Consider the following 47,936-nt stretch of genomic DNA (forward strand, 5'->3'; position numbering starts at 1 on the left):
CGGCAGCGTCCGTGGACGCGCGCGCTATCGCGCACGCTGAGCAGAACCTCGGCGGTTCTGGGTCCCGGGCCCGCTTCGCGACCCGGGATGACGGCTGCCCTCGGTCACCCCTCCCCGTTCGTCGCCTTCGGGCCGCCCTTCGAGACGCCGACCATCGCGGGGCGCAGGCAGCGCTCGCCGATGACGTAGCCGGTCTGGACGACCTGGACGACGGTGCCGGAGGGGACGCTCTCGTCGGGGATCTCGAACATGGCCTGGTGCAGGTTCGGGTCGAACTTGTCGCCCACGGGATCGAGCTTCTTCACGCCGTGGCGCTCGAGCGTGTGGAGCAGGTCGCGCTCGGTGAGCTCGATGCCCTCGACCAGCGTCTTCGCCGGGCCCTCCAGGCCCTCGCGGGCGTCGCCCAGGCTCTCGAGAGCGCGCCGCACGTTGTCGGCGACGCTGAGCATGTCGCGGGCGAAATTCGTCTTGGCGTAGATGCGCGCGTCCGCCACCTCGCGCTCGGCCCGGCGCCGGATGTTCTCGACGTCGGCGAGCGCGCGCAGGAGCTTGTCCTTGAGCGCGTCGCGCTCGGCCTCGAGCTCGGCGACCCGGCTCTCGGGACCGCCGTCGACGGCGTTCACCGCCGCCGCCGCGTCGAGCGGATGCGCTGCGGCGGCGGTGGCGTCGACGCGGGCATGCTCGTCTGAGGCGGTCTCGGCCGCGGCGGTCTCGGGAGTGTCGGGACGGGAGGTCTGCTTGGTCATGGCGTTCCGCTTCGTATCGTCAACCGGTGAGCGCAGTCGCCCCTCATATCAGGCCGGAGGGGGCGTGAATCAAGCGCGGGCGAGGGCGGCGTCCTTGGAGCGGGCGGCGCGATCGCGCGCCAGCACGTCCATCACCGCCTTGCGGATGGCGCTCTGGCGGGCCGCCTGCACGACTTTCCCGCCGGTGAGGTCGGTCACGTAGAACACGTCCACCACCTTCTCGCCGAACGTGGCGATGTGGGCCGAGGCGATGTTGAGGTTGAGCTTCCCCAGCGCCGTCGTGAGGTCGTAGAGCAGCCCGGGCCGATCGAGGCCGGTCACCTCCAGCACGGTGTGGCGCGAGGAGAGCGCGTTGTCGATGATCACCTCCGGCACGACGTCGAAAACGCGCACCCGTTCGCGCGGCTGGCGGCGCCCGTCGACGAGGTCGGCGATCCGCACCTCGCCCTTGAGCGCCCGCTCGATCGAGCGGGCCACGCGCTCGGCCCGGCGCAGCTCGTCCTCGTCGTGCTCGAAGGCGCGCGAGACGAAGATCGTGTCGAGCGCCATGCCGTCGGCGGTGGTGAAGATCGCCGCGTCGACGATGTTGCCCCCCGCCGCCGCGCAGGCGCCGGTGAGGATGGCGAGGAGCCTCGGGTGGTCCGGGGAGAGCACGGTGAACTCGGTCACGCCGCGGAAGGCGTCCGTCTCGTAGACGACGGCGACCGTCTCGCCGCGCGCTTCCGCGTCGCGGATGAAGTTCGCGTGCTTGACGCGGTAGCGCAGGTCGACCTTGAGCCAGTAGGACGGATAGTGGCGCGCCGCATAGGCCTCGAAGTCGGGCTCCGGCCAGCCCGCGAGCTCGGCGCGCAGGCGCTCGACCGCCATGCGGATGCGCTGCGGTCGCTCCATCTCCGCCGCCCCGCCGCCGAGCACCATCTCGGTCTCGTAGTAGAGCGTGCGCAGGAGCTCGCCCTTCCAGCCGGTCCAGACCCCGGGCCCCACCGCGCCGATGTCGCAGACGGTGAGGAGCAGGAGGAGCTTGAGCCGCTCCATCGTCTGCACGATTCCGGCGAAGTCCTGGATCGTGCGGGGATCCGAGAGGTCGCGGCTCTGCGCCACGGTGGACATCAGCAGGTGGTGCTCGACGAGCCAGGCGACCGTCTCCACCTCCGCCGGCGTCAGCCCGAGCCGCGGGCCGAGCTTGCGGGCGATGCGTGCGCCGGCGATCGAGTGGTCCTCCTCGCGCCCCTTGGCGACGTCGTGCAGGAAGAGCGCGACGTAGAGCGCGCGGCGATGCTGGATCGTGTGGATGATCTTGTGGGAGAGCGGGTGATCGGCGTCGAGCCGGCCGGACTCGAGGTCCGCCAGCCGCCCGATCGAGCGGATCAGGTGCTCGTCCACCGTGTAGTGGTGATACATGTTGAACTGCATCATCGCCACGATCCGCCCGAAATCCGGGACGAAGCGGCCGAGCACGCCCGCCTCGTTCATGCGCCGCAGCACGCTCTCGGGCGCGTTCTTCGACGTCAGGATCTCCAGGAAGAGCTTGTTCGCCCGCGGGTCCCGCCGCACCTCGGCGCCGATCAGCTTCAGCGAGCGGGTGGCGAGGCGGCTCGCGTCGGGATGGATCGCGACGTCGTTGCGGTCCGCGTGCCAGAACAGCGCGACGAGGTTGACCGGATCGCGGCTGAAGACGCTCGCGTCCTTGACCGTGATGCGCTCGTTCTCGATGACGAAGTCGCCCGACTGCAGGCGCTTGGCCTTCGACCGGCGGAAGGAGCCGATCACCCGGTCGAGCATGGGCTTGGGCTTGGCGTGGCGCGCCTCCAGCGCGGCGCAGACGATCGCGGTGAGGTCGCCGACGTCCTTGGCGCGCAGGAAGTAGGCCTTCATGAAGCGCTCGACCTGCGAGAGGGCAACGCGGTCGGAATAGTCGATCCGTGCGGCGACCTTGGGCTGGAGATCGAAGGTCAGCCGCTCCTCGGCCCGGCCGGTGACGAAGTGCATGTGGCAGCGCACGCGCCACAGGAACTCCTCGCAGCGTGCGAACAGCCGGAACTCGTCCGGCGTGAACAGCCCGGCGGCGACGAGCTCCTTGGGATCGCGCACGCGATAGACGTACTTGCCGATCCAGAACAGCGTGTTGAGGTCGCGAAGCCCGCCCTTGCCGTCCTTCACGTTCGGCTCGACGAGGTAGCGCGAGGCGCCGGCACGGCCGGTGCGGCGGTCGCGCTCCTTGAGCTTGGCCTCGACGAACTCGGCGGCCGTGCCGTCCACGACCTCGGCGTCGAAGCGGCGGGTCAGCTCCGCATAGAGCGGCTCCTCGCCGAGCAGGAAACGCGTCTCGAGCAGCGCCGTGCGGATCGTCATGTCCGCGCGCGCCTCGCGCACGCACTCGTCGACGGAGCGGGTGGCGTGGCCGACCTTCAGCTTGAGGTCCCACAGCACGTAGAGCATCGCCTCGACGATGCTCTCGCCCCAGGCGGTCTGCTTGTAGGGCAGGAGGAAGAGGAGATCGACGTCCGAGCCCGGCGCGAGCGTGCCGCGGCCGTAGCCCCCGGTCGCCACGATGGCGAGCCGCTCGGCCCGCGAGGGGTTCTCGAGCGGGTAGAGATGGCGCGTCACCGCCTCGAAGACGACGCGCACCACCGCGTCCATCAGCGCGCAGATGCGCGTCGCACAGGCGAGGCCGTTGCGCTCGGCGACGAGCCGCTCGTCCTCGCGCGCGAGCCCCGCGTCGATCGCCGCGCGCAGGGCTGGCACGAGCCGTGCCCTGAGGCTGCCGGAGCCGTCCGGCGGCTCGGCGGCGAGATCCGCGAGGATGGCGGCGAGGGGCTCTGGCAGGGCGGGCTGCGGCATGGCCTCGTGTTAGCACGGGCGCGGCGGGCGGGAAACGGGGCGCGGCGGACCGCGGCCCGACGCGCGTTCAGCCGTCCTCGGAGCCCGGCGCGCGGGCGATCGGGACGCCGGCGATGCCGTCGCGCTCGTAGATGTCGTCGCGGAACTGGACCGTGCCGTCCGGCGTCGCCCAGGCGGTGATGTAGGTCCAGTAGTTGTTCACCGGCCGGGCCAGGCGCACGTCGACCCGCTCGCCGGAGCGGAAGGTGTCGTCGATGCGCCCGCGGTCCCAGCCCTGCTCCTGCGCGAGCAGCCAGACCACCAGCTCGCGCACGCTCTGGATGCGCACGCAGCCCGAGGACACGAACCGGAAGTCGTCGCCGAAGATGCCGCGGGCCGGCGTGTCGTGCATGTAGACCTGCTCGGTGTTCGGCATGTTGATGCGCACGAAGCCGAGGGAGTTGAACTCGCCGCCGGGGTCCTGGCGGAAGACGTAGCGCGTGCCCTCGTCGGAGAACCAGTCCACCGCCTCCGGCGCGACCTCCTGGCCCTGGTGGGTGAAGATGCGGATGCGGTTGTCCGTCAGGTAGGAGGGATTCTCCTGCATCAGGGGGATCAAGTCGCGCCGGATGATCGAGGCCGGGACCGTCCAGAACGGGTTGAAGTTGATCTCGGTGATGCGCGAGTTGAAGATCGGCGACTGCCGGTCGATCTTGCCGACGCCGGCGGCGTGCCGGCTGGCGACGACGCCGTTCTCCACCGCCTCGACCGTGGCGGAGGGCATGTTCACGATCACGTAGCGATCGCCGAGGCCGCCCGAATAGGCGCGCAGGCGCACGACGTTCAGCTCGAGCTGCTGGAGGCGCACGTCCGCCGGAACGTTGAGCGACACGATCGTCGCGCCGTTCAGCGCGCCCGTCGGCGTCAGGCCGTGGCGCGTCTGCACCCGGCGCACGGCCGCCTCGACGAAGCTGTCGTAGGCGTCGGCGGAGCCCGCCGCGGGATCGAGGTCGCCGGACTGGATCAGGCGCCGGCGCAGGGCGACCACGCCGGGCGAGCGCGAGCCGAGGCCGAGCCGCTCGTCGGCGATACGGCCCCAGCCGCCGCGGGCGACGATGTCGGCGTAGCGCGCGATCATCTCCTCCGTCGACGTCAGCGTGTTCGGCGAGAGGATCGGCGTATCGATCCGCTCCACCCGGGTGCGGGTGGCGGCATCGTAGTTCTGGGCCCATTCGGCCTGGAACTGGGCGTATTGCAGCCCCTGGGCGGACGCCCCGCGGGCGGCGAGGAGGGACGCGAGGGCGAGCGAGCCGTTGGCGAGGAGAGCGCGGCGGGTGATCATCGGGCGGTGTCGTCTCTCGTGCGGGGCGGGGCGCATGCCGGCACGAAGCAGCCGACGCGGCCCCGCGAGGGTGCTCCGTCTTCGGTTTACGAACGATGATCAACGGGCCGAAATAAGGCAAGTCACGGGTTGGCGAGCGCGGCGGCGGCTCCGGGCCGCCGGTGTTGCCCCGGCGCCACGGTCCCGGAACGCGGAGCGGCAGCGCCTCGCACGCGGCGTCGCGCGCCGGGCGCGCGGTCGCGCACTCGGGGTGGTGGGCACGCGGACGCCGTCGATCAGGTGCACGACACCGTTCGACGCGGCGACGTCCGCCTGCGTCACGCGACCGTGCTCCCCGACCGGACGGTGAATCGTCTTTTCCGTGCAACACCTTGGGAGCACCTCGGCGCGCGTGCGCACGGTACCGCCGGTCGGCCGCCGCAGGTCGCCGTGCGCACGGCGGCTTGCGTCCGTATCGCATTTGTTCTAGTGGAGGAACGACCCGCGCGCAGCTGCGGCGTCGCGTACGCGAATCGCATGGCACCGCACCGGCGCGGGCGATGGCATGCGCGCGTCGGCACACTATATCGACGCGGTCCGGGGGCGCACGCCCCCCGCCCGCTCCCACTCGACGAGCCTCATCCGCATGTCCGATCTCGACGATCTGTTCGACCGCGCCCGCGCCGGCGATCCCACGGCCCGCGTCATCTCCGTCCGCGGGGCGCGCGAGCACAATCTCAAGAACGTCGACCTGATGATCCCGCGCGACAAGCTCGTCGTGCTCACGGGGCTCTCGGGATCGGGCAAGTCGTCGCTCGCCTTCGACACGATCTACGCGGAGGGCCAGCGCCGCTACGTCGAGAGCCTCTCGGCCTACGCCCGCCAGTTCCTGGAGATGATGCAGAAGCCCGACGTCGACCAGATCGACGGGCTCTCGCCGGCCATCTCCATCGAGCAGAAGACCACCTCGAAGAACCCGCGCTCGACGGTGGGCACCGTCACCGAGATCTACGACTACATGCGCCTGCTCTGGGCGCGGGTCGGCGTGCCCTACTCGCCGGCCACGGGGCTGCCGATCGAGAGCCAGACGATCTCGCAGATGGTCGACCGGGTGCTGGCGCTGCCGGAGAAGTCGCGCCTCTACCTGCTCGCGCCGGTGATCCGCGGCCGCAAGGGCGAGTACCGCAAGGAGCTCGCCGAGTGGCAGAAGAAGGGCTTCCAGCGCGTCAAGATCGACGGCTCGTACTACGAGATCGCCGACGCGCCGGCGCTCGACAAGAAGTTCAAGCACGACATCGATGTCGTGGTGGACCGGCTCGTGGTGCGCGCGGACATCGGCGCGCGCCTCTCCGAGAGCTTCGAGACCGCGCTCGAGCTCGCCGACGGCATCGCCGTGATCGAATGGGCCGACGAGAAGGACGAGACCGGCGAGCCCCGGCGCCTCGTCTTCTCGCAGAAGTTCGCCTGCCCCGCCTCGGGCTTCACCATCCCCGAGATCGAGCCGCGCCTGTTCTCCTTCAACAATCCCTTCGGCGCCTGCCCGACCTGCGACGGCATCGGCCACGAGATGCGCATCGACCCGGACCTGATCGTGCCGGACGAGAGCGCGAGCCTGAAGCGCGGCGCCATCGCGCCCTGGGCGAAGTCGACCTCGCCCTACTACGGCCAGACGCTTGACGCGCTCGCCAAGCACTACGGCTTCAAGACCAACGTGGCCTGGCGGGATCTCCCCGAGACGGCACGCGCCGTCATCCTGTACGGCTCGGGCGGCGAGCCCGTGAAGATGGCGTACGACGACGGCCTGCGCGCCTACGAGGTGAGGAAGCCCTTCGAGGGCGTCATCCCCAACCTGGAGCGGCGCTACAAGGAGACCGAGAGCGACTGGGCGCGCGAGGAGATCTCGCGCTACATGTCCGAGACGCCCTGCGCCGCCTGCGGCGGCAAGCGGCTCAAGCCCGAGGCGCTCGCCGTGAAGATCGCCGAGCGCGACATCGGCGACGTGACGCGGCTGTCCGTGCGCGACGCCGGCGCCTGGTTCGAGGCGCTGCCGCCGCGCCTGAACGAGAAGCAGACGGAGATCGCCGGGCGCATCCTCAAGGAGATCCGCGAGCGGCTGACCTTCCTGCTCGACGTCGGGCTCGAGTACCTCACGCTCTCGCGCGCCTCGGGCACGCTCTCGGGCGGCGAGAGCCAGCGCATCCGGCTGGCTTCGCAGATCGGCTCGGGCCTCACGGGCGTGCTCTACGTGCTCGACGAGCCCTCGATCGGCCTGCACCAGCGCGACAACGAGCGGCTGCTCGGCACGCTCAAGCGCCTGCGCGACCTCGGCAACACCGTGATCGTGGTGGAGCACGACGAGGACGCCATCCTGCAGGCGGACTACGTCGTCGACGTCGGCCCGGGCGCCGGCATCCACGGCGGCGAGATCATCGCCAAGGGCACGCCCGCGCAGGTGATGGCGAGCCCCGCCTCGCTCACCGGCAAGTACCTCACCGGCGAGATGGCGGTGGCGACGCCGAAGATGCGCCGCAAGGGGCAGAAGGGCCGCACGCTCTCGGTCGTCGGCGCCCGGGGCAACAACCTGAAGAACGTCGACGTCGCCATCCCGCTCGGCACCTTCACCTGCGTCACCGGCGTCTCCGGCGGCGGCAAGTCGACGCTCGTGATCGACACGCTCTACAAGTCCGTGGCGCGCAAGCTCAACGGGGCGATGGAGCATCCCGCGCCGCACGACCGGCTGGAGGGGCTCGAGCACCTCGACAAGGTGATCGACATCGACCAGTCGCCCATCGGCCGCACGCCGCGCTCGAACCCGGCGACCTACACGGGCGCCTTCACGCCGATCCGCGAGTGGTTCGCGCAGCTGCCGGACGCGAAGGCGCGCGGCTACCAGCCGGGGCGCTTCTCTTTCAACGTCAAGGGCGGACGCTGCGAGGCCTGCCAGGGCGACGGCGTCATCAAGATCGAGATGCACTTCCTGCCGGACGTCTACGTCACCTGCGACGTCTGCAAGGGCAAGCGCTACGACCGCGAGACGCTGGAGGTGAAGTACCGCGGCCGGTCGATCGCCGACGTGCTCGACATGACGGTGGAGGAGGCGCGCGAGCTGTTCAAGGCGGTGCCCTCGATCCGCGAGAAGATGGAGACGCTCGCGCGCGTCGGGCTCGGCTACGTCAAGGTGGGCCAGCAGGCGACCACCCTCTCGGGCGGCGAGGCGCAGCGCGTGAAGCTGTCGAAGGAGCTCTCCAAGCGCGCCACGGGCCGCACGCTCTACATCCTCGACGAGCCGACCACGGGCCTGCATTTCCACGACGTCGCGAAGCTGCTCGAGGTGCTGCACGAGCTCGCCGACCAGGGCAACACGGTCGTCGTCATCGAGCACAATCTCGAAGTGATCAAGACCGCCGACTGGGTGATCGACCTCGGCCCCGAGGGCGGCGACGGCGGCGGCCGCATCGTCGCGGAGGGCACGCCGGAGGAGATCGCCCGTGCAGAGGGCAGCCACACCGGCCGGTTCCTGGCGGAGGTGCTGGCGCGCCGGCCGATGAAGACGGTCGGCGTCACGGAGGACGCTGCCGGGACGGCGGGGAAGACGGCGACGAAGGCTCTCGCGAAGAAGGCGGCGGGCAAGGCACCCGCGACCGCGGCGGCGCGTGAGAAGCCCGCGCGCAAGCGCGCGACGCGGCAGGCTGCGGAGTAACCTGCCGCGGCACCTCGATTCCCATCCCGAGGAATCTTCCCGCCGCGCTCCGAACTCCCGCGAAGCTCAGGCGTTGTCTGCCCAGCATGCAAGGAGGCACGACCATGTTGGAGCAGACGCGGTTCTCGCTGGGGGACAAGGTGAAGCTCGTCGCGGACGAGCGGCAGATGATCCGCATCCATCCCAACCAGATGGCCCTCACCTACGAGATCATCCGCATCGTCCCGGGCGAGCGCGACGGCGAGGCCGTCTACCACATCAAGAGCGAGCGCGAGCCGCACATGCGCGCGGTGGACGAGAGCCATCTCGCCCAGGCGTGAGGGAATGCGGCCGAGATCGGCTGGACGAATGAACAGGGACCTCCCAACCGGGGGGCCCTTTTTCTTTCTTCACGGGCCGAGATCGGCGAGGCGGTCGCGAACCTTGACTAACGATCCCTAACGGTGCACGTTCACGCTAGCTGATGGGTGACAGTGAGGATCGGGCATGGCGGGGACCGCAGAGCAAGAGGCCTCCGGCGGTCTCGCCACCCTGCGCAGGACGCTGGCGCGCCACCATGTCGACGAGGCGCGGCTCGCCCGCAGCGTCGAGGCGTATCTCGATGCCCATGCGCGGCACCTCCTGCCGCCGTCCCGCCCGGAACCGCTGACCAGGGGCGAGCGCGCCGCGCTGGAGGCCGTCGGCATCTCAACCGCCGATCACGCGCCCGACCCGCAGCCCTTCCTCGACGGCGTAGCCCGGCACGCGGTGATCGTCGCCACGGCACTGCCGCTCGCCGAGGCCGCACGGCGCTTCGGCGTGGCTCCGAGCCGGCTGCGGCAGCGCCTCCAGGAGCGCACGCTGCTAGGCGTGCGCTCCGAGGACGGCCGCGCCTGGCGCATTCCCCTGTTCCAGATCACGGAGGCGGGCGAGCTTCCGGGCTTGCGGCTGGTCCTGAAGGCGATCCGCAGCGATCTTCGGCCGGTCACGATCGTCGGTTTCTTCACCACGCCGCAGCCTGATCTCGAAGACGAGACCGGCGCGGCGATGACCCCGATCGCATGGCTTTCGTCGGGCCGCGACCCGGACGCGGTGCGCCGCCTCGCGGCGGAGCTGTGACGCGGCCAGATGGCCAAGTTCCCCGAGCCGCCGACGGTCGCGGAGCTGATCGCGATCGGCCCCGACGTCGTCCCTCTCGCGCCCGGGACAGCCTTGGCGCGCCTGTTCTTCCGCGGCGGCGCACATCCTGGGGCATGGGACACCTTCCGGTTCTGGGGACCAGGGCCCTCGCGCTTCGATCACCACCTTCCCGGGCCGAACGGCGCCGCCACGCTCCAGGACCGGGGGATCCTCTATGCCGCCGGCGCCGGCGAACCGGGCGCCCTCGCCGTTTGCGCTGCGGAAGTGTTCCAAGCCGCGCGGAGCATCGATCTCCACGACCGTGAGCCCTGGTTCGCGACGTTCCGCACCGCGCGGGAACTGGCGCTCCTCGACCTGCGCGGCCTGTGGCCGACACGCGCGGGCGCCTCCTCGGCCATAGCGAGCGGGCCGAAGGCGCGGGCGCGTCGCTGGAGCCGCCGGATCTACGAGGCCTACCCGAAGATCGACGGCCTGCTCTATTCGTCCTCGATGGGCGGGAACGCCGACGCGATCGCGCTCTATGAACGCGCCCGGGATGCGCTCCCGAAGGCGCCCGAATTCCACCGAGCGCTGGCAGACCCGGCCCTGCGCGCGCCGCTTTTCGCAGCCGCCAAGGCCATCGGCTACGCCATTGTCTGACCCCTCACGCGAACCGCGCGTCGTATTCCAGCAGCGCGTTGAGCAGCACCTGCGCCCCCGCGGCGCACTCGTCCATCGACGTCGACTCCGCCTCGTTGTGCGACAGCCCCCCCTCGCAGGGCACGAACACCATCGTCGTGGGCGCGACGCGGGCGGTGTAGGCGGCGTCGTGGCCGGCCCCGGAGATGATGTCGCGGTGGGAGAGGCCGGCCTTCTCGGCGCCGCTGCGCACGGCGGCGATGAGGTCGGGGTCGAACGCGACGGGGGGTGAGTCCCACACCTTCTTGTGGTCGACCTCCAGCCCGATCTCGGCCGCGACCGCCTCGACGGCGGCCTGGAGCTTCGTCTCCATCTGCGCGAGCACGGCATCCTCGGGATGGCGGAAGTCGACCGTGAAGAACACCTGGCCGGGGATGACGTTGCGCGAGTTCGGCGTCACCTCGAGCAGGCCCACCGTGCCGACCGCGTGCGGCGCGTGCTCGTGCGCGATGGCGTCGATCCGGTCGACGAGGCGGGCGGCGCCCACCAGCGCGTTCTTCCGCAGGCGCATCGGCGTCGAGCCGGTATGCGCCTCGCGGCCCGTCAGCGTCACCTCGTACCAGCGCATGCCCTGTACGCCCTGCACGACGCCGATGGTCTTGCCCTCGGCCTCCAGGATCGGCCCCTGCTCGATGTGCAGCTCGAGCATGGCGGAGAACTCGACGGCGCCGGGCTTCTTGTCCCCGCGATAGCCGATCTCCTCGATCGCCTGCGCGAAGGTGACGCCCTGGCGGTCCTCGCGCGAGTCTGCGAAGGCGGTATCGAAGACGCCGGCATAGACGCCGGAGCCGAGCATGGCCGGGGCGAAGCGCGAGCCCTCCTCGTTCGTCCAGTTGACCAGCATCAGGGGCGCGTTGGTCTCGTAGTTCAGCGCGTGCAGCGTGCGCATCACCTCGAGGCCGCCGAGCACGCCGAGCACGCCGTCGAACTTGCCGCCGGTGGGCTGGGTGTCGAGGTGCGAGCCGATGGCGATCGGGGCGACGTCGGAACGCTTCCCCGGGCGCGTCGCGAACATGTTGCCGACCTCGTCCACCTCGACGGTGCAGCCGAGCTTCTCGCACTCGGCCTTGAACCAGTCGCGGATCTCGCGGTCGAGGTCGGTCAGCGTGAGCCGCTTGATGCCGCCCTTGGCGGTACCGCCTACCTTGGCGGTCTCCATGAGGCTATCCCAGAGCCGCTGGGCATCGATGGTGAGGTTCTGCATGGGACGATTCTCTCGTTCTGTTTGGCCTTCGGCAACGGACCCCACCCCTGGTTCGCTTCGCGAACCGTCCCCTCCCCTACAGGGAGGGAGAGGCGCACCGCGCCGCTCGTCTGTCCTTCCCTGTAGGGGAAGGTGGATCGGCGCGCAGCGCCGAGACGGATGGGGCGCGCCGCCAGGCGCGTTCGGCGAAGCCGAAGCCGGCGCGGTCCCCACCCCTGATCCGCTGCGCGGATCGTCCCCTCCCCTGCGGTGAGGGACGCCTACGGCACCACGGTCCCGTGCTCGCGCTGGATCGGCCTCGGAGCCGTCAGCGCCTTGAATGTGGCGAGCGCGCGGGCGGGCGCGGGGAAGGGCTTTCGCGCCACGAACGTGCCCCAGCCGCGCTCGGCCAGCACACGGCCGTTCTCGGCGGCGAGGCGCCCGCGCAGGAACACCTTCGCCGGCAGCCCCTTCAGCTCCACGCCCTCGAACACGTTGTAGTCGATGCGCGAGACCTGGTTGGCGGCGGAGATGGTCTTCGTCGCCTCCGGGTCCCAGATCACGATGTCGGCGTCCGCGCCCTTGCGGATCGCGCCCTTGCGCGGATAGCAGTTGAGGATCTTCGCGGAGTTGGTGGAGGTCGCCGCCACGAACTCGTTGGGCGTGAGGATGCCGGTGTTGACGCCGCGCGTCCACAGCACCGGCATGCGGTCCTCGAGCCCGCCGGTGCCGTTGGGTATCTTGCGGAAATCGTCCAGCCCCATGCGCTTCTGCTCGCTCGTGAACGAGCAATGGTCGGTGGCCACCACCTGCAGCGAGCCCGCCTGCAGCCCGGTCCAGAGGCTCTCCTGGTGTTTCTTGGGCCGGAACGGCGGGGACATGACGCGGCGCGCAGCGTAGTCCCAGTCGACGTTGTGGTAGTCGGTCTCGTCGAGCGTGAGGTGCTGGATCAGCGGCTCGCCGTAGACGCGCTTGCCGGCGGCGCGGGCACGCGCGATGGCCTCGTGCGCCTCCCTGCACGACACGTGCACGATGTAGAGCTGGCAGCCGGCCATGTCGGCGATCATGATGGCGCGGTTGGCGGCCTCGCCCTCCACCTCGGGCGGGCGCGAGTAGGCGTGGAACTCCGGGCCGGACATGCCGCGGCCCATGTAGTCCTCCTGCAGCTGCGCGACGACCTCGCCGTTCTCGGCGTGGACCATGGCCATGGCGCCGAGATCGGCGCAGCGCTTGAAGGAGTGGAAGAGCACGTCGTCCTCCACCATCAACGCGCCCTTGTAGGCCATGAAGTGCTTGAAGGTGTTCACCCCGTGCTCGTTGACGATGGCGGCCATGTCGTCGAACACCTGCTCGTCCCAGTGCGTGACGGCGAGGTGGTAGGAATAGTCGCCCGCCGCCTTCTCGGACTTGGCGCGCCAGTCGCGATAGGCCTCGACCATGCTCTGGCCCGGGCCGGGAATGCAGAAGTCGACGATCATCGTCGTGCCGCCCGAGAGCGCGGCCTTGGTGCCCCACTCGAAGTCGTCGGCCGACACCGTGCCCATGAAGCTGAACTCCATGTGCGTGTGCGGATCGAGCCCGCCGGGCATGACGTAGGCGCCCGTGGCGTCGATCACCTCGGCGCCCGCCGGGACCTCGAGGTCCGGGCCCACGGCGACGATGGTCTCCCCCTCCACGAGCACGTCGGCGCGCTCGGATATGTCGGCGTTGACGACGGTTCCGCCCTTGATGACGAAGGCCATGGCGTCCTCCCCTGCAAACTCGCTTCGTTGACGGCGTGGGGACCGGCCGCGCCGCGGCCGGTCCCGGGATCATGACCTCACAGGCCGGCCGCGTCGACGACCGCGTGCGTCCAGGCGCCCTCGGGGGCCTTCGAGATCACCGGGCTGTCGCCGCCCGAGGAGAGCAGCGTCTCCACGGTCTGCTCGTAGGCGGCCGGGTCGAGACGGCCCGCGCCCTCGCCGGTGGCGAGCAGCTTGGCGATCTCGCCCATCATGCGCACCTGGTGCTCCTCGGTCTGGGCGCCGCTGGCGTCGTTCTCGAGGACGATCATCGCCGCCTCCTCGGGGTTCTCGCGGGCGTATTCCCAGCCCTTCATCGAGGCGCGCACGAACTTCGCCATGGCCTCGACGAACTCGGGATCCTCGAGCCGGTTCTCGTCGACGTAGAGCCCGTCCTCCAGCGTGGCCACGCCCTGGTCCGCGTAGGGGAACACGACGAGCTGCTCGGGGGTGAAGCCCGCGTCGATGACCTGCCAGTATTCGTTGTAGGTCATGGTCGAGACGCAGTCCGCCTGGCCCTGGATCAGCGGGTCGACGTTGAAGCCCTGGCGCAGCACGGTGACGCCGCCGTCGGAGCCGTCCGTGGCGAGGCCGAGGCGCGACATCCAGGCGAGGAACGGGTACTCGTTGCCCGCGAACCAGACGCCGAGCGTCTTGCCGGGGAAGTCGTCCGGGCTCTCGATGCCGGTGTCCTCGCGGCAAGTCAGCATCATGCCCGAACGCTCGAAGGGCTGGGCGATGTTGACGAGCGGCACGCCGCGCTCGCGGGCGGCGAGCGCCGCGGGCATCCACTCGACGATGACGTCGGCGCCGCCGCCGGCGATCAGCTGCGGGGGCGCGATGTCCGGGCCGCCCGGGTTGATCGTGACGTCGAGCCCCTCCTCCTCGTAGAATCCCTTCTCCTGCGCCACGTAGTAGCCCGCGAACTGGGACTGCGTGACCCACTTCAGCTGGAGCGTGATGTCGGTCGTCTGCGCCTGCGCGCCGGCCGCCAGGCCGACGAGCAGCCCGAGACCGGCGGCCCCGGTGAGCACCGTCTTCTTCAGCATCGTCCTCTCTCCTCCACTGCCGTCGCCGCGCCCCTGTTATCTGCGGATCGACGGATGCCAGAACGTCGCGGCGCGCTCGGCGAGCGCGACGAGACCGTAGAAGGTGGAGCCGGCGACCGCGGCGAGCGCGATCACGGCCCAGACCATGTCGAGGCCCAGGCGCGCCGCCTCGGCCGAGATGCGAAAGCCCATGCCCACGATCGGCGTGCCGAAGAACTCGGCCACGATGGCGCCGATGAGCGCGAGGGTGGAATTGATCTTGAGCGCATTGAAGACGAAGGGCAGCGCCGCCGGCAGGCGCAGCTTCACCAGCGTCTCCCAGTAGCCCGCCGCGTAGGAGCGCATCAGGTCGCGCTCCATGCGCGAGGCCTCCTCAAGGCCGGCCACTGTGTTCACGAGCATGGGGAAGAAGGTCATCACCACGACGACGGCTGCCTTCGACTGCCAGTCGAAGCCGAACCACATCACCATGATCGGCGCGATGCCGATGATCGGCAGCGCCGCCACGAAGTTGCCGACCGGCAGCAGGCCCCGGCGCAGGAAGGGCACGCGGTCGGCGAGGATCGCGACCGCGAAGCCGGACAGGCAGCCGATGGCGTAGCCGGCGAGCACGCCCTTGAGGAAGGTCTGCCGGAAATCGGCCCAGAGCAGGTCGCCGGAGACGAGGATGCGCTCCCAGATCGCCGACGGCGGCGGCATCAGCGCGCCCGGCACGCCGAAGCCGACGACGACGACCTCCCACAGGAAGAACAGAAAGGCGCCGAACAGGAGCGGCGTGAAGAGGTCGATCGCCGCCTGCGCCGTCTTCGAGCGGGTCTTCAGCCCGGCGAGGCCGGCGACCGAGAGCGTCGCCGTGATCCACAGTGCCAGCACGAGCGCCCAGAACCCGCCGCCGGCGTTCCCCGCGACATCCGGCTGGTGCACGAGGCCGAGCGCGTAGACGCAGCCCACCCAGGTGAGCGCGACGAGCCAGGCGACCTTGGCCGGACTGGCGAGACGGCGTTGGAGGAACGCGCTCACGGCCGCCCTCCCATCGCCTTCGTCACGACCTTCTCGACGAGCCCGACCGCGACGACGAGCAGCGCCGCGCAGGCCGCCGCAACGACCAGCGCCGACCAGATCTGGATCGTCTGGCCGTAGTAGGAGCCCGCCAGCAGCCGCGCGCCGAGCCCGGCCTGCGCGCCCGTCGGCAGCTCGGCGACGATGGCGCCGACGAGCGAGATCGCGATCGCGACCTTGAGCGAGGCGAACAGGTAGGGCAGCGAGGCCGGCAGCCGCAGCTTCCAGAAGATCTCCCAGGAGGAGGCGGAATAGGTGCGCATCAGGTCGCGCTGCAGGCGGTCCGGCGCCTCGAGCCCCTTCACCATGCCGATCGTGACCGGGAAGAAGCACAGGTAGGCCGAGATGATCGCCTTGGGGATCAGCCCGCGCAGGCCGATCGAGCCCAGCACCACGACGATGATCGGCGCAATGGCGAGGATCGGCACGGTCTGGGAGGAGATCACCCAGGGCATCAGGCTCTTCTGCAGCGTGCGCAGGTGGACGATGCCCACGGCGAGCAGCACGCCGAGCGCCGAGCCCATCAGGAAGCCGACCAGCGTCGCCGAGATCGTCTCCACGGCGTGGTGGACGAGGCTGCGCCGCGAGGTCGGCGCCACGTCGAGGATCGTCTTGTCGAGCTCGACCAGGATCTGGTGCGGCGCGGGCAGCATCGGCCGGTCCTCGGCCATGGTCTGCCAGAAGATGGTGCCGGCCGTCGCCTCCTGGCCCATGCGGCCGAAGCGCTCGGACACGCCGGTCCAGTTCATCAGCACGGCGGCGACGTACCAGATCACCAAGATCGCCGCGACGACGGCGAGGACGGGCCCGAGATTGCCGCGCCAGAGCTTGCCGAGCAGGCCCGGCCGGGCGGCGCCGACGAGGGGGACGGAGGTGGTGGGGCTGGTGCCGGAGGTCATGTCCGCCCTCCCCTGTCATCCCGGATCGCGAAGCAAGTCCGGGACCCGGAACCAGAGGCGCTCGATGATGCGAGGCGCCGCCGGCACCTCCCCGCAGGGGAGGACGACGGCCGAAGGCCGGAGGGTGGGGAGGGCGGCGAGCCGGCGCGATCGAGCAATGGAACGGCCCCACCGTCCGCGCCTCGGCGCGGACTCCTCCCCTGCGGGGAGGATGCGGCGCGGCCCTCTGGGACGGAGGCCTCAATCATCGTACGAATGCCCCGCACGAAGCCCCTCGCGCACCCGGTGCGCGATCCTCAGGAATTCCGGCGTCTCGCGGATGTCCAGCGGGCGGTCCGGGCCGAGATCGCAGTCGATCACGTCGATGATCCGGCCCGGGCGCGGCGACATCACCACGATCCGCGTCGACAGGAACACCGCTTCGGGAATCGAGTGGGTGACGAAGACCACGGTCTTCTTCGTCTTGGCCCAGAGCTGGAGCAGCTGCTCGTTCAGGTGGTCGCGCACGATCTCGTCGAGGGCGCCGAAGGGCTCGTCCATCAGCAGCAGCTGCGGGTCGAAGGAGAGCGCGCGGGCGATCGAGGCGCGCTGCTGCATGCCGCCGGACAGCTGCCAGGGGTACTTCTTCTCGAAGCCGCCGAGATTGACGAGCTCGAGCATCTGCGCCACCCGCGCCCGCCGCTCCTGCTTCGACAGGCCGAAGATCTCCAGCGGAAGCTCGACGTTGCGGCCGACCGTCCGCCAGGGATAGAGCGCCGGCGCCTGGAAGACGAAGCCGTAGGCGCGCTTCAGGCGGGCCTCCTCCGGCGTCATGTCGTTGACCGTGATGTGCCCGCCGGTGGCCCGCTCGAGATCGGCGATGACGCGCAGGAGCGTGGTCTTGCCGCAGCCGGACGGCCCGATGAAGGAGACGAACTCGCCCTCGGCCACCTGCAGGTCGACGTCCGAGAGCGCGTAGACCGGCCCGTCCGCCGTCTGGAAGGTCAGCGACAGCCCGCGGACGTCGATCACCGGCGCGTCGGCGGCGGCGTCTCGCGTCGGCTCGGCCTGGGCTGCGTCGATCCTTGCGGCGGACCCTGCCATGTACTCCTCCAGACGCATGTCGTTCGCTCGACCCCGTCAGCTTCGTCCGCCCGCGGCGGCGGCGCAAGAGCCCGATCCGATCCGCACGCGCCGCCTCACCGGCAAGACCCGTGCCGGGCGAAGCGCCGCACGCCGCGGACGAACCGCCCTGTGCCCCTGCCCATCCGATCGGCATCCCGCCGCGCGCCTCGGCACCGAGACGGCACCGTGAACGCGGCCCTCGGCGCTTGCCTCCCGCCGCATCCGCGCCATACCGTCGGGCCGAGCCGGGAGGACGGGATGGACGAGGCGGTACGCGTGGACGGAAACGAGACGGCGGCGGGGCGCAACGGCCTGCGCACCCGGGCGGGCGAGGCGAACGAGGAGCGCATCCTCGACGCGGCGCTCGACGCCTTCGCCGGCCGCGGCTACCACGGCGCCCGCATCGACGCGATCGCCGCCGCGGCGGGCCTCTCCAAGCCGAACCTGCTCTACTACTTCAAGACCAAGGACGCGCTCTATCTCGCCGTCCTGCGGCGCACGCTCGACATGTGGCTCGAGCCGCTGCGCGAGCTCGACGAGGCGCGCGACCCGCGCGCGGCGCTCGCGGCCTACGTCGCCCGCAAGCTCGCCTATTCCCGCGACATGCCCGCCGCCTCCAAGCTGTTCGCGCTCGAGATCCTGCAGGGGGCGCCGCTGCTCGGCCGCGTCCTCGACGGGCCGTTGAAGGTGCTCGTCGACGAGAAGGTCGCGATTCTCGAGCGCTGGATCGCCGCCGGGCGGCTCGCCCCGGTCGATCCGCACACGCTCATCTTCGCGATCTGGGCGACGACGCAGCATTACGCCGACTTCTCCTCGCAGGTGGCGGCCGTCACCGGCCGCACGCTGGCGGACGAGGGGTTCTTCGAGGAGACGCGCGCGGGGCTGGTGCGCCTGCTCCTCGACGGGGCGATGCCGCGGCGCGAGCCCTGAGCCCGCGCCGCGGCCGGCGGCATTACTCGGCCGGCTCGAGGGCGGCGTCGGTGTCGTAGGCCACCGGTTGCTTCGCCATCGGGTTGTTCGGGTGCTGCGTCCAGTTCCGGTAGGAGCCGTCGACCATGCGCCCGGTGCGCTTGTCGACCTCGTTCTCCAGCGGCACCATGGTGATGCAGTTCTCGACCGGGCAGACGACGGCGCACAGGTTGCAGCCGACGCATTCCTCCTCGATCACCTCGAACTTGCGCACCCCGTCGACCATGTTGGTGATCGCCTGGTGGGACGTGTCCTCGCAGGCGATGTGGCAGCGCCCGCACTCGATGCAGGCGTCCTGGTCGATCTGGGCCTTCACCGCGTAGTCGAGGTTCAGGTACTGCCAGTCGGTGACGTTGGGCACCGCGCGGCCGACGAAGTCGGAGACACGGGAATAGCCCTTCTGGTCCATCCAGTCGGACAGCCCCGACTTCATCTCCTCGACGATCTTGAATCCGTAGACCATCGCCGCGGTGCAGACCTGCACGGTGCTGGCGCCCAGCGCCATGAACTCGGCCGCGTCCTTCCAGGTCTCGATGCCGCCGATGCCGGAGATCGGCATCCCGCGGGTGGCCTCGGAGCGGGCGATCTCGGCGGTCATGTTGAGCGCCATCGGCTTCACCGCCGGGCCGCACATGCCGCCGTGCGTTCCCTTGCCGTCGGTGTGCGGCCAGGGCGACATGGCGTCGAGGTCGACGTGCATGATGGAGTTGACGGTGTTGATCAGCGACACCGCGTCCGCCCCACCGCGCTTGGCGGCTTCCGCCGGCTTGCGGATGTCGCCGACGTTGGGCGTGAGCTTCACGATCACCGGCATGCGGGTGTGCTGCTTGCACCAGCGCGCGACCATCTCGACGTATTCGGGCACCTGGCCCACCGCCGAGCCCATGCCGCGCTCGGACATGCCGTGCGGGCAGCCGAAGTTGAGCTCGACGCCGTCCGCCTCGGTCTCCTCGACGCGCGCGAGGATCGCCTTCCAGCTCTCCTCGGTGCAGGGCACCATCAGCGAGACGACCATCGCCCGGTCGGGCCACCGGCGCTTGACCTCCTTGATCTCGCGCAGGTTCACCTCGAGCGGACGATCGGTGATCAGCTCGATGTTGTTGAAGCCGATCACGCGCCGGTCTGGGCCGTGGATCGCGCCGTAGCGCGGGCCGGACACGTTGACGATCGGCGGGTCCTCGCCGAGCGTCTTCCAGACGACGCCGCCCCAGCCGGCGCGGAAGGCGCGCTCGACGTTGTAGGCCTTGTCGGTGGGCGGGGCGGAGGCGAGCCAGAAGGGGTTGGGCGCTTTGATGCCCACGAAGTCGACGGACAGGTCGGCCATGGTCTCGTCCTCCCTTATTCTGCCGCTACGGCCAGGCGGGCGGCGAGCGCCCGGTCGATGGAGAGCGCGGCCTGCTTGCCGTCCTCCACCGCGACGACGGTGAGGTCACGCCCGCGCGTGCAGTCGCCCCCGGCCCAGACCTTGGGCAGCGAGGTGCGGCACTCGACGTCGACCTTGATCTTCACGCCGTCCATCTCGAGGACGGCGCTCTCGTCGGCGACGTCGGTCGGCAGGAAGAGCTGGCCGATCGCCTTGAACAGCTGGTCGGCGGGCAGCGCGAAGGTCTCGCCGGTGTCGACGAGCTTGCCGCCCTCGAGCGCGGTGCGCATGAACAGCACCGAGGCGAGCGCGCCGCCCTCCCCCTGCACCGCGTAGGGCCGGGCGAAATGGCGGATGACGACGCCGTTCGTCAGCGCCACCTCCTGCTCGTAGCGCGAAGCGGGCATGGCATCGGCGCCGCGGCGGTAGACCAGCGTGACCTCCTCCGCGCCGAGCTTCTTCGCCTGCACGGCGGCGTCGATCGCCGTCATGCCGCCGCCGACCACGACCACCTTGCGGCCGATGGGCAGCGTCGAGAGGTCGTCCGTCTGGCGCAGGCGCTCGATGAAGGCGACCGCGTCCTCGATGTTGGCGAGCCCGCCCTCGTCGACGCCGAGCGCGTTCACCGCCTGCAGGCCGAGCCCGAGGAAGACCGCGTCGTACTCGGCGGCGAGGGAGGCGAGCGTGATGTCGCGGCCCAGGCGCTTGCCGTGGTGGACCGTGATGCCGCCCACCTCGAGGATGTACGCCACCTCCTTCTGGGCGAAGCCGCCGGTGGTCTTGTAGGCGGCGATGCCGTGCTCGTTGAGGCCGCCGCCCTTCTCCCGCGCCTCGAACACGTCGACCGCGTGGCCGAGCGTCGCGAGCTTGTGGGCGCAGGACAGCCCCGCCGGCCCGGCGCCGACGACCGCGACCCGCGCGCCGGTGGCGGCGCCCTGGCGGTAGAGCTGGCGGCCCGCCGAGAACAGCGCGTCGGTGGCGTAGCGCTGGAGCCGCCCGATCTCGACGGGCTTGCCCTCGGCCATGCGCACGCAGGCCTCCTCGCAGAGCGTCTCCGTCGGGCAGACCCGGGCGCACATGCCGCCGAAGATGTTGGCGTCGAGGATGGTCTTCGCCGCCCCCTGCGGGTTCTCCGTCATGATCTGGCGGATGAACAGCGGGATGTCGATCCCCGTCGGGCAGGCCTGGATGCAGGGCGCGTCGTAGCAGAACAGGCAGCGCTCGGAGGCGACGCGCGCCTCGTTCCTGTCGAGCGCGGGATGCAGGTCCCCGAACCCGGCCTCGATCGCCTCCGCCGGGATGCGCCCGGCGCCGATGTCAGGATGCGTGCTCACGGCATGAGCCTCCCTCGAGGCCGCGCGGATACGCACGCGGGGCCTCGCTCGCGAAGTGGTCGGACACGTTCACCCTCGGCAGGTCTCTTTTGGACCGGCTCTAGTTTTGACCATGTGATCAAATGCCGAGGGCGCTGTCAATTTCGCGGCAGGCCGAAAAGGGAGGCAGGCTGGCGACGGGATGGGCAGGTCGCGGGACGAAGAGGCGCCTACTCGGCCGCCGCCTTCTCCCGCACGTCCGCCGGCTCGTACAAGCCGCCCTCGCCCATCACCATGTCGATGCGCCGCTGGTGGAAGGCGTTGAGCGTCGAGCGGTGGCCGATCGAGACCACCGTGGTGTCGGGCAGGCGCTCCGTCAGCACGCGGTAGATCGCCTCCTCGGTCGGCTCGTCCATGGCGGCGGTGGCCTCGTCCAGCAGCAGCCAGTCCGGCTTCGCCAGCAGGGCACGCGCGACCGCGAGGCGCTGCTGCTCGCCGAGCGAGAGGGTCTGCGCCCAGATCCGGTCCTCGGCGAGGAGCGGCGCGAGGTGGCCGAGCCTCACCGCCTCGAGCGCCGCGATCATCGCCGCGTCGTCGTAGACGTCCTCCGGCGCGGGATAGGCCACCGCGCCGCGGAGCGTCCCGCCGGGCAGGTACGGGCGCTGCGGCAAGAGCATGATGGCGGCTCCGCGCGGGCGCTTCACCGCGCCCTCGCCGAAGGGCCAGATGCCCGAGATCGCGCGAAACAGCGTCGACTTGCCGGTGCCCGACGGACCGGCGAGCAGCACCGACCCGCCAGGCGCGAAAGAAAGCCCGTTCGCGCGCACGATGGCGGACCCGTCGGGCAGGCGCACCACGACGCCGTCGAGACGCAGGTCCGCGCCGTCGTGGTCGAGGAGCGCGATCTCGCCGGTCTTCTTGGCCGCCGTCCGCGCACGGTCGATCGAACCCTCGAAGGAGGTGAGCCGGTCGACGACGGCCTTGTACTCGGCGAGTGTCTGGTAGGCGTTGATGAAGAAGGACAGCGCGCCCTCGACGCGGGCGAAGGCGCCCGCGGTCTGCGTCATCACGCCGAGCTGGATCGTGCCGGCAAAATAGAAGGGCGCCGCGATCACGTAGGGCACGACGGAGTTCGAGTAGTCGTAGAACGACGTGAAGGCGATGAGCCGCTTCGAGACCGAGACCTGCCGGAAGAAGTTCTGCATGATCAGCCCGAACTGCCGCCCGAGCGACGCCCGCTCGGCGGGCTCGCCGCGCAGGAGCGAGACCTGCTCGGCGTACTCGCGCATCCGCGCGAGCGAGAAGCGGAAGTCGGCCTCGTACCGCTCCTGGAGGAAGTTGAGCGAGATCAGCGGCCGGCCGATCAGGTGCGTCACCCAGGTGGCGACGATGGCGTAGACGAGGGCGATCCAGAACAGGAGCCCCGGCACCTCGACGGACGTACCCGGGAAGGTGAAGTCCGCCGAGATCGTCCACAGGATCACGGAGAAGGAGACCAGCGTCGACACCTGGGAGAGGATGCCGAGCGTCAGCGAGAGCGTGAGCGAGGTGAACTTGCGCACGTCCTCCTGGATGCGCTGGTCGGGGTTGTCGGTCTGGTTCCCGAAGACCTGCATCCGGTACTGCGTCGCCTCGGAGAGCCAGCGCGCGGTGTAGTGCTCGGTGAGCCAGGCGCGCCATCGCATGTCGAGCGTCATGCGGATGGCGTACTGGTAGATCGCCATCGTCACCGCGATGACCACCCACATCACCCACACGGTGAGCAGCAGGCGCCAGAACGTCTCCGCGTCACGCTCCTGGATGGCGTTGAACCAGTCGCGGTTCCAGTAGGACAGCCGCACCGAGATCGCGACGAGCGCGAACTGCATGATCACGACGATGGCGAGGATCGTCGTGCCGATGTAGCGCTCCTGCGCCCGCACCGACGGAAACGGCCAGATCCGCACCTCGCCGATCTGGTGCGAGGTGAAGTAGGGGTCCGTCAGGATCGTGATCTGCCGGATGACCGGGAGCCGCCCGACGCCCGCCACCACCGCCGCGAAGATGCCCGCGGCCGCGGGCATCGAGACCGGGGGCGTGAAATCCGCCATGAAGGCCGGCATCGCGCCGAGCGCATCCACCAGGTAGAGCGCCGCGAGGAGCGCGTGGGCGCCGGCGATGAGCGCGATCAGGATGCGGATGAAGGCCGAGACCTCGCGGGCGAGGTAGAGCACCGCCGCGAGCGTGAGCGTGGCGATCGGCACCAGCGGCGAGACCGGCACGTCGGTGAGGAGCGACAGCCCCATCAGGACGATGCCGGCGAGGGCGAAGAGAGCGCTGTACTTGACCATATGTTCCAGATCCGCGGCCGTCGTCGGCGGGAGACGCAAACGCGCGGCAGATACGTGTGGAACAAAGGTTAATCCATGACTGCCCTTCCCGGAAGCGCGGATCGCCCCCCGCGCGAATCGCCGCAGGGGGCCGGGTTCGGCGCCGTGGCGGTCAATGCCCGCGGACGCGGCGCACGTAGTCGGAGTTGGCGCAGAACGACGGCGGCTCGAGGAGGGGCTCGGAGCCGTCGAGGACGGCGGCGCAGGCGACCTGCTCCGCGCAGGCCGCGCAGGCTCCCTCGGCCTCGCCGTGCGCGGCACGCGCCGCCTCGTCCTGAGCCGCCGCGGGCGGCACGCCCAGGCGACGCATCATCTCCATGAGGAGGATGGTCTGCGCCTCCACCCTGGCCTCGAGGGCACGCGCGCCCTCTCCCTCGCTCTTCGTCATGTCTGCGCTCCTCGTCCAGGCCCCGCAAAGTCCTGATACGCGCCGGCGGCACCGTCCCGCCTTGATCCAGGGCAAGCCCCCCGACCCGATTTGGGCACGGCACCGACGGCGTGCTGTGGAGAACGGGGATTGCGCGGGGCCGCGGGCGGCATGCGGGCACCGCCGTTTCGCGGCCGCATTCGCTGCTCTAGGGTGGCCCCGGACAGGAAAACGATTCGGGAACACGTAAGCACCATGGCTCAAGGCGCCCTCCTCGGCCCCGCACTCGTCGCCCGGCTCGACGAGCCCGACCGCGAGTACCGGCTCGCGCCGTCGAATGTCGAGGCCGAGCAGGCGCTCATCGGCGCGGTCCTCGTCAACAACGAGGCCTATTACCGCGTCTCCGACTTCCTCCTGCCGGAGCACTTCCACGAGGAGCTGCACCGGCGCATCTACGAGGTGACGGCGAGCCTGATCAAGGCGGGCAAGGTCGCGACGCCGATCACGCTCAAGACCTATCTCGGCGACGCCGATCTCGGCGGCCTCACCGTCTCGCAGTACCTCGCGCGCCTCGCCGCGGAGGCGACGACGATCATCAATGCGCTCGACTACGGGCGCACGATCTACGACCTCGCCACCCGCCGGCAGCTGATCGGCATCGGCGAGGACATGGTCAACACGGCCTTCGACGCGCCGGTGGAATCCTCCCCGCGCGAGCAGATCGAGGAGGCCGAGCGCAAGCTCTTCGCGCTGGCCGAGACGGGTCGCTACGACGGCGGCTTCCAGCGCTTCACCGACGCGCTGACAGCGGCCATCGACATGGCGGCCAAGGCCTACCAGCGCGAGGGCAAGCTCTCGGGCATCTCGACGGGCCTCGTCGACCTCGACCGGATGATGGGCGGGCTCCAGCCCTCCGACCTCGTCATCCTCGCGGGGCGCCCCGCGATGGGCAAGACCTCGCTCGTGACCAACATCGGCTTCAACATCGCCAAGGCCTATCGCAGCGACAAGCGCCAGGACGGGACGCTCGAGACCGTCAACGGCGGCATCGTCGGCTTCTTCTCGCTCGAGATGTCGGCCGAGCAGCTCGCCACCCGCATCATCGCCGAGCAGTCGGGCGTGCCCTCCTACAAGATCCGCCGCGGCGACATTCGCGAGGACGAGTTCTACAAGATCACGGACGCCGCCCGCGAGATGCAGCAGATGCCGTTCTACATCGACCAGACCGGCGGCATCTCGATCGCGCAGCTCACGGCGCGGGCGCGCCGGCTCAAGCGCCAGCGCGGGCTCGACATCCTCATCGTCGACTATCTCCAGCTGCTCTCGGGCTCGGGCAAGAAGGGCGAGAACCGCGTCCAGGAGCTCACCGAGATCACGACGGGGCTCAAGGCGCTCGCCAAGGAGCTGGCGGTGCCGATCGTGGCGCTCTCCCAGCTCTCGCGCCAGGTCGAGTCGCGCGACGACAAGCGCCCGCAGCTCTCGGACCTGCGTGAATCGGGCTCGATCGAGCAGGACGCCGACGTGGTCATGTTCGTCTACCGCGACGAGTACTATCTCAAGAACAAGGAGCCCAAGCCCGGCACGGAGGAGCACTTCAAGTGGCAGGCCGAGATGGACGCCGCGCACGGCAAGGCCGAGGTGATCATCGGCAAGCAGCGCCACGGCCCCACCGGCACGGTCCAGCTCGCCTTCCAGGCGGACATCACCAAGTTCACCAACCTCGCCGACGAGGACAAGCTGCCCGAGCGGATGGGGGATTGAGGCGCGCATGACCTTTCCCGAAGAGCCCGGCACGCGCGCGCCCGGCGCCGACGCCGCCGTCCTGACGATCGACCTCGACGCGCTCGGCGCGAACTGGCGGCTCCTGCGCGACCGCTCGCGGGACGGCGCCTGCGCGGCCGTGGTCAAGGCGAACGCCTACGGCACCGGCATCGAGCGCGCGGTGCCCGCGCTCGCGGCGGCGGGATGCCGGACCTTCTTCGTGGCGCAGGTGTCGGAGGGCCGGCGCGTGCGGCGGGTCGATCCCGCGGCCGAGATCTATCTCCTCGACGGCCTGCTGCCGGGCGGCGCGGGGGAGCTCGTCGCCGCGAACCTGCGTCCGGTGCTCGGCTCGGCGGACGAGGTGCGCGAGTGGGTCGAGGCCTGCGGCGGCACCGCGCTGCCGGCGGCGCTCCACGTCGACACCGGCATGAACCGGCTGGGCGTTCCCGTGGAGGAGGCGCTCGCGCTCCGGGCAGAGGGCGCCTTCGCCGCACTGGGCGACATGCTCCTGATGACGCACCTCGTCGTGGCCGAGGACGCCGGCCATCCGATCAACGCCCGGCAGGCGGCGGCCTTCCGGGCGCTGATGCGGGCCTTCCCCGGCGCGCGGACCTCGTTCTCGAACTCGTCGGGCGGGTTCCTTCCCGACGCCCCGGCCTGCGATCTCGCCCGTCCCGGCTACAGCCTCTACGGCGGCAACCCGACGCCCGGCCGCGAGAACCCGATGCGGCCGGTGGTGCGGCTCGAGGCGACGATCCTGCAGGTCCGCGACGTCCCGGCCGGCGCGGGCGCCGGATACGGCACGCACTGGAGCGCGCCCGGCCCGCGCCGCCTCGCCACGCTCGCGCTGGGCTACGCCGACGGCTACCCCCGCGCGGCGGGCGGCACCGACGCGAAGATCCGCGCAGGCACCCCTTTCGGCCAGGCGCTCGTGGGCGGCGTGCGCTGCGCCTTCGCCGGCGTGCTCTCGATGGACCTCACGATCCTCGACGTCACCGAGGCGCCGGCCGACGCCGCCCGGCGCGGCGGGACGGCGGTCATGATCGGGGACGGGCTCGAGATCGACGAGGTGGGGATGCGCGCCGGCACGATCGGGTATGAGATCCTCACTGGGCTCGGCGACCGCTACCGCCGCGTCTACGTGGGAGACGGCACGGGGACGGCCACGGGAACGGCCACGGGAACGGGTGGCTGACATGGCCAAGCGCAGCGCCGTCTTCATCTGCCAGAACTGCGGAGCGGTCTACAATCGCTGGAAGGGCAAGTGCGAGGCCTGCGGCGAGTGGAACTCCGTCGTCGAGGAGACGGCGGAGGCCGCGCCGATGGCGGGCCCGGCCGCGACCCGCCTCTCCCGCAAGGGCCGCGTCTTCCCGCTCGAGGGCCTCGCCGGCTCGTCGAAGGAGCCCCCGCGCACGCCCTCTGGCATGTCCGAGCTCGACCGCGTCACCGGCGGCGGCTTCGTGCGCGGCTCGGTGATCCTCATCGGCGGCGATCCCGGCATCGGCAAGTCGACCGTGCTGATGCAGGCCTCCGCCGCGCTGGCCCGGGCCGGCGAGCGCGTCGCCTACATCTCCGGCGAGGAGGCGGTCGGCCAGGTGCGGCTGCGCGCCGAGCGCCTCGGCCTCGCCGACGCGCCCGTCGAGCTCGCGGCGCAGACCAACGTCGAGGACATCGTCGCGACCCTCAGCCAGGGCCGCACGCCCGCCCTCGCCGTGATCGACTCGATCCAGACGATGTGGACGGAGACGGTCGACTCGGCGCCGGGCACGGTGACGCAGGTGCGCGCCTCCGCCCAGGCGCTGATCCGCTTCGCCAAGACCACCGGCGCGGCGGTGATCCTCGTCGGCCACGTCACCAAGGACGGCCAGATCGCCGGCCCTCGGGTGGTCGAGCACATGGTCGATGCGGTGGTCTCCTTCGAGGGCGATTCGGCGCATCACTTCCGCATCCTGCGCGCGGTGAAGAACCGCTTCGGGCCCACCGACGAGATCGGCGTCTTCGAAATGACCGGCAAGGGGCTCGCCGAGGTGGGCAACCCGTCCGCCCTGTTCCTGGAGGGGCGCGACGTCGCGGCGCCCGGCACCGCCGTGTTCGCCGGCATGGAGGGCACGCGCCCGCTCCTCGTGGAGGTGCAGGCGCTGGTCGCGCCCTCCTCGCTCGGCACGCCCCGGCGCGCCGTGGTCGGCTGGGACCCGGCGCGGCTGTCGATGGTCGTTGCGGTGCTCGAGGCCCATGCCGGCCTCAAGCTCGGCATGCACGACATTTACCTCAACATCGCCGGCGGGCTGAAGATCACCGAGCCGGCGGCGGACCTCGCCGCCGCCGCGGCGCTCGTCTCCTCGCTGTCGGGGGCGCCGCTGCCGGCCGATGCCGTCTATTTCGGCGAGATCGGCCTCTCCGGCGCGGTGCGCCCGGTGTCGCAGGCGGCGACGCGGATGAAGGAGGCGGCGAAGCTCGGCTTCTCGTCCGCCGTCACGCCCGTCGCCCGCGGCGAGCGCGGCGAGTCCGGCGGCCTCGACGCGCGCGAGATGGCGCACATCGGCGACCTCGTCGGCAGCGTCGCCGCGGGCGGCGCGCGTTCGCGCGGGCGGGCGGTCGAGCGAGGATGACGGCCGTGGAATCGTCGGCTATACGCTTTGCCGAGACGCGAGACGGCGGCGCCGTCGAAACGACTCATTTCGCCCTCAGGCCCTCGAGATCATGTCCGTACCCATCCTCGACCTGGTCGTCATCGGCGTCGTCCTGATATCGGCCCTCCTCGCCATGGTGCGCGGCTTCACCCGCGAGGTGCTCGCCATCGTCGCCTGGGTGACGGCGGCCGCAGCGGCGTGGTTCCTGCACCCGCTCGCCCTCCCTCTCGCGCAGGACTACATCGCCAACGGCACGATCGCCCTCGTCGCGGCCATCGCGGGCATCTTCATCGTCACCCTGATCATCGTCTCGCTGATCACGGTGAAGCTCTCCGATTTCATCCTCGATTCGCGGATCGGTGCGATCGACCGCACGCTCGGCTTCGTCTTCGGCGCCGCGCGCGGCTTCCTGATCTGCGTGATCGGCTGGGTGTTCTTCGCCTGGCTGGTTCAGGGCCAGATGCCCGGCTGGGCGGAGACCGCCCGCACCCGCGCGCTGCTCCAGTCCACCGGCGACTCGCTCATCGCGATGATGCCCGAGGACCCCGAGGGCGTGCTCCAGCAGTTCCGCACGCCCCGGGTCGAGGGCGACCCGAGCGAGCCGGCCGACACGGCCCTGCCCGACCGCAGCTGAGGCCGGGCCTACTCGAAACGCTCCCGCGCTCCCATCCGGGACGGCGCGGGCGCCCCCGTTTACGCTCCGGTCCACGCACCGCGACACCCGCCGTATCGCCATCGCCCGAGGATCCGCCATGCTCAGCGAAGCTCCCACGAACGCCCGCGACGACGACCTCGACGGCGACACGCTGCGCGAGGAATGCGGCGTCTTCGGCATCTTCGGCCATCCGGACGCCGCCGCGATCACGGCGCTCGGCCTGCACGCGCTCCAGCATCGCGGCCAGGAGGCGGCGGGGATCGTCACCTTCGACGGCGCGCGCTTCCACGCCGAGCGCAAGCTCGGCCTCGTCGGCGACTCGTTCTCGCAGCGCGACGTCATCGAGCGGCTGACGGGCCGCAACGCCATCGGCCACGTGCGCTACTCGACCACCGGCGAGACGGTGATGCGCAACGTCCAGCCGCTGTTCGCCGAGCTCGACGCCGGCGGCTTCGCGGTCGCCCACAACGGCAACCTGACGAACGGCCTGACCCTGCGCCGCGCGCTCATCCGCGAGGGCGCGATCTGCCAGTCGACCACCGACACCGAGGTGATCCTCCAGCTCCTGGCCCGCTCGCGCAAGCCGCGCATCGTCGAGCGCTTCCTCGACGCGCTGCGGGCGCTCGAGGGCGCCTATGCGCTCGTCTGCCTGTCGAACAAGAAGCTGATCGGCGCGCGCGACCCGTTCGGCATCCGCCCGCTCGTGATCGGCGAGCTCGACGGGCGCTACATCCTCGCCTCCGAGACCTGCGCCCTCGACATCATCGGCGCGCGCTTCGTGCGCGATGTCGAGGCCGGCGAGGTCGTGGTCGTCACCGCCGACGGCATCGAGAGCCTGCGGCCCTTCCCGCAGGTGCCCGAGCGCCCCTGCGTGTTCGAGTACATCTACTTCGCCCGGCCCGATTCGATCGTGAACGGCAAGAGCGTCTACGAGGCGCGCAAGAACCTCGGCGCGCAGCTCGCCGCCGAGGCGCCCGCCGAGGTCGACGTCGTCGTGCCGGTGCCGGATTCCGGCGTGCCGGCGGCGATCGGCTACGCCCAGGCCTCGGGCGTGCCCTTCGAGATGGGCATCATCCGCAACCACTACGTCGGGCGCACCTTCATCCAGCCGACGCAGTCGGTGCGCGAGCTCGGCGTGCGGATGAAGCACTCGGCCAATCGCGGCGTCATCGCCGGCAAGCGCATCATCCTCGTCGACGATTCGCTCGTGCGCGGCACGACCTCGGTGAAGATCGTGCGCATGATGCGCGAGGCCGGCGCCAAGGAGGTGCACTTCCGCATCGCGAGCCCCCCGATCAAGCACCCGGACTTCTACGGAATCGACACGCCCGAGCGCGACAAGCTGCTCGCGGCCACGCACGACCTCGAGGCGATGCGCGAGTACATCGGCGCCGACAGCCTCGCCTTCCTGTCGATCGACGGGCTCTACCGCGCGCTCGGCTTCGCGGGCCGCAACCCGGATCGGCCGCAATTCACCGACCATTGCTTCACCGGCGAGTACCCGACGGGGCTGACCGATCTCGGCATCGAGTCGCCCAAGCGCCTCGCGCTGCTCGCCGAAGCCGACTGAGACCGACCGAGACCCTGGGAGACGTCCATGGACAAGCCGCTCGAGGGCCGTATCGCCGTCGTCACCGGCGCGTCGCGCGGCATCGGCCGCGCGGCGGCGCTGGAATTCGCCCGCGCCGGCGCGCATGTCGTCGCGATGGCCCGCACGCAGGGCGCGCTCGAGGAGCTCGACGACGAGATCCGCGCGGCGGGCGCGAGCGCGACGCTCGTCCCGCTCGACCTCAAGGACCTCGACGCGCTCGACCGGCTCGGCGCGGCGCTCTACGAGCGCCACGGCAAGGTCGACGTGCTGTTCGGCAATGCCGGGCTGCTCGGCCAGCTCGCGCCGATCAACCAGGTCGACCAGGGCACATGGGACGCGGTGATGACGGTGAACCTCACCGCCAACTGGCGGCTGATCCGCTCGCTCGACCCGCTGCTGCGCGCATCCGACGCGGGGCGCGCGATCTTTGTCACCTCGGGGGCGGCCCACAAGGCGAAGGCCTACTGGGGTCCCTACGGCGTCTCCAAGGCGGGGCTCGAGGTGCTGGCGCGGACCTGGGCGGACGAGATCCGCAACATCACCGCGATCAAGGTGATGCTGGTCAATCCGGGCCCGCTGCGCACCCGCATGCGCGCCTCCGCCATGCCCGGCGAGGACCCGCTGACGCTCCCGACGCCCGAGGATCTCGCGCCCAAGATCCTCGCGCTCGCCCTGCCCTCGTGGCAGGAGACGGGGCGGATCTACGACTTCCCGACCGACCGGGTGATCGACGCGCAGCCGCCGGGGTGAGGCCGGCACGAGGGGCACGTCGGCGGGCGAGCGCGAGCCGTCCCCGATTTGACAGCGCCGCCGCGCTCGCCCACTTAGACCCTTCGCGTCGTCGCCCAGGGGCGGCGGCGGCGCGTGCCACGTCTCCGTCGCGCCCGTCCGGGAATCCCCCTCAATGAAAGTCGTCGTCGTCGAGTCGCCCGCCAAGGCCAAGACGATCAACAAGTATCTCGGCCGGGACTACGAGGTCCTGGCGAGCTTCGGCCACATCCGCGACCTGCCGGCCAAGGACGGCTCCGTGGACCCGGAGAACGACTTCCATATGCTCTGGGAGCTCGAGGACCGCGGCGCGAAGCGCCTGTCCGAGATCGCCAAGGCCGTGAAGGGCGCCGACAAGCTCATCCTCGCCACCGACCCGGATCGCGAGGGCGAGGCGATCTCCTGGCACGTGCTGGAGGCGCTCAACGAGAAGCGCGTCCTCAAGGGCATGCCGATCGAGCGCGTCACCTTCAACGCCATCACCAAGGATTCCGTCGCCGCCGCCATGCGCGCGCCGCGCGAGATCGACCAGGCGCTGGTCGACGCCTACCTGGCGCGCCGCGCGCTCGACTATCTCGTCGGCTTCACCCTCTCGCCGGTGCTGTGGCGCAAGCTGCCGGGCTCGCGCTCGGCCGGCCGCGTCCAGTCGGTGGCGCTGCGCCTCGTCTGCGACCGCGAGCGCGATATCGAGAGCTTCGTGCCGCGCGAGTACTGGTCCCTCGTGGCCACGCTCGCGACCAAGGACGGCGGCGTCTTCGACGCCCGGCTCGTCGGCGCGGACGGCAAGAAGATCACCCGCCTCGACATCGGCAACGGTGAGGACGCGGAGCGCTTCAAGAAGGATCTCGACCTCGCCACCTTCTCGGTGTCGACCATCGAGGCGAAGCCGGCCAAGCGCCACCCGCAGCCGCCCTTCACCACCTCGACGCTCCAGCAGGAGGCCTCGCGCAAGCTCGGCATGGCCCCGGCGCAGACCATGCGCGTCGCCCAGCGCCTCTACGAGGGCGTCGAGATCGGCGGCGAGACGGTGGGCCTCATCACCTACATGCGGACGGACGGCGTCGACATGGCGCCCGAAGCCGTGCGCGCCGCCCGCGCCGTGATCGGCCGCGAGTTCGGCGACGCCTACGTGCCCGACGTGCCGCGCAAGTACACGACCAAGGCCAAGAACGCGCAGGAAGCGCACGAGGCCGTGCGTCCCACCGACATGGGCCGCCTGCCCAAGCAGGTCGCGCGCTACCTCGAGCCCGAGCAGGCGCGGCTCTACGAGCTGATCTGGGTGCGCACCATCGCCTCCCAGATGGAATCCGCGCAGCTCGAGCGCACCACGGCGGACATCGCCGCCAAGGTCGGCCCGCGCGTCCTCGACCTGCGCGCCACCGGGCAGGTGGTGAAGTTCGACGGCTTCCTCACCCTCTACCAGGAGGGCCGCGACGACGAGGAGGACGAGGAGTCCGGCCGCCTGCCGCCGATGTCCGCGGGCGATCCCTTGAAGCGCGAGCGCATCGCAGCGACCCAGCACTTCACCGAGCCGCCGCCGCGCTATTCCGAGGCGAGCCTCGTCAAGCGCATGGAGGAACTCGGCATCGGGCGCCCCTCGACCTACGCCTCGATCCTGCAGGTGCTCAAGGACCGCGAGTACGTCACCCTCGACAAGAAGCGGCTATACGCCCACGACAAGGGCCGCATCGTCGTCGCCTTCCTGGAGGCCTTCTTCAAGCGCTACGTGGAGTACGACTTCACCGCCGCGCTGGAGGAGCAGCTCGACCGGATCTCCAACCACGAGATCGACTGGAAGCAGGTGCTGCGCGATTTCTGGCGGGACTTCTCGGCGGCGGTGGGCGATACCAAGGACCTGCGCACGACGCAGGTGCTCGACGCGCTCAACGACTACCTCGCCCCGCACATCTTCCCGCCCAAGGCAGACGGCTCGAACCCGCGCGCCTGCCCGTCGTGCGGCGACGGCACGCTGTCGCTCAAGCTCGGCAAGTTCGGCTCCTTCATCGGCTGCTCGAACTATCCGGAGTGCCGCTATACGCGCCAGCTCTCTGCCGCCTCCGCGGAGGGAGACGCCGAGGGCGGCCAGCCAGGGACACGCGTGCTGGGCAAGGACCCGGAGACCGGCCTCGACGTGACGCTGCGTGACGGGCGCTTCGGCCCCTTCATCCAGCTCGGGGAGGCCGACGGCGACACGAAGCCCAAGCGCTCCTCGCTGCCCAAGGGGCTCGCGCCGTCCAGCGTCGATCTGGAAATCGCGCTCAAGCTGCTCTCCCTGCCGCGCGAGGTGGCGAAGCACCCCGAGACCGGCGAGCCGATCAAGGCCGGCATCGGACGCTTCGGCCCCTATGTGCAGCACGGCAAGACCTACGCCTCGCTCGGGCGCGACGACGACGTGCTGGAGATCGGCGCCAACCGGGCGATCGACCTGATCGTCGCCAAGGAGAGCGGCGCCGGCGGGCGGCGCGGCGGCGATCCCGGGCGGCCGCTCGGGGAGGATCCCGAGAGCGGCAAGCCGATCGTGGTCAAGGCCGGCCGCTACGGCGCCTACGTCACCGACGGCAAGACCAACGCCACCTTGCCCAACGGCACGGAGGCTGACGCCGTGACGCTGGCCGAGGCGCTGCCGCTGCTCGAGGCGCGTCGCGCCGCCGGCGGGACGAAGAAGGCGTCCGCGCGCAAGGGAAGCGGGAGCAAGGCCTCCGGCGGCAAGGCGGGCGCGGCGAAGACGACGCGCAAGAAGGCGGCGGCGGACGGTGAAGCCGGCGAGGCGCCGGCGAAGAAGGCCGCGAAGCCGGCGGCGGCCAAGAAGACCGCGACGAAGAAGACCGCGACGAAGCCCGCCGCGCCGAAAAAGGCGGCGGCGAAGAAGCCTGCCGCGAAGACGCCCGCAGCCGACGTCGTGGAGGCTCCGCCGCGCGCGCGCAAGGCGGCCTCGTGAGCCTGCGCGACGGCGCCCGCCGTATCCGTGCGGACCTCGCCACCCTGGCGCGGGCCGTGCGCGATCCGCACGCGCCGCGCTCGGCGAAGTTCCTCGCCGCCGCCATCGTGCTCTACATCGTGAGCCCCCTCGACCTGGTGCCGGACTGGAACGCGGTCACCGGGCTCGGCGACGATCTCCTCGTCGTCGTCGGCGGCCTCGCCGGGCTGCACCGGCTGATCCCGCCCGAGCAGCTGGCCGATCACCGTGCCCGCGTCGAGGCCGGCCGGCCGCCCCTGCCGCGGGGCCGCGCGCGTCCCCTCGCCGGAGCCGTGATGTGGCTCGTGGCGCTCACCGCGCTCGCCTGGTGGGGCTTCGGCTGGATCGCGGGGGCGTGAGATGCGCCTCGCGCTGGTGACGCTCGTCGTGCCGGACTACGATGCCGGCCTCGCCTTCTTCGTCGCGGGCCTGGGCTTCTCCCTCGTCGAGGACACGCCGCTCTCGCAGACCAAGCGCTGGGTCGTGGTGCGCCCGCCCGGCGGCGGCTCGGACATCCTCCTCGCCCGCGCCGCGACGCCGACCCAGGCCGCCCGCATCGGCGGCCAGACCGGCGGGCGCGTCGCCTTCTTTCTCCACACCGACGATTTTCCCCGCGACCGCGCCCGAATCGAGGCTGCCGGCGGGCGGTTCCTCGAGGCCCCGCGGCGGGAGGACTACGGGGTCGTGGCGCAGTTCGCGGACCCGTTCGGCAACGTGTGGGACCTTGTGGAGCCGGGGTGACGCCGCCCGGCCGGGCCGGGCGACCTTGCACATCCACCCGGAACACACTACGTGCGTGCCTCGATCGAAGAGCCAGGAGATCCTTCGTCATGGACACGCGCCTCGCCACCTCCACCCCCTCGGTGCCGCTGCGAGACGTTTCGTGCCATGCCTGCCTCGATCAGCCTCTCCAACCTGTCCTTCGCCACGCCTCGCGGTGAGGCCGTCCTCACCGCGCTGAACCTCGATCTCGGTGGCGAGCTCACCGGCATCGTCGGTCGCAACGGCACGGGCAAGACGACGCTGCTGCGGCTCGTCGCCGGCGAGCTTCCGCCGACGAGCGGCTCGGTGCGGGTGTCCGGCACGCTCGGCGTCCTTCGCCAGGAGGTGCCCGCGAGCGACGCCGGCACGATCGCCGACCTGCTCGGCACCGCGACGCAGCTCGCGCTGATCGATCGCGCCGAGCGAGGCGAGGCCGGCATCGACGAGCTGGCGCAGGCCGACTGGACGCTGCCGGGACGGATCGAGATCGCCCTCGCCCGTTGCGGCCTGGCGATGGACCCGCGCACGCCGCTCGCCCGCCTGTCCGGCGGCGAGCGGACGCGAGCGGGGCTCGCGGCGCTGGTCTTCGCCGACCCGGATTTCCTGCTCCTCGACGAGCCGACGAACAATCTCGATGAGGACGGGCGTCGCGCGGTGATCGAGCTCCTGCGGAGCTGGCGCAAGGGAGCGCTGGTCGCCAGTCACGACCGCACGCTCCTCGGGCACATGGACGCCATCGTCGAGCTGACCTCGCTGGGCGCGAGCCGGTACGGCGGTGGATACGAGGCCTTCCGCACCGCCAAGGACGCCGCGCTCGACGCCGCCCGCCGCGATCTCGCCGACGCGGAGAAGGCGATCGCGGAGACGCGCCGCAAGGCGCGGCAGGTGGCCGAGCGGAAGGCGCGCAAGGACGGCGCGGGGCACCGGTCGCGGGCGAAGGCAGGGCAGCCGAAGATCCTGCTCGATGCCGCCAAGGAACGCTCGGAAGCCTCCGGCGGCGCCAATACGCGCCTGCGCGATGCGCGGCTGGAGGAAGCGCTCACGGCCGGCGCGGCCGCGCGCGAGCGCATCGAGGTGCTCCAGCCCTTGCGGATGGATCTCCCCTCCACCGGGCTCGCGCGGAACAGGGTGGTCCTCCAGCTCGAGGGCGTGCGCGCCGGCCACGACCCCGATCGGCCGGCCATCGCCGACCTCGCCCTGACGCTCACCGGACCGGAGCGGCTCGCGGTCGTGGGCCCGAACGGCAGCGGCAAGACCACGCTCCTCCAGGTCGTCACCGGCGCGCTGGCGCCGCTCGCGGGACGGGTCGAGATGCGCGTGCCCTTCGCGCTCCTCGACCAGCACGTCCACCTGCTCGACCCCGACCTGTCGCTGCGCGAGAACTTCCGGCGCCTGGATCCGCATGCCGACGAGACCGGATGCCGGGCCGCTCTCGCGCGGTTCGGCTTTCGCGCCGACGACGGGCTGCGGCGCGCCGGCGACCTCAGCGGCGGGGAGTGGCTGCGCGCCGGGCTCGCCTGCACGCTCGGCCGATCCGAGCCGCCGGCGCTTCTCGTGCTCGACGAGCCGACGAACCACCTCGATCTCGACGCCACCGAGGCGCTCGAAGCGGCGCTGGCGTCCTACGACGGGGCGCTGATCGTCGTCAGCCACGACGAGACGTTCCTCGCACGCGCCGCGATCGACCGAACGCTCGAGCTCGGGCCGGCCGGGGCGACGCTTCAGCCCCGCAGGTCCTTGTAGAACAGCTTCGTCGCCCCGAGCCCGCCCTGCGGCCACAGCGCGAAGTCCGGGATGACGCCCACCGGCACCCAGCCGCCCCGCGCATAGAGCCGGTCGGCGGCGGTGCCGGGGACCGTGTCGAGGACGAGGAGCCAGAGGCCCGCCGCCAGCGCCTCGCGCTCGGCGGCGGCCAGGAGGGCGGCGCCGATGCCCCTCCCCTGCGCCCGCGGATGGACGAGCATCTTGGCGAGGTCGCCGCGATGGGGCTGGTTCGGCTTGCCGGAGGCACAGACCTGGACCGTGCCGAGCGCCCGGCAGTCCCCGTCCTCCGCGACGATCAGGATCGTCCCGCCCGCCGCGACGTCCTCCGCGACGCCGCGCCAGAAGGCGAGCGCCGCCTCGCGGGGCGTGTCCGCCATCAGCGAGACGGAGGCGCCGTCGGCGACGCAGGCGCGGTGGATGTCCGTGAGCGCGTCGCAGGCGGCGCGCGCGTCGTCGGCGCCGAGGCGGCGGATGGAGAACGCGGTCATGCTGGAGGCGTCCCTCGGGCGGGCAGGCGCGAGAGCACGACCGCGTAGCGGGCGGGCGTCTCGCCGGGATTGTGGAAGGCGATGGGGGCGTCGAGGCGCACGAACAGGCAGTCACCGGCCGCGAGCCGCGTGGTCTCGCCACCGATCGTCAGCTCGAGGCTGCCCTCGAGGAGCCAGACCTGCTGGGCGATGCCGTGCCAGCCGAGCGCGTTGTCGAGGACGACGCGCCCGCCCGGCGGGAAGGTCACGTCGACAATCTCGGCGGCGCCCCTGGCCGCGGGCGGCGAGACGTTGCGACGAACATAGCCGCTCTGCGGGTCCGTCCAGGCGGATTGATCCGCCGCACGGGAGAGCGGGGAGCCGCCATCGTTTCCCTCCCCCGCATCGGCGAACAGCGACGCCACGCTCGTGCCGAGCCCCGCGGCCAGGCGCGCGAGCAGCGCCGCGGTCGGGCTCGACTCCCCGCGCTCGATCTTGGACAGGGCCGCGCGCGACACGCCCGACGCCTCGGCCAGCGCGTCGAGCGTCATGCGTTGCGCGTGCCGGGCGGCACGAATGCGGTCGGCGAGGGCTGCGGTCGATTCCATGATGTGAGAATATTTCTCTCATCATGGAAGTCAAGCAACGACTGTCATCCCGGATTGCGAAGCAAGTCCGGGACCCGGAGACACGGGTGCTCGTGGAGCGGCGCGCCAGCGCCGTGGCGGGCATGGCCTCCGGCAGCGTCCGTGGACGCGCGCGCTCCCGCGCACGATGAGAGACACACCCGCGGATCTAGGCCCCGGGCCCGCTTCGCGACCGGGGGTGACAACCCCTGTCATCCCGGATTGCGAAGCAAGTCCGGGACCCGGAGAAACAGGTGCTCGTGGAGCGGCGCGCCGGCGCCGTGGCGGGGACGGCCTCCCCTCAAGCCGTCTTCTCGAACAGCTCCCGCCCGATCAGCATGCGCCGGATCTCGCTCGTGCCGGCGCCGATCTCGTAGAGCTTGGCGTCGCGCAGGAGGCGTCCGGTCGGGTACTCGTTGATGTAGCCGTTGCCGCCGAGCAGCTGGATCGCGTCGAGCGCGATCTGGGTGGCGAGCTCGGCCGCGTAGAGGATCGCGCCGGCGGCGTCCTCGCGGGTGGTGCGGCCGCGGTCGCAGGCCTTGGCCACCGCGTAGACGTAGGCCTTGGCGGCGTTCATGCGAACATACATGTCCGCGACCTTGCCCTGGACGAGCTGGAACGTGCCGATCGGCTGGCCGAACTGCTTGCGCTCGTGGACGTAGGGCATGACGATGTCCATCGCCGCCTGCATGATGCCGAGCGGCCCCGCCGCCAGCACGGCGCGCTCGTAGTCGAGGCCCGACATCAGCACGCGCACGCCCTTGCCCACCTCCCCGAGCACGTTCTCCTCGGGAACCTCGCAATCCTCGAACACGAGCTCGCAGGTGTCCGAGCCGCGCATGCCGAGCTTGTCGAGCTTCTGGTGCGTGGAGAAGCCCTTCATGCCCTTCTCGATCAGGAAGGCAGTGATGCCCTTCGGGCCGGCGTCCGGGTCGGTCTTGGCATAGACGACGAGCGTCTCGGCGATGGGGCCGTTCGTGATCCACATCTTGGTGCCGTTGAGGACGAAGCGGTCGCCCTTCTTGTCCGCGCGGGTGCGCATCGACACCACGTCCGAGCCCGCGCCCGGCTCCGACATCGCGAGCGCGCCGACGTGCTCCCCGGAGATCAGCTTGGGCAGGTAGCGCTCCTTCTGCGCCTTGGTGCCGTTGCGGCCGATCTGGTTGATGCACAGGTTCGAGTGGGCGCCGTAGGACAGCCCCACCGAGGCGGAGGCACGCGAGATTTCCTCCATCGCCACGACATGCTCGAGATAGCCGAGCCCGGTGCCGCCGTCCTCCTCGGCGATGGTGATGCCGTGGAGCCCGAGCGCCCCCATGGGGAGCCAGAGGTCGCGGGGGAACTGGTTCGTCCGGTCGATCTCCTCGGCGCGCGGGGCGATGGTCTCCTGGGAGAAGGCGGCGACGGTCTCGCGGATGGCATCGGCGGTCTCGCCGAGATCGAAGTCGAAGGCGGGTGCGGCGTTGGGGATCATGGCGGGCGCTCCTCGCGCGATTGGTGTTTGCCGCGTTATATCAGGCAGGTGTGGCGTGTCACCGGTCCGGTGGTCGCGCCCGACGAAGGGAAGAGCGATGAGCCAGGCCGCGAACGACACCCCCAACCGCTGGCCCTGGCCGCCGATCGTCTACTTCCTGGCCATCGTCGGCGGCTTCCTGATCGAGCGGAACCTGGTCCCCACGAGCCACGGCGGCGGCATGGCGCTCGGCGTGCTCGGCGTCGTCGCGATCCTCGGGGGGCTCGGGCTCGACCTGTGGACGGCGTGGACCTTCTCGCGGGCGCGCACCACCATCATGCCGCACAGGGGCGCGAACGCGCTCGTGACGTGGGGGCCGTTCCGGTTCTCGCGCAACCCGATCTACGTCGGCAACACGCTGCTCACCGCCGGGCTCGGCCTCGTCTTCGACAACCTCTGGCTCGTCGGCTTCGCCGTCGTGGCGGCGCTCCTCGTGCAGAAGCTCGCCATCGAGCGCGAGGAGGCGCACCTCGCGCGCCGGTTCGGGGCCGAATGGGAGGCCTACGCGGCGCGGGTGCGGCGCTGGCTGTGACGCCGGCTCACGCGCCCGTCCTCTAGACGCCCTTGTCGCGGCAATAGCCGAAGGGCTCGAGGCGCGGCCGATCGCGCGGGTCGCAGTCGCTGGCGAGGAACTGCTCCCATTCGCGCTCGCTGCCGTAGAAGGCGTTTCGGTCGACCTCGCCGCGCACGCCCGGCACCGTGCCGGTCTGGGTCCATTGCCAGAAGGCCCAGCGCCGGTCGCGGTAGCGCTCGTGCGGCTCGGCGGCGACCGAGCGCAGCCAGAAGGTGGCGTCGAAGTTCTCGCCCTCGAGCACGTCGCGGTGGAAGTTGATGTCGGTGTAGATGATCGGCAGGCGGCCGTAGTGCTGGTGCAGCATGGAGAGGATGATGCGCGTCTTCTCCAGCGCCTCCTCGCGCGGCACGCGGCGCGTGCACAGGCGCGAATTGTTGTTCCACTCCATGTCGAGCACCGGCGGCAGCATGTCCGGCTCGTTGGGCACGTTGTCGATGAACCATTGCGCCTGCTCGTGCGCCGGGCGGCACCAGAACACGAAGTGGTAGGCGCCACGAGGGATCCCGGCGCGGCGTGCGCCCTCCCAGTTCCGGCGGAAGTTCGGGTCGACGTGGTCGCCGCCCTCGGTCGCCTTGATGAAAGCGAACTTCGTGCCGGCGTTGCGCACCCGATCCCAGTCGATGTCCCCCTGCCAGCGCGAGACGTCGATGCCGTGCACCGGCAGCGAATGGACCCGCCGCACCCCGGGATGCGGGTCGTTGTCGCCCTTGGCCGGGTAGAAGTCCGGCGCGAGCGAGCAGCTCGCCACGGCGAGGCCGAGGGCGAGCGCGGCGAGGCGAGCGAAGGCGCGGGCGGACGCGAAGGGCATGGGGCTTTCCGGACGGGGACGCACGGCGCCGAGGATTCGTTCGGCGATCCCTACGATCCGGTAAACAGGATAGCGTCACGGCCCGGAAATGCGAGCCTGCGACGATGCTTCCGCCCCGTCGCGCTCAGATCCCGAACCAGGCGCTCGCGATCCCGAGGAAGGCGAAGAAGCCGACGACGTCAGTCACCGTCGTCACGAACGGGCCGGACGAGACCGCGGGATCGATCTTGAACCGGTCGAGCAGGAGCGGGATGACGATCCCGCCGAGCGCCGCCGAGACGAGCGTGATCACCAGCGCGAGCCCGATCACCGGCCCGAGGCTCGGCAGGTCGAACCAGACCGCCGCGACGATCCCCATCACGACGGCGAAGGCCGTGCCGTTGAGGAGGCCCACGACCATTTCGCGGCGCACGATGCGCATGGCGTTGGCGCGGCTGAGCTGGCGCGTGCCGAGCGCACGCACCGCGACCGTCATCGTCTGCGTGCCGGCGTTGCCCCCCATCGAGGCGACGATCGGCATCAGCACGGCCAGCGCCACCATCTGCTCCAGCGCGTCCGCGAAGACGCCGATCACGACCGAGGCGAGGATCGCGGTGAGCAGGTTGACGAACAGCCAGGTGAAGCGCGAACGGGTGATGTACCAGACCGAGTCCGAGAGCTCCTCGTCCGCCTTGACGCCGCCCAGCGCCTTGATGTCGGCGTCGGCCTCCTCCTCGAGCACGTCGACGATGTCGTCGACGGTGATGACGCCCACCATCCGCCCGGCGGCGTCCACCACCGCGGCGGAGACGAGGTTGTAGCGCTGGAAGACGCGCGCCGCCTCCTCCTGCGTGTCGGTGGCGAGGATGGCGTACTCGGCCGGGTTCATGATCTCGGCGATGCGCTTGGGGCGCTGCGTGCGCAGGATGCGGTCGAGCGAGACCGCGCCCTTGAGCCGCACCGTGGGGTCGACGACGTAGATCTCGTAGAAGGTCTCCGGCAGGTCCTGGCTCTCGCGCATGAAGTCGATCGTCTGCCCGACCGTCCAGAACGGCGGCACGGCGATGAACTGCGTCTGCATGCGCCGGCCGGCCGCGTCCTCCGGCAGGTCCAGCGAGCGCTGCAGCGCCGCCCGCTCCATCACGGGAAGCTGCTGCAGGATCTCGAACTTCTCCTCGTCGTCGAGGTCCTCGAGGATGTAGACGGCGTCGTCGATGTCGAGCTCGCGCATCCCCTCGACGACGAGCGCGGTGGGCAGCTCGCGCAGGAGCGCGACGCGGATCGTCTCGTCGACCTCGGTGAGCGCGGTGAAGTCGAGATCCGGCCCGAACAGCACCATCAGGGCGAGACGCTCCTCCTGGTGGAGCGCCTCGATCAGATCGCCGAGGTCGGACTCGTGCAGGTCGCCGACGAGGGCCCGCAGGCGCTCGGAGTCCTCCCCCTCCAGCGCCTCGCGCACGGCGTCCACGAAGGCACGGGAGACGCCGCCGTGCTCCTCGTCGCGGAAGACGGGCGGCGGCGCGGGCTCCGACGGGCCGAGCGGCGCCGTCTCGGGCGCGAGCGTGTCGTCGGCCTCTGCCATGCGCCACTCCTTACGCGATTCGGGGGATGCGCCCGAGTTCTAGGGTCGCGCGCCCCGGCTGGCAACGCTCTCGCGGCGCCCCGGCTCCCGGCGCGGCGTGCCGCGATCGGCCGGGCGATCCGCGCTGCGACGGATCTCGTCTCGTTTACCTCGTCGTGCTAGCGTCATCGAGAAGCAAGAAGATCGACCGATCGGGGTGGGCGACGCGCGAGGCCACGGGGCGGGAGACCGCCGCCGTCAGGGTGGAGGAGGTCATGAGGACGATCCCGTCGAGCCGCCGCGGCGATGCACGTGCGCGATCCGCGCGGGCGCCCGATCTGCGCATCGAGACCAGGGCCGTAGCGCTCGACGCGCACGCCTCCCACCTCAAGCGCGCCGCACAATCGGCGGGCGAGGCCTTCGCCTGGAGCGCCGAAGAGGTCGCGCCGGCGCCGCGCGGCTACGGCGCGACGACGGCGATCTGGCTGGCGCTCGGCGCAGTGGCCGGGGTGGGTCTCTGGGTCGCGCTCTGAGGAGCCGGTCGTCGGGTTGGCGGCGGGGCGCTCCGCGCCATCTCCATCGTGCCGTCGCCGCAGGGCGGCGCCGTCCTGGAGATGCCTCGGGAGGTTCCCCGTGCCGAAACGGTTTCGCGCGTCCCGCGCCCTCGCCCCGGCCTGCGCCGGCCTCGTTTCGGCGCTCGTCCTCGTGCTCGTCCCGACACCCGCCGCGACGACGCTCGCGGCGCGGGCCGCCGACGGGGAGCCCCGAGAGGCCGCGCCCGTCTCGCGTCCCACGGCCCACGTCTTCTCCTTCGACGCCATCGACGGCGGGCGCATCGATCTCGCCGACTTCCGCGGGCGGCCCATCCTCGTCGTCAACACGGCCTCGCGCTGCGGCTTCGTGAACCAGCTGGCGGGCCTGCAGACGCTGCACGAGCGCTACGGGCCGCGCGGGCTCGTCGTGCTCGGCGTGCCGTCGAACGACTTCCGCCAGGAGCTGGCCGACGAGGCCGCCATCGCCGCGTTCTGCGAGGGCACCTACGGGGTGACCTTCCCGCTCGCCGCGCGCACGCGCGTCGTCGGCGAGGCGGCACACCCGTTCTACGCCTGGGCCGCCCGCGAGCGCCCGGGCGAGGCGCCGCGCTGGAACTTCCACAAGTACCTCGTGGGCCGGGACGGCACGATCGCCGCGACCTTCTTCACGCCCACCGAGCCGACGGACCCGCGCATCCGCGCCGCGATCGAGCGCGCCCTGCGCGAGGGCGCGTGACGCTCACTGCGGCGCAGGCGGCGGCGGCGCGAAGCTCGGCATCTGCGGCGGGCCGAAGCCGGGGCCGGGCCCGAAGCCGCCCCCTCCCCCGTCGCCGAGCCCCGGCATGATCAGCCGGTCGAGCCGCTCGCGCACCTGGTCCTCGTCGAGGACGGGCGCGTCCGAGCGGTAGTGCGTCACGAGGCCGGGCGCGAGGTAGACCACGACGATCATCAGGACCTGGATCGCCACGAAGGGGATCACGCCGCGATAGATCTCGAGCGTGTCGACCCCGCGCACGCGCGCGCCGGTCACCTTGTCCTCGTACTCCCCGCTCGGCGTCACCGAGCGCAGGTAGAACAGCGAGAATCCGAACGGCGGCGTCAGGAAGGAGGTCTGGAAGTTCACCGCGAGCAGCACCCCGAACCAGACGAGATCGATGCCCAGCGCCTGCGCCGGCGCCACCAGCAGCGGCACGAGGATGAAGACGATCTCGAAGAAATCGAGGAAGAAGCCGAGGAAGAACACGGTGAGGCCGACGAAGAGCAGGAAGCCCGCCTCCCCGCCCGGCAGGGCGAGCAGAAGGTCCTTCACCCAGATGTGGCCGCTCACCCCGTAGAAGGTCAGCGAGAACACCCGCGCGCCGATCAGCACGAACATGACGAAGGCCGACAGCCGCAGCGTCGATTCCGCGGCCTCGCGGCCGAGCCGCAGCGACAGCCGCCCCTTCATCGCGGCGAGCGCGAGCGCGCCCACGGCACCCATGGCGCCGCCCTCGGTCGGCGTGGCGAGGCCGACGAAGATCGTGCCGAGCACGAGGAAGATCAGCGCCAGCGGCGGCACCAGGACGAGCGTCACCTGCTCCGCGAGGTAGGAAAGCACGCCGAGCTCGAGGCGCCGGTTCACCCAGGCCACGGTGAAGGCGAGGAGCACGCCCACCGCGGCGCCCCAGACGTAGGGCGCCTGCTCGACGCGGCCCGCGAACCACGCCGTGGCGCCCCAGCCGACGGCGATCGCGACTGCCGCGAGGACGAGGAGCGAGGCGATCCCCTGGCCGAGCCGGCGCGCCTCCTTCGGCAGCGGCGGCGCCATCGCGGGGCGCAGCAGCGTGTCGATGAACACGTAGAGCGCGAAGCAGGCCGTGAGCATCAGCGCCGGCAGCATGGCGCCGGCATACATGTCCCCCACCGAGCGGCCGAGCTGGTCGGCGAGCACGATCAGCACGAGCGAGGGCGGCAGGATCTGCGCGAGCGTGCCCGAGGCCACGATCACGCCGGTGGCGAGGCGCCGGTCGTAGCCGTAGCGCAGCATGATCGGCAGCGAGATCAGCCCCATCGAGATCACGGCGGCGGCGACCACCCCCGTCGTCGCCGCGAGCAGCGCGCCGACGAAGATCACGGCGTAGGCCAGCCCGCCGCGGACCGAGCCGAAGAGCTGGCCCATCGTGTCGAGCAGGTCCTCGGCCATGCGCGAGCGCTCGAGCACGAGGCCCATGAAGGTGAAGAAGGGAATGGCGAGGAGCGTCTCGTTCGCCATCGCGCCGTAGACCCGGTCCGGCAGCGCCTGGAAGAAGCCGGGCGCGAACAGGCCGAGCTCGATGCCCAGGAACCCGAAGCCGAGCCCGAGCGCCGCGAGCGAGAAGGCGATCGGGTAGCCGAGCAGCATGAACAGGACGAGCGAGCCGAACATGATCGGCGCGAGGTTGTCGACGAGGAAGGCGCTCATGCGGTGAGCCCCGATCCCGGCGCCCCGCCGGCACCGTCCTCGCCCTCGGGCAGCGCCCCGCGCAGGACGGCGATCTTCTTCACGAGCTCGGAGATCCCCTGCGCCAGCAGCATCGAGAAGCCGAGGAGCACCAGGATCTTCGCCGGCCACAGCGGCAGCCCGCCCGCGTTCGGCGAGACCTCGCCCGTGCGCCAGGAGAGCAGGAAGAACGGCACGGCCGTGATCACGTGGACGAGCGCGAAGGGGATCAGGAACAGCGCGTGGCCGACGACGTCGATCCAGCCGCGGGTGCGCGGCGCCAGACGCGAGGACACGACGTCGATGCGCACGTGCTCGTTCCGCTTCAGGGTCCAGGAGGCGCCGAGCAGGAACACGGCCCCGAACAGGTACCATTGCGCCTCGAGCCAGGCGTTCGAGGAGAGCGAGAAGGCCTTGCGCGAGATCGCGTTGCCGGCCGAGATCACCACCGCCGCGACGACGAGCCAGGCCGCGAGCCGCGCGATGCGTTCGTTCAGGGCGTCGACGAGGCGCGCGAGGCGCAGGGCGAAGGCCATCGAAGCGGGCTCCCGGGCTCGCGGGGGCGGCCCGTCCCCGGCTTCTAGCCGAATGCGTCGGCGACGCAAGCGAGCGCTTCCCGCCGCGACGGGGGGCGACGCGCCGCGAAGTGACCGCGCACACGTGTCTTGCTCTTGTCACGCCACCGTCATGCGCGGAAACTAGGCCGTACCAAGAGCCGCACGGGACGTCGCGCGAGCCGCGCGCGGCGCCGGTGAACGGCCGCAATCGACAGGGGGTCACGCCGATGTTCTTCCGCACCTTCGCCGCCGCCGCGGCGCTGCTCGTCGCGACGGGCGCCGCCCAGGCCGAGTTCACGCTCGGCGACCGCTTCACCGACGCCGACGGCGACCTGATCGCCGACATCCCGAGCGATCCGTCTCAGCTGATCGATCCCGGCACGCTGATCTTCGCCTACACCCCCGTCGAGGACCCCGCGGTCTACGCGGAGGTCTGGGCCGGCTTCCTCGAGCATCTCGAGGAGGCGACCGGCAAGGACGTGCAGTTCTTCCCCGTCCAGTCGAACGCCGCCCAGATCGAGGCGATGCGCGCCGGGCGCCTGCACATCGCGGGCTTCAACACGGGCTCGAACCCGCTCGCCGTCGCCTGCGCGGGCTTCCGTCCCTTCGCCATGATGGCGGCGGCGGACGGCTCCTACGGCTACGAGATGGAGATCATCACCTATCCGGGCTCGGGCATCGCGAGCGTCGAGGACATCCGCGGCAAGCAGATGGCCTTCACCTCGGAGACGTCGAACTCCGGCTTCAAGGCGCCCTCGGCCCTGCTCGCCTCGGAGTTCGGCATGACGGCCGGCACCGATTTCGAGCCGGTCTTCTCCGGCGCCCACGACAACTCCATCCTGGGGGTCGCCAACAAGGACTACCCGGCCGCGGCGATCGCCAACTCGGTCAAGGCGCGCATGCTGGACCGCCAGGTCGTCACCGAGGATCAGCTCGAGGTGATCTACACCTCGCAGACCTTCCCGACGACGGGCTACGGCGTGGTCCACAACCTCACGCCCGAGCTCCAGCAGCAGATCCGCGACGCGTTCTTCTCCTACGACTGGGAGGGCAGCGCGCTCGCCGAGGAGTTCGGCCGCAACGGCGAGGACCAGTTCATCGAGATCTCCTTCCAGGAGGACTGGGCCGTCATCCGCCAGATCGACGAGGCCAACGGCGTCGAGTACACCTGCAACTGATCTCCGGCGTGGGAGAACGGCGACGCGCCGCCCGCCGGCCGCGCGTCGCCCGCCGTGAGGGGGGACGATCGACATGCTGCGCGTCGAGGGCCTGACCAAGCGCTACAAGACCGGCGACAGGGCCCTGACGAACGTCTCGTTCGAGGTCCCGTCCGGCCAGGTCGTCGGGCTCATCGGCCCCTCGGGCGCCGGCAAGTCGACGCTCATCCGCTGCGTGAACCGTCTGGTGGAACCCACTGGCGGAAAGGTGTTCCTGGGCGATCGCGAGATCACCCGCATCGGCCGGGGCGAACTGCGTCGCGTGCGCCGGCGCATCGGCATGATCTTCCAGGAATACGCGCTGGTCGAGCGGTTGACCGTAATGGAGAACGTGCTCTCCGGCCGCCTCGGCTACGTCCCGTTCTGGCGCTCCTTCCTGCGGCGCTTCCCGCAAGCGGACGTCGACAAGGCCTTCGCGCTGCTCGAGCGCGTCGGGCTCACCGACCACGTCGACAAGCGCGCGGACGCGCTCTCCGGCGGCCAGCGCCAGCGGGTCGGCATCGCGCGCGCCCTCGAGCAGGATCCCGAGCTCCTGCTCGTCGACGAGCCCACGGCCTCGCTCGACCCGAAGACCTCGCGCCAGATCATGCGGCTGATCTGCGAGATCTGCCGCGAGCGCCGGCTCCCGGCGATCATCAACATCCACGACGTGCTCCTCGCCAAGATGTTCGTCGACCGGATCGTCGGGCTGCGCGCCGGCGAGGTCGTGTTCGACGGCACGCCCGAGGCGCTCGACGAAGCCGCGCTGACAGCGATCTACGGCTCGGAGGACTGGCAGGCGATGCGCAAGGACGCGGACGAGACGGCCAGGGACGCCGCCGACGCCGCCGGCTTCGAGGCGCGCGCGAGAGCGGGCGCGGCATGAGCGCGCCCTCCCCGCTCGCCGCGAGCTCCGCGGTCGCCGGGCGGCGCTGGC

The 47,936-nt window shown here is 71.1% G+C and carries 40 protein-coding genes; 20 read left to right on the forward strand and 20 right to left on the reverse strand.

Annotated elements, in window-relative coordinates:
- Window positions 1–104: 104 nt before the first annotated feature.
- The 3 genes from grpE to G407_RS0103755 all read right to left on the reverse strand — a co-directional run bounded on the left by grpE (window position 105) and on the right by G407_RS0103755 (window position 4,908).
- Window positions 105–746: a nucleotide exchange factor GrpE gene (gene grpE, locus G407_RS0103745; protein WP_029029739.1), complete on the reverse strand. Its 642-nt coding sequence runs from the start codon at window positions 744–746 to the stop codon at window positions 105–107.
- Between the two features lie 69 nt (window positions 747–815).
- A complete protein-coding gene (locus G407_RS0103750; RefSeq protein WP_043538907.1) occupies window positions 816–3,587 on the reverse strand; it encodes a [protein-PII] uridylyltransferase in 2,772 nt (923 codons plus the stop codon).
- Between the two features lie 67 nt (window positions 3,588–3,654).
- A complete protein-coding gene (locus G407_RS0103755; protein ID WP_029029741.1) occupies window positions 3,655–4,908 on the reverse strand; it encodes a L,D-transpeptidase family protein in 1,254 nt (417 codons plus the stop codon).
- 625 nt (window positions 4,909–5,533) lie between these two features.
- Here G407_RS0103755 and uvrA point away from each other — a divergent pair.
- From uvrA to G407_RS0103775, 4 genes are all read left to right on the forward strand, one after another.
- Window positions 5,534–8,587, forward strand: coding sequence for an excinuclease ABC subunit UvrA (uvrA, locus tag G407_RS25535; protein ID WP_052340924.1), 3,054 nt, complete (start codon window positions 5,534–5,536; stop codon window positions 8,585–8,587).
- 104 nt (window positions 8,588–8,691) lie between these two features.
- Window positions 8,692–8,907: a hypothetical protein gene (locus tag G407_RS0103765; protein WP_029029742.1), complete on the forward strand. Its 216-nt coding sequence runs from the start codon at window positions 8,692–8,694 to the stop codon at window positions 8,905–8,907.
- Window positions 8,908–9,073: 166 nt separating this feature from the next.
- On the forward strand, window positions 9,074–9,685 hold the full coding sequence (locus G407_RS25540; RefSeq protein ID WP_052340925.1) for a hypothetical protein: 612 nt from the start codon (window positions 9,074–9,076) through the stop codon (window positions 9,683–9,685).
- A 93-nt stretch (window positions 9,686–9,778) separates the two neighbouring features.
- Window positions 9,779–10,345, forward strand: a complete 567-nt coding sequence (locus G407_RS0103775) for an RES family NAD+ phosphorylase (RefSeq protein WP_210163069.1) — start codon at window positions 9,779–9,781, stop codon at window positions 10,343–10,345.
- A 4-nt stretch (window positions 10,346–10,349) separates the two neighbouring features.
- Here the strand turns inward: G407_RS0103775 and G407_RS0103780 are convergent, their stop codons facing one another.
- The 6 genes from G407_RS0103780 to G407_RS0103805 form a co-directional block, all read right to left on the reverse strand.
- Window positions 10,350–11,588, reverse strand: coding sequence for a Zn-dependent hydrolase (locus G407_RS0103780; protein ID WP_029029744.1), 1,239 nt, complete (start codon window positions 11,586–11,588; stop codon window positions 10,350–10,352).
- A 260-nt stretch (window positions 11,589–11,848) separates the two neighbouring features.
- Window positions 11,849–13,309, reverse strand: coding sequence for a dihydropyrimidinase (hydA, locus tag G407_RS0103785; protein WP_029029745.1), 1,461 nt, complete (start codon window positions 13,307–13,309; stop codon window positions 11,849–11,851).
- A gap of 77 nt (window positions 13,310–13,386) precedes the next feature.
- The gene (locus tag G407_RS0103790) at window positions 13,387–14,397 is read right to left on the reverse strand and encodes an ABC transporter substrate-binding protein (protein ID WP_043538908.1); all 1,011 of its coding nucleotides are present in this window, start codon (window positions 14,395–14,397) and stop codon (window positions 13,387–13,389) included.
- 36 nt (window positions 14,398–14,433) lie between these two features.
- Window positions 14,434–15,417 (reverse strand): ABC transporter permease, encoded by a 984-nt coding sequence (locus tag G407_RS32250; protein ID WP_425337483.1) that lies wholly within the window; start codon window positions 15,415–15,417, stop codon window positions 14,434–14,436.
- Window positions 15,414–16,355, reverse strand: a complete 942-nt coding sequence (locus G407_RS32255; protein WP_210163070.1) for an ABC transporter permease — start codon at window positions 16,353–16,355, stop codon at window positions 15,414–15,416. The genes G407_RS32250 and G407_RS32255 overlap by 4 nt, the downstream gene beginning before the upstream one ends.
- Window positions 16,356–16,595: 240 nt before the next feature.
- Window positions 16,596–17,438 carry an ABC transporter ATP-binding protein gene (locus G407_RS0103805; protein ID WP_084327320.1) on the reverse strand — a complete coding sequence of 281 codons (843 nt, stop codon included), beginning with the start codon at window positions 17,436–17,438 and terminating at the stop codon, window positions 16,596–16,598.
- A 279-nt stretch (window positions 17,439–17,717) separates the two neighbouring features.
- On the opposite strand from G407_RS0103805, the gene rutR reads away from it, so the two are divergent.
- A complete protein-coding gene (gene rutR, locus G407_RS0103810) occupies window positions 17,718–18,389 on the forward strand; it encodes an HTH-type transcriptional regulator RutR (RefSeq protein ID WP_052340926.1) in 672 nt (223 codons plus the stop codon).
- 22 nt (window positions 18,390–18,411) lie between these two features.
- Here rutR and preA read toward each other — a convergent pair whose 3' ends face one another.
- The 4 genes from preA to G407_RS0103830 form a co-directional block, all read right to left on the reverse strand.
- Window positions 18,412–19,752 carry an NAD-dependent dihydropyrimidine dehydrogenase subunit PreA gene (preA, locus tag G407_RS0103815; protein ID WP_029029750.1) on the reverse strand — a complete coding sequence of 447 codons (1,341 nt, stop codon included), beginning with the start codon at window positions 19,750–19,752 and terminating at the stop codon, window positions 18,412–18,414.
- Between the two features lie 14 nt (window positions 19,753–19,766).
- Window positions 19,767–21,125, reverse strand: coding sequence for an NAD(P)-dependent oxidoreductase (locus G407_RS0103820; RefSeq protein ID WP_029029751.1), 1,359 nt, complete (start codon window positions 21,123–21,125; stop codon window positions 19,767–19,769).
- 209 nt (window positions 21,126–21,334) lie between these two features.
- The gene (locus G407_RS0103825; RefSeq protein ID WP_029029752.1) at window positions 21,335–23,434 is read right to left on the reverse strand and encodes an ABC transporter ATP-binding protein/permease; all 2,100 of its coding nucleotides are present in this window, start codon (window positions 23,432–23,434) and stop codon (window positions 21,335–21,337) included.
- A gap of 151 nt (window positions 23,435–23,585) precedes the next feature.
- On the reverse strand, window positions 23,586–23,861 hold the full coding sequence (locus G407_RS0103830) for a DUF6455 family protein (protein WP_029029753.1): 276 nt from the start codon (window positions 23,859–23,861) through the stop codon (window positions 23,586–23,588).
- A 234-nt stretch (window positions 23,862–24,095) separates the two neighbouring features.
- Here G407_RS0103830 and G407_RS0103835 point away from each other — a divergent pair, with 234 nt between their 5' ends.
- From G407_RS0103835 to G407_RS0103880, 10 genes are all read left to right on the forward strand, one after another.
- The gene (locus G407_RS0103835) at window positions 24,096–25,601 is read left to right on the forward strand and encodes a replicative DNA helicase (protein WP_029029754.1); all 1,506 of its coding nucleotides are present in this window, start codon (window positions 24,096–24,098) and stop codon (window positions 25,599–25,601) included.
- A gap of 7 nt (window positions 25,602–25,608) precedes the next feature.
- Complete coding sequence (gene alr, locus G407_RS0103840; RefSeq protein ID WP_052340927.1) at window positions 25,609–26,796, forward strand: alanine racemase; 1,188 nt, start codon at window positions 25,609–25,611, stop codon at window positions 26,794–26,796.
- Between the two features lies 1 nt (window position 26,797).
- The gene (gene radA / locus G407_RS0103845; RefSeq protein ID WP_029029756.1) at window positions 26,798–28,210 is read left to right on the forward strand and encodes a DNA repair protein RadA; all 1,413 of its coding nucleotides are present in this window, start codon (window positions 26,798–26,800) and stop codon (window positions 28,208–28,210) included.
- 91 nt (window positions 28,211–28,301) lie between these two features.
- Window positions 28,302–28,865 (forward strand): CvpA family protein, encoded by a 564-nt coding sequence (locus G407_RS0103850; RefSeq protein ID WP_029029757.1) that lies wholly within the window; start codon window positions 28,302–28,304, stop codon window positions 28,863–28,865.
- 118 nt (window positions 28,866–28,983) lie between these two features.
- Window positions 28,984–30,456, forward strand: a complete 1,473-nt coding sequence (gene purF / locus G407_RS0103855; RefSeq protein WP_029029758.1) for an amidophosphoribosyltransferase — start codon at window positions 28,984–28,986, stop codon at window positions 30,454–30,456.
- Between the two features lie 27 nt (window positions 30,457–30,483).
- Window positions 30,484–31,227 (forward strand): SDR family NAD(P)-dependent oxidoreductase, encoded by a 744-nt coding sequence (locus G407_RS0103860; protein ID WP_029029759.1) that lies wholly within the window; start codon window positions 30,484–30,486, stop codon window positions 31,225–31,227.
- Window positions 31,228–31,381: 154 nt separating this feature from the next.
- The gene (topA, locus tag G407_RS0103865; protein ID WP_029029760.1) at window positions 31,382–34,183 is read left to right on the forward strand and encodes a type I DNA topoisomerase; all 2,802 of its coding nucleotides are present in this window, start codon (window positions 31,382–31,384) and stop codon (window positions 34,181–34,183) included.
- A complete protein-coding gene (locus tag G407_RS0103870; RefSeq protein WP_029029761.1) occupies window positions 34,180–34,560 on the forward strand; it encodes a YkvA family protein in 381 nt (126 codons plus the stop codon). The genes topA and G407_RS0103870 overlap by 4 nt, the downstream gene beginning before the upstream one ends.
- 1 nt (window position 34,561) lies before the next feature.
- Complete coding sequence (locus G407_RS0103875) at window positions 34,562–34,942, forward strand: VOC family protein (RefSeq protein WP_029029762.1); 381 nt, start codon at window positions 34,562–34,564, stop codon at window positions 34,940–34,942.
- 147 nt (window positions 34,943–35,089) lie between these two features.
- Window positions 35,090–36,706: an ABC-F family ATP-binding cassette domain-containing protein gene (locus G407_RS0103880; protein WP_029029763.1), complete on the forward strand. Its 1,617-nt coding sequence runs from the start codon at window positions 35,090–35,092 to the stop codon at window positions 36,704–36,706.
- Here the strand turns inward: G407_RS0103880 and G407_RS0103885 are convergent.
- The 3 genes from G407_RS0103885 to G407_RS0103895 form a co-directional block, all read right to left on the reverse strand.
- Complete coding sequence (locus G407_RS0103885) at window positions 36,685–37,215, reverse strand: GNAT family N-acetyltransferase (protein ID WP_029029764.1); 531 nt, start codon at window positions 37,213–37,215, stop codon at window positions 36,685–36,687. The two genes, G407_RS0103880 and G407_RS0103885, sit on opposite strands and share 22 nt — an antisense overlap.
- The gene (locus G407_RS0103890; RefSeq protein ID WP_029029765.1) at window positions 37,212–37,802 is read right to left on the reverse strand and encodes a helix-turn-helix domain-containing protein; all 591 of its coding nucleotides are present in this window, start codon (window positions 37,800–37,802) and stop codon (window positions 37,212–37,214) included. The genes G407_RS0103885 and G407_RS0103890 overlap by 4 nt, the downstream gene beginning before the upstream one ends.
- A 319-nt stretch (window positions 37,803–38,121) precedes the next feature.
- Window positions 38,122–39,294, reverse strand: a complete 1,173-nt coding sequence (locus G407_RS0103895; protein WP_029029766.1) for an isovaleryl-CoA dehydrogenase — start codon at window positions 39,292–39,294, stop codon at window positions 38,122–38,124.
- A gap of 97 nt (window positions 39,295–39,391) precedes the next feature.
- Between G407_RS0103895 and G407_RS0103900 the strand changes: the two genes are divergently transcribed.
- Window positions 39,392–39,865, forward strand: coding sequence for a methyltransferase family protein (locus G407_RS0103900; RefSeq protein WP_029029767.1), 474 nt, complete (start codon window positions 39,392–39,394; stop codon window positions 39,863–39,865).
- 22 nt (window positions 39,866–39,887) lie between these two features.
- Here the strand turns inward: G407_RS0103900 and G407_RS0103905 are convergent, their stop codons facing one another.
- Together G407_RS0103905 and mgtE are read right to left on the reverse strand one after the other, a co-directional pair.
- Window positions 39,888–40,715 (reverse strand): glycoside hydrolase family 25 protein, encoded by an 828-nt coding sequence (locus G407_RS0103905; RefSeq protein ID WP_029029768.1) that lies wholly within the window; start codon window positions 40,713–40,715, stop codon window positions 39,888–39,890.
- 124 nt (window positions 40,716–40,839) lie between these two features.
- Window positions 40,840–42,276: a magnesium transporter gene (mgtE, locus tag G407_RS0103910; RefSeq protein ID WP_029029769.1), complete on the reverse strand. Its 1,437-nt coding sequence runs from the start codon at window positions 42,274–42,276 to the stop codon at window positions 40,840–40,842.
- 254 nt (window positions 42,277–42,530) lie between these two features.
- Between mgtE and G407_RS0103920 the strand changes: the two genes are divergently transcribed.
- Together G407_RS0103920 and G407_RS0103925 are read left to right on the forward strand one after the other, a co-directional pair.
- A complete protein-coding gene (locus G407_RS0103920; RefSeq protein ID WP_029029770.1) occupies window positions 42,531–42,788 on the forward strand; it encodes a hypothetical protein in 258 nt (85 codons plus the stop codon).
- A 172-nt stretch (window positions 42,789–42,960) separates the two neighbouring features.
- Window positions 42,961–43,524, forward strand: a complete 564-nt coding sequence (locus G407_RS0103925) for a glutathione peroxidase (protein ID WP_029029771.1) — start codon at window positions 42,961–42,963, stop codon at window positions 43,522–43,524.
- Window positions 43,525–43,527: 3 nt separating this feature from the next.
- Here G407_RS0103925 and G407_RS25550 read toward each other — a convergent pair whose 3' ends face one another.
- Window positions 43,528–45,228, reverse strand: a complete 1,701-nt coding sequence (locus tag G407_RS25550) for a TRAP transporter large permease (RefSeq protein ID WP_084327293.1) — start codon at window positions 45,226–45,228, stop codon at window positions 43,528–43,530.
- Window positions 45,225–45,782, reverse strand: coding sequence for a TRAP transporter small permease subunit (locus tag G407_RS25555; protein WP_052340928.1), 558 nt, complete (start codon window positions 45,780–45,782; stop codon window positions 45,225–45,227). The genes G407_RS25550 and G407_RS25555 overlap by 4 nt, the downstream gene beginning before the upstream one ends.
- 248 nt (window positions 45,783–46,030) lie before the next feature.
- Between G407_RS25555 and phnD the strand changes: the two genes are divergently transcribed.
- Together phnD and phnC are read left to right on the forward strand one after the other, a co-directional pair.
- Window positions 46,031–46,981: a phosphate/phosphite/phosphonate ABC transporter substrate-binding protein gene (gene phnD / locus G407_RS0103940; RefSeq protein ID WP_029029772.1), complete on the forward strand. Its 951-nt coding sequence runs from the start codon at window positions 46,031–46,033 to the stop codon at window positions 46,979–46,981.
- A gap of 73 nt (window positions 46,982–47,054) precedes the next feature.
- A complete protein-coding gene (gene phnC / locus G407_RS25560; protein ID WP_043538909.1) occupies window positions 47,055–47,885 on the forward strand; it encodes a phosphonate ABC transporter ATP-binding protein in 831 nt (276 codons plus the stop codon).
- Window positions 47,886–47,936: the final 51 nt, after the last annotated feature.

Source organism: Salinarimonas rosea DSM 21201 (assembly GCF_000429045.1).
Lineage (GTDB): Bacteria > Pseudomonadota > Alphaproteobacteria > Rhizobiales > Beijerinckiaceae > Salinarimonas > Salinarimonas rosea.

Bases quoted from the DNA above. Each gene is read 5' to 3' on its own strand.
- phnD (WP_029029772.1), top strand. From the start codon at position 46,031: ATGTTCTTCCGCACCTTCGCCGCCGCCGCGGCGCTGCTCGTCGCGACG.
- G407_RS0103875 (WP_029029762.1), top strand. From the start codon at position 34,562: ATGCGCCTCGCGCTGGTGACGCTCGTCGTGCCGGACTACGATGCCGGC.
- G407_RS0103755 (WP_029029741.1), bottom strand. From the start codon at position 4,908: ATGATCACCCGCCGCGCTCTCCTCGCCAACGGCTCGCTCGCCCTCGCG.
- G407_RS0103835 (WP_029029754.1), top strand. From the start codon at position 24,096: ATGGCTCAAGGCGCCCTCCTCGGCCCCGCACTCGTCGCCCGGCTCGAC.
- G407_RS0103905 (WP_029029768.1), bottom strand. From the start codon at position 40,715: ATGCCCTTCGCGTCCGCCCGCGCCTTCGCTCGCCTCGCCGCGCTCGCC.
- G407_RS25550 (WP_084327293.1), bottom strand. From the start codon at position 45,228: ATGAGCGCCTTCCTCGTCGACAACCTCGCGCCGATCATGTTCGGCTCG.
- G407_RS32255 (WP_210163070.1), bottom strand. From the start codon at position 16,355: ATGACCTCCGGCACCAGCCCCACCACCTCCGTCCCCCTCGTCGGCGCC.
- G407_RS0103790 (WP_043538908.1), bottom strand. From the start codon at position 14,397: ATGCTGAAGAAGACGGTGCTCACCGGGGCCGCCGGTCTCGGGCTGCTC.
- G407_RS0103805 (WP_084327320.1), bottom strand. From the start codon at position 17,438: ATGGCAGGGTCCGCCGCAAGGATCGACGCAGCCCAGGCCGAGCCGACG.
- hydA (WP_029029745.1), bottom strand. From the start codon at position 13,309: ATGGCCTTCGTCATCAAGGGCGGAACCGTCGTCAACGCCGACATATCC.
- G407_RS0103920 (WP_029029770.1), top strand. From the start codon at position 42,531: ATGAGGACGATCCCGTCGAGCCGCCGCGGCGATGCACGTGCGCGATCC.
- G407_RS25540 (WP_052340925.1), top strand. From the start codon at position 9,074: ATGGCGGGGACCGCAGAGCAAGAGGCCTCCGGCGGTCTCGCCACCCTG.
- G407_RS0103750 (WP_043538907.1), bottom strand. From the start codon at position 3,587: ATGCCGCAGCCCGCCCTGCCAGAGCCCCTCGCCGCCATCCTCGCGGAT.
- G407_RS0103860 (WP_029029759.1), top strand. From the start codon at position 30,484: ATGGACAAGCCGCTCGAGGGCCGTATCGCCGTCGTCACCGGCGCGTCG.
- radA (WP_029029756.1), top strand. From the start codon at position 26,798: ATGGCCAAGCGCAGCGCCGTCTTCATCTGCCAGAACTGCGGAGCGGTC.
- G407_RS0103780 (WP_029029744.1), bottom strand. From the start codon at position 11,588: ATGCAGAACCTCACCATCGATGCCCAGCGGCTCTGGGATAGCCTCATG.
- G407_RS25555 (WP_052340928.1), bottom strand. From the start codon at position 45,782: ATGGCCTTCGCCCTGCGCCTCGCGCGCCTCGTCGACGCCCTGAACGAA.
- G407_RS0103890 (WP_029029765.1), bottom strand. From the start codon at position 37,802: ATGGAATCGACCGCAGCCCTCGCCGACCGCATTCGTGCCGCCCGGCAC.
- G407_RS0103900 (WP_029029767.1), top strand. From the start codon at position 39,392: ATGAGCCAGGCCGCGAACGACACCCCCAACCGCTGGCCCTGGCCGCCG.
- G407_RS0103765 (WP_029029742.1), top strand. From the start codon at position 8,692: ATGTTGGAGCAGACGCGGTTCTCGCTGGGGGACAAGGTGAAGCTCGTC.
- preA (WP_029029750.1), bottom strand. From the start codon at position 19,752: ATGGCCGACCTGTCCGTCGACTTCGTGGGCATCAAAGCGCCCAACCCC.
- grpE (WP_029029739.1), bottom strand. From the start codon at position 746: ATGACCAAGCAGACCTCCCGTCCCGACACTCCCGAGACCGCCGCGGCC.
- uvrA (WP_052340924.1), top strand. From the start codon at position 5,534: ATGTCCGATCTCGACGATCTGTTCGACCGCGCCCGCGCCGGCGATCCC.
- G407_RS0103850 (WP_029029757.1), top strand. From the start codon at position 28,302: ATGTCCGTACCCATCCTCGACCTGGTCGTCATCGGCGTCGTCCTGATA.
- G407_RS0103885 (WP_029029764.1), bottom strand. From the start codon at position 37,215: ATGACCGCGTTCTCCATCCGCCGCCTCGGCGCCGACGACGCGCGCGCC.
- rutR (WP_052340926.1), top strand. From the start codon at position 17,718: ATGGACGAGGCGGTACGCGTGGACGGAAACGAGACGGCGGCGGGGCGC.
- G407_RS0103825 (WP_029029752.1), bottom strand. From the start codon at position 23,434: ATGGTCAAGTACAGCGCTCTCTTCGCCCTCGCCGGCATCGTCCTGATG.
- purF (WP_029029758.1), top strand. From the start codon at position 28,984: ATGCTCAGCGAAGCTCCCACGAACGCCCGCGACGACGACCTCGACGGC.
- alr (WP_052340927.1), top strand. From the start codon at position 25,609: ATGACCTTTCCCGAAGAGCCCGGCACGCGCGCGCCCGGCGCCGACGCC.
- mgtE (WP_029029769.1), bottom strand. From the start codon at position 42,276: ATGGCAGAGGCCGACGACACGCTCGCGCCCGAGACGGCGCCGCTCGGC.
- topA (WP_029029760.1), top strand. From the start codon at position 31,382: ATGAAAGTCGTCGTCGTCGAGTCGCCCGCCAAGGCCAAGACGATCAAC.
- G407_RS0103895 (WP_029029766.1), bottom strand. From the start codon at position 39,294: ATGATCCCCAACGCCGCACCCGCCTTCGACTTCGATCTCGGCGAGACC.
- G407_RS0103880 (WP_029029763.1), top strand. From the start codon at position 35,090: ATGCCTGCCTCGATCAGCCTCTCCAACCTGTCCTTCGCCACGCCTCGC.
- phnC (WP_043538909.1), top strand. From the start codon at position 47,055: ATGCTGCGCGTCGAGGGCCTGACCAAGCGCTACAAGACCGGCGACAGG.
- G407_RS0103830 (WP_029029753.1), bottom strand. From the start codon at position 23,861: ATGACGAAGAGCGAGGGAGAGGGCGCGCGTGCCCTCGAGGCCAGGGTG.